Annotated in this window: 54 protein-coding genes and 1 pseudogene (1 of these 55 running past the window's edge); 38 read left to right on the top strand and 17 right to left on the bottom strand. The window is 65.5% G+C overall.

Going from position 1 to position 56,633, the window contains the following annotated elements; translation table 11 throughout:
* The 23 genes from A3CW_RS0130240 to A3CW_RS48015 form a co-directional block, all read left to right on the top strand.
* Positions 1–370 carry the final stretch of an aminotransferase gene (locus tag A3CW_RS0130240; protein ID WP_035514452.1) on the top strand. The gene continues 989 nt to the left of window position 1, outside the view, so the window shows 370 of its 1,359 coding nt (coding positions 990–1,359); the start codon falls outside the window, past its left edge; its stop codon occupies positions 368–370.
* A 149-nt stretch (positions 371–519) separates the two neighbouring features.
* On the top strand, positions 520–1,890 hold the full coding sequence (locus A3CW_RS48030; RefSeq protein WP_081771876.1) for an MFS transporter: 1,371 nt from the start codon (positions 520–522) through the stop codon (positions 1,888–1,890).
* Positions 1,891–1,903: 13 nt separating this feature from the next.
* Entirely contained in the window at positions 1,904–2,920 is a 1,017-nt protein-coding gene (locus A3CW_RS0130230) for a histone deacetylase family protein (RefSeq protein WP_028206899.1), read from the top strand.
* A 90-nt stretch (positions 2,921–3,010) separates the two neighbouring features.
* Positions 3,011–4,054: an ABC transporter substrate-binding protein gene (locus A3CW_RS0130225; RefSeq protein WP_028206898.1), complete on the top strand. Its 1,044-nt coding sequence runs from the start codon at positions 3,011–3,013 to the stop codon at positions 4,052–4,054.
* Between the two features lie 23 nt (positions 4,055–4,077).
* Positions 4,078–5,157 (top strand): ABC transporter ATP-binding protein, encoded by a 1,080-nt coding sequence (locus A3CW_RS0130220; RefSeq protein WP_028206897.1) that lies wholly within the window; start codon positions 4,078–4,080, stop codon positions 5,155–5,157.
* Complete coding sequence (locus tag A3CW_RS48025) at positions 5,154–6,065, top strand: ABC transporter permease (RefSeq protein WP_051481804.1); 912 nt, start codon at positions 5,154–5,156, stop codon at positions 6,063–6,065. Before A3CW_RS0130220 ends, A3CW_RS48025 begins: the two co-directional genes overlap by 4 nt.
* Position 6,066: 1 nt before the next feature.
* Positions 6,067–6,879: an ABC transporter permease gene (locus A3CW_RS0130210; RefSeq protein ID WP_028206896.1), complete on the top strand. Its 813-nt coding sequence runs from the start codon at positions 6,067–6,069 to the stop codon at positions 6,877–6,879.
* 88 nt (positions 6,880–6,967) lie between these two features.
* Complete coding sequence (locus A3CW_RS0130205) at positions 6,968–7,984, top strand: porin (RefSeq protein ID WP_035514411.1); 1,017 nt, start codon at positions 6,968–6,970, stop codon at positions 7,982–7,984.
* Between the two features lie 261 nt (positions 7,985–8,245).
* Positions 8,246–9,208 (top strand): LysR family transcriptional regulator, encoded by a 963-nt coding sequence (locus tag A3CW_RS0130200; RefSeq protein ID WP_051481814.1) that lies wholly within the window; start codon positions 8,246–8,248, stop codon positions 9,206–9,208.
* Positions 9,209–9,346: 138 nt separating this feature from the next.
* Positions 9,347–10,786: a 3-isopropylmalate dehydratase large subunit gene (gene leuC / locus A3CW_RS0130195; protein ID WP_154678075.1), complete on the top strand. Its 1,440-nt coding sequence runs from the start codon at positions 9,347–9,349 to the stop codon at positions 10,784–10,786.
* A complete protein-coding gene (gene leuD / locus A3CW_RS0130190; protein WP_028206892.1) occupies positions 10,764–11,363 on the top strand; it encodes a 3-isopropylmalate dehydratase small subunit in 600 nt (199 codons plus the stop codon). The genes leuC and leuD overlap by 23 nt, the downstream gene beginning before the upstream one ends.
* A gap of 61 nt (positions 11,364–11,424) precedes the next feature.
* Positions 11,425–12,489, top strand: coding sequence for a 3-isopropylmalate dehydrogenase (gene leuB, locus A3CW_RS0130185; protein WP_028206891.1), 1,065 nt, complete (start codon positions 11,425–11,427; stop codon positions 12,487–12,489).
* Between the two features lie 39 nt (positions 12,490–12,528).
* Positions 12,529–13,635, top strand: coding sequence for an ABC transporter ATP-binding protein (locus A3CW_RS0130180; RefSeq protein WP_028206890.1), 1,107 nt, complete (start codon positions 12,529–12,531; stop codon positions 13,633–13,635).
* Between the two features lie 29 nt (positions 13,636–13,664).
* The gene (locus A3CW_RS0130175; RefSeq protein WP_035514408.1) at positions 13,665–14,708 is read left to right on the top strand and encodes a polyamine ABC transporter substrate-binding protein; all 1,044 of its coding nucleotides are present in this window, start codon (positions 13,665–13,667) and stop codon (positions 14,706–14,708) included.
* A gap of 13 nt (positions 14,709–14,721) precedes the next feature.
* A complete protein-coding gene (locus A3CW_RS0130170; protein WP_245623777.1) occupies positions 14,722–16,047 on the top strand; it encodes an ABC transporter permease in 1,326 nt (441 codons plus the stop codon).
* Complete coding sequence (locus A3CW_RS0130165; protein ID WP_028206887.1) at positions 16,044–16,871, top strand: ABC transporter permease; 828 nt, start codon at positions 16,044–16,046, stop codon at positions 16,869–16,871. The genes A3CW_RS0130170 and A3CW_RS0130165 overlap by 4 nt, the downstream gene beginning before the upstream one ends.
* 68 nt (positions 16,872–16,939) lie before the next feature.
* On the top strand, positions 16,940–17,212 hold the full coding sequence (locus tag A3CW_RS0130160) for a hypothetical protein (protein WP_154678074.1): 273 nt from the start codon (positions 16,940–16,942) through the stop codon (positions 17,210–17,212).
* Between the two features lie 87 nt (positions 17,213–17,299).
* A complete protein-coding gene (locus tag A3CW_RS0130155; protein ID WP_028206885.1) occupies positions 17,300–17,872 on the top strand; it encodes a TetR/AcrR family transcriptional regulator in 573 nt (190 codons plus the stop codon).
* Between the two features lie 76 nt (positions 17,873–17,948).
* Complete coding sequence (locus A3CW_RS0130150) at positions 17,949–18,830, top strand: NAD(P)H-binding protein (RefSeq protein WP_028206884.1); 882 nt, start codon at positions 17,949–17,951, stop codon at positions 18,828–18,830.
* 44 nt (positions 18,831–18,874) lie between these two features.
* Positions 18,875–19,591: an SDR family oxidoreductase gene (locus tag A3CW_RS0130145; protein WP_028206883.1), complete on the top strand. Its 717-nt coding sequence runs from the start codon at positions 18,875–18,877 to the stop codon at positions 19,589–19,591.
* Between the two features lie 422 nt (positions 19,592–20,013).
* Positions 20,014–21,402: a hypothetical protein gene (locus A3CW_RS0130140; RefSeq protein WP_028206882.1), complete on the top strand. Its 1,389-nt coding sequence runs from the start codon at positions 20,014–20,016 to the stop codon at positions 21,400–21,402.
* Positions 21,403–21,514: 112 nt separating this feature from the next.
* On the top strand, positions 21,515–22,138 hold the full coding sequence (locus A3CW_RS48020; RefSeq protein WP_051481803.1) for a glycoside hydrolase domain-containing protein: 624 nt from the start codon (positions 21,515–21,517) through the stop codon (positions 22,136–22,138).
* 36 nt (positions 22,139–22,174) lie between these two features.
* Complete coding sequence (locus A3CW_RS48015) at positions 22,175–23,011, top strand: hypothetical protein (RefSeq protein ID WP_051481802.1); 837 nt, start codon at positions 22,175–22,177, stop codon at positions 23,009–23,011.
* Between the two features lie 12 nt (positions 23,012–23,023).
* Here the strand turns inward: A3CW_RS48015 and A3CW_RS0130125 are convergent, their stop codons facing one another.
* Complete coding sequence (locus A3CW_RS0130125) at positions 23,024–24,394, bottom strand: ATP-binding protein (protein WP_245623776.1); 1,371 nt, start codon at positions 24,392–24,394, stop codon at positions 23,024–23,026.
* Positions 24,395–24,489: 95 nt separating this feature from the next.
* Positions 24,490–25,203: a response regulator gene (locus tag A3CW_RS0130120; protein ID WP_028206880.1), complete on the bottom strand. Its 714-nt coding sequence runs from the start codon at positions 25,201–25,203 to the stop codon at positions 24,490–24,492.
* 140 nt (positions 25,204–25,343) lie between these two features.
* On the opposite strand from A3CW_RS0130120, the gene A3CW_RS0130115 reads away from it, so the two are divergent.
* The 4 genes from A3CW_RS0130115 (at position 25,344) to A3CW_RS0130100 (ending at position 29,800) form a co-directional block, all read left to right on the top strand.
* Complete coding sequence (locus A3CW_RS0130115) at positions 25,344–26,570, top strand: ABC transporter substrate-binding protein (RefSeq protein ID WP_035514406.1); 1,227 nt, start codon at positions 25,344–25,346, stop codon at positions 26,568–26,570.
* 5 nt (positions 26,571–26,575) lie between these two features.
* Positions 26,576–27,673: a FecCD family ABC transporter permease gene (locus A3CW_RS0130110; RefSeq protein ID WP_028206878.1), complete on the top strand. Its 1,098-nt coding sequence runs from the start codon at positions 26,576–26,578 to the stop codon at positions 27,671–27,673.
* Positions 27,670–28,497 (top strand): ABC transporter ATP-binding protein, encoded by an 828-nt coding sequence (locus A3CW_RS0130105; RefSeq protein WP_028206877.1) that lies wholly within the window; start codon positions 27,670–27,672, stop codon positions 28,495–28,497. The genes A3CW_RS0130110 and A3CW_RS0130105 overlap by 4 nt, the downstream gene beginning before the upstream one ends.
* Before the next feature lie 163 nt (positions 28,498–28,660).
* Complete coding sequence (locus A3CW_RS0130100; protein ID WP_028206876.1) at positions 28,661–29,800, top strand: porin; 1,140 nt, start codon at positions 28,661–28,663, stop codon at positions 29,798–29,800.
* A gap of 12 nt (positions 29,801–29,812) precedes the next feature.
* Here A3CW_RS0130100 and A3CW_RS48010 read toward each other — a convergent pair whose 3' ends face one another.
* On the bottom strand, positions 29,813–30,313 hold the full coding sequence (locus A3CW_RS48010) for an SET domain-containing protein (protein ID WP_051481813.1): 501 nt from the start codon (positions 30,311–30,313) through the stop codon (positions 29,813–29,815).
* Between the two features lie 247 nt (positions 30,314–30,560).
* Between A3CW_RS48010 and A3CW_RS0130090 the strand changes: the two genes are divergently transcribed.
* Both A3CW_RS0130090 and A3CW_RS48005 read left to right on the top strand, forming a co-directional pair.
* Complete coding sequence (locus A3CW_RS0130090) at positions 30,561–31,016, top strand: MarR family winged helix-turn-helix transcriptional regulator (protein WP_028206875.1); 456 nt, start codon at positions 30,561–30,563, stop codon at positions 31,014–31,016.
* Positions 31,017–31,280: 264 nt separating this feature from the next.
* Positions 31,281–31,472 (top strand): hypothetical protein, encoded by a 192-nt coding sequence (locus A3CW_RS48005; protein ID WP_035514402.1) that lies wholly within the window; start codon positions 31,281–31,283, stop codon positions 31,470–31,472.
* Positions 31,473–31,723: 251 nt separating this feature from the next.
* Here the strand turns inward: A3CW_RS48005 and A3CW_RS0130075 are convergent, their stop codons facing one another.
* From A3CW_RS0130075 to A3CW_RS0130045, 7 genes are all read right to left on the bottom strand, one after another.
* Positions 31,724–32,137 (bottom strand): VOC family protein, encoded by a 414-nt coding sequence (locus A3CW_RS0130075; protein ID WP_028206874.1) that lies wholly within the window; start codon positions 32,135–32,137, stop codon positions 31,724–31,726.
* Between the two features lie 27 nt (positions 32,138–32,164).
* Complete coding sequence (locus tag A3CW_RS0130070) at positions 32,165–32,698, bottom strand: helix-turn-helix domain-containing protein (protein WP_028206873.1); 534 nt, start codon at positions 32,696–32,698, stop codon at positions 32,165–32,167.
* A gap of 98 nt (positions 32,699–32,796) precedes the next feature.
* Positions 32,797–33,162 (bottom strand): hypothetical protein, encoded by a 366-nt coding sequence (locus tag A3CW_RS0130065; protein ID WP_028206872.1) that lies wholly within the window; start codon positions 33,160–33,162, stop codon positions 32,797–32,799.
* Positions 33,163–33,428: 266 nt separating this feature from the next.
* Entirely contained in the window at positions 33,429–34,196 is a 768-nt protein-coding gene (locus A3CW_RS0130060; RefSeq protein WP_028206871.1) for an ABC transporter ATP-binding protein, read from the bottom strand.
* A 30-nt stretch (positions 34,197–34,226) separates the two neighbouring features.
* On the bottom strand, positions 34,227–34,940 hold the full coding sequence (locus tag A3CW_RS0130055) for an ABC transporter permease (RefSeq protein ID WP_028206870.1): 714 nt from the start codon (positions 34,938–34,940) through the stop codon (positions 34,227–34,229).
* A complete protein-coding gene (locus tag A3CW_RS0130050; protein ID WP_028206869.1) occupies positions 34,937–35,626 on the bottom strand; it encodes an ABC transporter permease in 690 nt (229 codons plus the stop codon). Before A3CW_RS0130050 ends, A3CW_RS0130055 begins: the two co-directional genes overlap by 4 nt.
* A 65-nt stretch (positions 35,627–35,691) precedes the next feature.
* Positions 35,692–36,450 carry an ABC transporter substrate-binding protein gene (locus A3CW_RS0130045; RefSeq protein ID WP_028206868.1) on the bottom strand — a complete coding sequence of 253 codons (759 nt, stop codon included), beginning with the start codon at positions 36,448–36,450 and terminating at the stop codon, positions 35,692–35,694.
* Positions 36,451–36,716: 266 nt separating this feature from the next.
* Between A3CW_RS0130045 and hutH the strand changes: the two genes are divergently transcribed.
* The 3 genes from hutH (at position 36,717) to A3CW_RS0130030 (ending at position 39,898) form a co-directional block, all read left to right on the top strand.
* The gene (gene hutH / locus A3CW_RS0130040; protein ID WP_154678073.1) at positions 36,717–38,258 is read left to right on the top strand and encodes a histidine ammonia-lyase; all 1,542 of its coding nucleotides are present in this window, start codon (positions 36,717–36,719) and stop codon (positions 38,256–38,258) included.
* A 49-nt stretch (positions 38,259–38,307) separates the two neighbouring features.
* The gene (hutC, locus tag A3CW_RS0130035) at positions 38,308–39,003 is read left to right on the top strand and encodes a histidine utilization repressor (protein ID WP_028206866.1); all 696 of its coding nucleotides are present in this window, start codon (positions 38,308–38,310) and stop codon (positions 39,001–39,003) included.
* 244 nt (positions 39,004–39,247) lie between these two features.
* Entirely contained in the window at positions 39,248–39,898 is a 651-nt protein-coding gene (locus tag A3CW_RS0130030) for a hypothetical protein (protein ID WP_028206865.1), read from the top strand.
* Between the two features lie 27 nt (positions 39,899–39,925).
* Here A3CW_RS0130030 and A3CW_RS0130025 read toward each other — a convergent pair whose 3' ends face one another.
* Entirely contained in the window at positions 39,926–40,804 is an 879-nt protein-coding gene (locus tag A3CW_RS0130025) for a LysR substrate-binding domain-containing protein (RefSeq protein WP_028206864.1), read from the bottom strand.
* Positions 40,805–40,946: 142 nt separating this feature from the next.
* Here A3CW_RS0130025 and A3CW_RS0130020 point away from each other — a divergent pair, with 142 nt between their 5' ends.
* From A3CW_RS0130020 to A3CW_RS47995, 3 genes are all read left to right on the top strand, one after another.
* The gene (locus A3CW_RS0130020; protein ID WP_245623775.1) at positions 40,947–42,197 is read left to right on the top strand and encodes an aminotransferase class I/II-fold pyridoxal phosphate-dependent enzyme; all 1,251 of its coding nucleotides are present in this window, start codon (positions 40,947–40,949) and stop codon (positions 42,195–42,197) included.
* A gap of 89 nt (positions 42,198–42,286) precedes the next feature.
* On the top strand, positions 42,287–43,273 hold the full coding sequence (locus A3CW_RS48000) for a helix-turn-helix domain-containing protein (protein ID WP_051481801.1): 987 nt from the start codon (positions 42,287–42,289) through the stop codon (positions 43,271–43,273).
* A gap of 88 nt (positions 43,274–43,361) precedes the next feature.
* Complete coding sequence (locus A3CW_RS47995; RefSeq protein WP_245623774.1) at positions 43,362–45,269, top strand: DUF3857 domain-containing transglutaminase family protein; 1,908 nt, start codon at positions 43,362–43,364, stop codon at positions 45,267–45,269.
* 7 nt (positions 45,270–45,276) lie between these two features.
* Here the strand turns inward: A3CW_RS47995 and A3CW_RS47990 are convergent, their stop codons facing one another.
* From A3CW_RS47990 to glgC, 5 genes are all read right to left on the bottom strand, one after another.
* The gene (locus tag A3CW_RS47990) at positions 45,277–46,503 is read right to left on the bottom strand and encodes a branched-chain amino acid ABC transporter substrate-binding protein (RefSeq protein ID WP_081771873.1); all 1,227 of its coding nucleotides are present in this window, start codon (positions 46,501–46,503) and stop codon (positions 45,277–45,279) included.
* A 309-nt stretch (positions 46,504–46,812) separates the two neighbouring features.
* On the bottom strand, positions 46,813–47,274 hold the full coding sequence (locus A3CW_RS0130000; protein WP_028206862.1) for a hypothetical protein: 462 nt from the start codon (positions 47,272–47,274) through the stop codon (positions 46,813–46,815).
* 123 nt (positions 47,275–47,397) lie between these two features.
* Positions 47,398–48,270 carry a pyridoxal kinase PdxY gene (pdxY, locus tag A3CW_RS0129995; protein WP_028206861.1) on the bottom strand — a complete coding sequence of 291 codons (873 nt, stop codon included), beginning with the start codon at positions 48,268–48,270 and terminating at the stop codon, positions 47,398–47,400.
* A gap of 171 nt (positions 48,271–48,441) precedes the next feature.
* A complete protein-coding gene (gene glgA, locus A3CW_RS0129990; protein ID WP_028206860.1) occupies positions 48,442–49,932 on the bottom strand; it encodes a glycogen synthase GlgA in 1,491 nt (496 codons plus the stop codon).
* 93 nt (positions 49,933–50,025) lie between these two features.
* Positions 50,026–51,291 carry a glucose-1-phosphate adenylyltransferase gene (gene glgC, locus A3CW_RS0129985; RefSeq protein WP_028206859.1) on the bottom strand — a complete coding sequence of 422 codons (1,266 nt, stop codon included), beginning with the start codon at positions 51,289–51,291 and terminating at the stop codon, positions 50,026–50,028.
* A gap of 396 nt (positions 51,292–51,687) precedes the next feature.
* Between glgC and A3CW_RS47985 the strand changes: the two genes are divergently transcribed.
* Entirely contained in the window at positions 51,688–52,797 is a 1,110-nt protein-coding gene (locus tag A3CW_RS47985) for an alpha/beta fold hydrolase (RefSeq protein WP_051481800.1), read from the top strand.
* Positions 52,798–52,857: 60 nt separating this feature from the next.
* On the opposite strand, the gene A3CW_RS0129975 is transcribed toward A3CW_RS47985, so the two are convergent.
* On the bottom strand, positions 52,858–53,862 hold the full coding sequence (locus A3CW_RS0129975; RefSeq protein WP_028206858.1) for an LLM class flavin-dependent oxidoreductase: 1,005 nt from the start codon (positions 53,860–53,862) through the stop codon (positions 52,858–52,860).
* Between the two features lie 702 nt (positions 53,863–54,564).
* Between A3CW_RS0129975 and hpnI the strand changes: the two genes are divergently transcribed.
* Positions 54,565–55,854: a bacteriohopanetetrol glucosamine biosynthesis glycosyltransferase HpnI gene (hpnI, locus tag A3CW_RS47980; protein ID WP_051481799.1), complete on the top strand. Its 1,290-nt coding sequence runs from the start codon at positions 54,565–54,567 to the stop codon at positions 55,852–55,854.
* Between the two features lie 99 nt (positions 55,855–55,953).
* Positions 55,954–56,633, top strand: a pseudogene (locus A3CW_RS0129965) (hopanoid biosynthesis associated radical SAM protein HpnJ); the annotation flags it as partial.

The raw sequence follows: 56,633 nt of genomic DNA, 5'->3' as shown, positions 1-56,633 counted from the left end.
GGCTTTGGAAACGCTCGCCTTGTATGACGAATACCGCATTCTCGAACGCGTGGCGGCGACGGGCGCGCGCCTGCAACATGGGCTTCGCCAACTTGCGGAGCACCCGCTCGTGGGTGAGGCGCGTGGCATTGGCTTGATGGGCGCGCTCGAACTCGTCGCCAGCAAGGACACACGCGCGCCGTTCGATCCGCACATGCAGGTGCCCAAACGCGTGACGGATTTGCTGCAGGCACGCGGCTTCCTGCTGCGCGCGCTGGGCGCATCCATCCTGTTCGCTCCCCCGCTCATCAGCACCGAGGCGCAGATCGAGGCGCTGCTGGGGGCGGTGCGTGAGTGCCTCGACGAGGTAGCGCGCGGGCTGTGCGACTGAGTTCTGTCACGTTCCGGTTGACACGGGGATTTTGTCAACGGACGATGGATTGCATAAAGAAACGACGTAACGCATAACGAAACGAACGATCGGGCGGCGAGCGACGGTGGCAAGCGCGCGCCGGCCGTCCAACCTCGGATGGTAACCGCATGAGACTGTTGAGCCGCGCCAGCTTCGAGCGCGAACGGGACGATGCGCTGTACAACCGCATCGCCACGAAGCTGCTTCCCTACCTCGTCCTGCTGCTCGTCGTGTCGTTCGTCGACCGGGTCAACGTGGGCTTCGCCAAGCTGGAAATGGCGAGCGACATCGGCCTCAGCGATCTCGCCTACGGCACGGGCGCCGGGTTGTTCTTTCTCGGCTACTGCGCCTTTGAGATTCCCGCCAATCTGATTCTCCAGCGAGTGGGCGCGCGCCTGTGGCTCGGCGCAATCATGCTCGTGTGGGGCGTGATTTCGGCGGGCATGGCGTTCGTCAGCAATCCGCATCAGTTCTACGCAATGCGCGTGTTGCTCGGCATTGCCGAAGCGGGGTGCTATCCCGGCGTCATGCTCTACATGACGTACTGGTTTCCCGCGCGACTGCGTTCGCAGGTGTGCGCGATCTTCTTTCTCGGGCTGACCTTCGGCGGCATGCTGGGCGGCCCGCTCTCGGGCTGGATTCTTCAGTCCGCGCCGCAATGGGGCGGTCTGCGCGGCTGGCAGTGGCTCTTCATCATGGAGGCATTGCCGGCGATCGTGCTCGCACTGGTCACGTTCGCATGGCTGCCGAACGATCCGCTCGACGCGAAATGGCTGAGCCCGCAGGAACGCCGCGACGTTCACGCGGCGGCGCGCGGCGGCAATGGCGCGCATGCGGCGGACGCGATGCCGGGCCGCGTGTCGGCCGCGCTGCGCAGCCCCACGATATGGCTGATGGCGGTGGCGAATTTCGCGCTGCTCGGCGGCGCGTATGGCGTGAGCTTCTGGTTGCCGCAGATCCTGCGTAGCGCTGGGATCGCCAGTCTGCTGCACATCGGACTGCTTTCCGCGCTGCCTTATATGTTTTCCGGCGTCTGCATGGTGCTCGCGGCGCGCCACTCCGACCGCACACAGGAGCGCCGCTGGCATTCGATCCTGCCGATGCTACTCTCGGTGGCAGGCTTCTGGCTGGCGGGCGCGACGTCGGGCAACCTGGCGGACGGGCTGGTGGGCGGCCTCGCCGGACTCGTGCTCGCGGTCGTCGGCGCGCAAACGGCCTCGGGTGTGCTGTGGTCGGTGCCGGCGACGCTGTTCTCGGGCTCGGCGGCGGGCACGGCGCTCGCGATGGTGACGATCGGCGGCAATCTCGGCGGTTACGCGATCCCGTACATGATCGGCTATGCGCGCACGCTGGCGGGCGGCTTCGCGCCGGGCTTCTACGTGCTCTGCGCGGTGCAGGTGCTCGGCATGGCCGCGCTGCTGCTGATTCCGGCCAGCCGCTTCCGCATGGGCGAGGCGGCGCAAGAGGCGCGTGCGTTATCGCAGCGCAACGCGGCATAAGGGCGAACTCACGATGAAAGTCTTCTACTGCGAAAGCCAGCGGGGTCACGATCCGGCGTCGTTCATCGTGCATGGGCGCGAACTGGCATATACCGAGCAGCCCGCTCGCGCCGACGTGCTGCATGCCGCCGCGCTTGCTGCCGGCTGTGTCGCCTGCGTGCCCGACGATTTTGGGCTCAGCTCGGTCGAGCCGGTTCACTCGCCACGCTATATCGAGTTCCTGCGCGACGGCCTCGACGCCTGGCGGCGCGCGACCGGCGTGGCGGGCCCGATGGTGCCGAGTTTCCATCCGTTCGGCGAGGCGGCCGTCTATCCGGAGTCGATGGTTGGGCGCTGCGGATTTCATATGGCCGACACCACTGCGCCGATCGCGGATGGTAGCTGGCGCGCGATTCTGCGCAGCGCGCACACGGCCCATCACGCGGCGCACGCGGTCCTGGCCGGCGACGGCGTGGCCTACGCGCTGTGCCGCCCTCCTGGCCATCACGCCGAACGCGAGCGTGCGGGCGGATTCTGCTATGTGAACAACGTCGCGGTGGCCGTCGAGCAATTGCGCACGCGCTTGCGACGAGTGGCGGTTGTCGACGTCGACGTGCATCACGGCAACGGGCAGCAAAGCATCTATTACGCCGACCCCGACGTGCTGACTGTTTCGCTGCATGTCGATCCGGCGGTGGCGTATCCGTTTTTCAGCGGTGGCGAGGGCGAGCGCGGCCTGGGTAGCGCACTGGGCCGCAACCGCAATATCCCGCTGCCCAAGGGCACAAGCGACGACCCCTACCTTGTGGCGCTCGATACGGCCTGCTCGGAAATCGTCCGCTTTGCCCCCGATGCGCTCGTCGTGGCGCTGGGCCTCGACGCCTCGAAGCACGACCCGTTCGCCTATTTCCAGATCACGGAGCACGGCTTCGCGCGCATTGGCGCTCGCCTCGCGCAACTGAACCTGCCAACCGTGCTCGTGCAAGAGGGCGGCTATCTCGCGACGGATCTCGGCGAGAACCTGCGCGCCGTGCTGCGCGCGTGGTTCTAGCGCGCATTCGATTGCGCGCCGTTGACGGGGGATACCGATCGATGGCTCAACCATATATTTAGTAATACAAATTTAATTAAGGAGATGGAGATGAGAAATCGAACGAAGTGGATTGTCGCGTGTACGGCAGCGCTCACGGCGACGTCCGGCATCGCGATGGCGGGCGAGACGGTGACGTTCGCGGGCTATGGCGGCGCCTACCAGAAGGGCATGGTCGAAGGGCTCGCGCAACCCGCGGCGGCCCGGCTCGGCTATTCGCTCGTGCAGAACACCACGCCGGGCCTGACGGCGGTGCGCGTGCAGGTGCAATCGGGCAGTCCCGCATGGGATATCGTCAATCTCGGCTCCGACGAATGCGCGGCGGGCAGCACGCAAGGCCTGTTCGAGCCGCTCGACTACAAGCAGATCAAGACCGACGGCATTCCGCACAATGCCTATGCGAAGGACTGGATCGCGAGCAACTACTACAGCGTCGTGCTCGCGTATCGCAAGGACAAGTATGGCAACAACCCGCCACGCACGTGGCAGGACTTCTGGAATGTCAGCCGGTTTCCGGGTCGGCGCGCCATGTCGGACGCGCCGATCGAATCGCTCGAAATCGCCGCATTGGCCGACGGTGTCCAGCCCGACAAGCTCTACCCGCTCGACATAAACCGTGCGCTGCAGTCGATCGAAAAGCTCAAGCCGCATGTCAACGTGTGGTGGTCGAGCGGCGCGCAATCGGCGCAATTGATCGAGAGCGGCGAGGTGGACATGGAGATGATCTGGGGCAGCCGCCTCACGCCCGTGCTCAAGGACAACGCGCCCGTCGCGTATTCGAACGCGCAAACAATACTCGGCATGGGCTGCCTCGCGATCCCGAAGGGCGCGCGCCACGCGGCGGCCGCCCAGAAGATGATCGCGCTGATGACGTCGCCTGAATTGCAGGCGAACATTCCGCAGTATCTGGAAGGCTATGGGCCGACCAACGTGCATGCGTTCGACGTCAAGACGTTTTCGCCGCAGGCGCTCGCGGAGCTGAATTCCAGCCCGCAGAACCTCGAGCGCGCCGTGAAGATCGACGGCCGCTGGTGGGGGGCGGGCGAGAACCAGAAGGTGGCGACGGTGCGCTACAAAGCCGCCATCGCGCGCTGAGTCAGGACGAAACAGGGGTGAACATGAAGGCAACCGTTTCGATCCGAAGCGTGAGCAAGGCGTATGGCGCCACGAAAGTGCTCGACAACGTGTCGCTCGACATCGGCGCGGGCGAATTCCTGACGTTGCTCGGCCCTTCCGGCAGCGGCAAGACAACGCTGCTGATGGTGCTGGCGGGTTTCACGCGCGCGAGTTCGGGCTCGATCAAGGTGACCGGCGTCGAGCTGTTGACGATGCCGCCTCACCAGCGCGACATCGGCATGGTGTTCCAGAACTACGCGCTGTTTCCGCACATGAGCGTAGCCGAGAACGTCGGTTATCCGCTCAAGCTGCGCGGCGTGGAAGCGCGCGAGCGGCGCCGGCGCGTGGATGCCATGCTCGACGTCGTGCAGCTCGCAGGGTACGGCGAGCGCCGCATCGGCGCGCTTTCCGGGGGCCAGCGGCAGCGCGTGGCACTGGCGCGCGCGCTCGTGTTCGAGCCGCGCATCCTGCTTCTCGACGAGCCGCTTTCCGCGCTCGACAAGCAACTGCGTGACCGCATGCAGATCGAAATCCGCCGGCTGCACGAGCGCTTTGGCACCACGACCATCAATGTCACGCACGACCAGCAGGAAGCACTGACGATGTCCGACCGTATTGCCATCGTCAACGGCGGAACGCTGGCACAAGTTGGTACACCTGAGGAAGTCTACCGGCGTCCGCGCAACCGTTTCGTGGCGCAATTCATGGGTGAAACCTGCATGGTGCCGCTCAGGCGCGACGCACACGCGGCGTGGTTCGGCGATACGCGCGTCGCGCTCACGCCGGGCCGCGCGGGCGAGATGGGCGAACCCGGCGAACTGTGGATGGCGCTGCGCCCGGAATCGCTACGCATCGTAGAAACAGCCGACGACGATAGCCTGTGCTTCGACGCCGTGGTGAAGGACCACGCCTATCGCGGCGACGCGCAAATCGTGTATGCGGGTCTCGCGGATGGTCATGAAGTGAAGGTCCTGATGCCACCCGAGCCGGCGGCCAGCCGTGGGCGCCGATTCGCCCCGGGCGACCGTGTGAAGCTCGGGTTGCCGCGCGAAGATCTGGTGCTGGTCGGGGAGGCTGCATGAATCTCGCATCGAACGAAGCGCCGGTGGTCGGCGCGCCCGGCGCGGAGAACGAAGTCGCGCTGCGGCGCCTCGAGGTCACAGGACGGTTGCGCATGGTCCTGCTCGGCTTCCCGGGTCTTGCCGTTGTGGGCGTGCTGCTGGTGATCCCGTTCGCGTGGCTCATTGAAAAGTCCTTGCAGAACGACGCGGGGCAAATGTCGCTCGCGAACTATCGTGCGTTGCTGGACCCGATGTATCTGGACTCGGTGGCGACGACGCTAGAAGTCTCGTTCGCGGTCACGCTGGGCGCGGTGCTGATCGGCTATCCCGTGGCGTATCTGCTTTCGCAGCTGCCGCGCCGTATCGCCGGCATGCTGCTCGTGGCCGTGGTGCTGCCGTACTGGACCTCCACGCTGGTGCGCACATACTCGTGGCTCGTGCTGTTGCAGCGCAATGGCGTGGTGAACGAGTTTCTGGTCGGTCACGGCCTGGTGGGATCTCCGCTGCACCTGGTCAACAACTTCACAGGCGTGGTCATCGGCATGGTGCATGTGATGACGCCGGTGCTCATCATGCCGCTCTACGGGGTAATGCGTTCGATCGATCCGGGTCTCATGAAAGCCGCGGCGAGTTGCGGAGCCACGCCGCGCGCGGCGTTCTGGCAGGTGTTTTTCCCGCAGACGCTCAACGGCCTCGCCGCCGGCATCGTGATGGTGTTCGTGATCTCGCTGGGATACTACGTCACGCCGGCCTTGCTGGGTGGCGGCAACGTCAACGTGATGGCGATGCAGATTCAGACCACGCTCGCGACCGAAGGCGACTGGGGGCTCGTGAGCGCGCAGGGCGTGGTGCTCGTTCTGATCGCGCTGATCGCTTCGTGGCTCGTGCGGCGCATCGCTCACGTGGTGGCGCCGAGGGAGGCAAGCTGACATGCAAATGATCGCTACCGACACGCAGATCACCCACGCGCAACGCGCCTGGCTTTACCTCATGTGTGCGCTGGTTCTGGCGTTTCTCGTCGTGCCGTGCCTGCTCGTCATTCCGATGTCGTTCTCTGCGGACAGTTTTCTGCACTTTCCGCCACACCGGCTGAGCCTGCGCTGGTATCGCAGCTTCCTCGCCTCCGACGATTGGCTGCATGGCGCATGGGTTTCCACAGAGGTTGCGTGTGCAACTGTCGTGCTCGCGACCGCGCTCGGCACTGCGGGCGCTTACGCGATTCGCCAACTGGGCGGCAGGTTCGGCGGCGCCATGCGGGCCGTGTTCATGCTACCGATGATCGCGCCGGTCATCCTGATCGCCGTGGGGGTGTTCTTCGTATTCGCGCGCGTGGGGCTGAACAACTCGCTGGGTGGTCTCGTGCTCGCGCATACCTTGCTCGCGCTGCCTTATGTGGTGGTCACGGTGGGCACGGGGCTCGAAACGTGCGATCTCACACAGGAAATGGTGGCGCGCAGCCTCGGCGCGGGGCGCCTGCGGGCGTTCTTCGAGATCACGTTGCCACAGATTGCGCCTGCGATCTACTCGTCGCTGCTGTTCTCGTTCATGACCTCGTTCGACGAGACCGTGATCGTGCTGTTCATTTCCGGCGGCGACACGTCGACCTTGACGCGACTGATGTTCGAGAATATCCGCGACCAGCAGGACCCGACGATCGCCGCGATTTCCACGCTGCTGATTGTGATCTCGACGGCGGCGCTGATCGCCGCGCAGCGACTGTCCGGAAACAAGCGTAACGATTGATCCGGCGAATCGGCCGCCGCGCGGCGGCCGGGTTCAGTTTTTTGTGCGCCTCCCTTACTTTGATAACCGGTAATGCATTCAACCGACCATGAAAATTAGGACTACATTTTTATTGCTGGCAGGTGTCTACGCGTGTAACGCGCACGCGCAATCGAGCCTCACGCTATACGGGATCGTCGACGAATTCGTGCAATACGTCGATACGGGTTCGGGGTATACCGCGGCCATGGGTTCGAGCGGCCAGTGGGCGAGCCGCTTCGGCGTGCGCGGCAAGGAGGATCTTGGCGGAGGCTACGCCGTCAACTTCGTGCTCGAAAACGGCTTTGCGCCTACCACCGGTGCGCTTGCGAGCGCGGGCAGTCTGTTCAATCGCCAGGCGTGGGTCGGCCTCTCCAGCGACTGGGGGCAGGTGCGTGCGGGCCGCCAGAATTCACCGCTATTTATCGACGAAGGCCGCATGGACGCGTTCGGCGCCGTCACTCAAGCCTCAGGGCTCGACAACATCACGACCTATGAAATTCGCACGAGCAATACGATTTCGTATTTGACGCCGTCGTTTCACGGGCTGAAGGGCAGCGTCTATGTTGGGCTTGGCAACGCGGGCGGCCTGCGCGGAACCGGTGCGAGCTACCAGTTCGACGTGACCTACGATCAAGGACCGTTCTCGGCGTTCGTCGCCGGCCAGGCCATACGCAATACAGACAACGCGCCGACAGATCGGACGATCCTCTCCGGCGTCTCCTATGCGATCGGCAAGTTCACGATCTACGGCGCGTACACGTGGGCCAAATGGGACGAGTTGGCGCTCGACGCCAACACTTATGGCGTTTCGGTGGGGTATACGATCAACCCGTTCAACTATTTCGCCGTCGGCTGGGCGCAGTTGACGGACCGCACTTCAGCCGGCAACGGCGCTCGCCAGTTCAGCGTTATGTATAACCACGAAGTGTCGAAGCGGACGAACTTCTATGCAGCAGTTTCCTTTCTACAGAATCGCGGCCAGGCCAGTTACACGCTGGCCGGCGCGGCGAATGCCGGGTTGCCGCTGGCGTATCCCGGCGCGGACGCGCGTGGCGTTCAGTTAGGGTTGGTACATCGCTTTTAACCATTGGAGGATAGGTCGGTGCAACGTGTGCCAACACAGGCACACGTTGCGTCGCGATGGGCGCTCCGGTAACCAATTGCGCACTGACGTACGTTTCGCCATGAGAGCACGGGCCGTCAAGAGCTGGTTACTTCGGTCACACAGAATATTGGTTGCCTACAATCTGTGGTTCCTGATCTGTCATGGCGGGCACGAGAACTATCGTGAAGTTGAGTGCTCTGCCAGCTGCACGCGCATCATCACCCGGACGTCGCGAAGAATATGCTTAAGAACCAGCCTGTAAACGGCGGCCATGAGACCAGTCCGTCGACACCATTCCGTAGCCAGCTCCTCTCGCGGCTCGACCTCGTGACGCTACGGCTCTTCATCGCCGTCGTGGAGGAGGCGAGCATCGCGAAAGCCGCCGAGCGCGAGCACTTGGCGCCGTCGGCGGTCAGCAAGCGCCTTGCGGATCTCGAACTCGCGCTTGGGGTGCCGCTGCTTGAACGGCATCGCCGCGGCGTGACGCTGACGAGCGCCGGTGAAGCACTGCTCAGTCACTCTCGCCGTATCCTGCGCGATCTGACCCGGCTCGAAAGCGAGATGACGGAATTCACCGCCGGGACGAAAGGCGCACGCGGGCATATTTGTGCGTCGGCGAACGAGTCGGCGCTGTTCGGTTTTTTCCCCGACGCATTGGGGCGTTTCATGCGGGATTACCCGAACGTAACGGTCGAACTTCGGCCAGATACGAGCACCGGCGTCGTTCACGCGGTACGCGAGGGCGCAGCCGATCTCGGCATATTCTGGGGCGATCAGCCGGTCGACAATCTCGATGTGATGCCCTGCTATGTGGACCGGCTCGTGGTCGTCGCGCCGGCCAACCATCCGCTCGTCGGACGCCGGAACCTGCGCTTCGAAGAATTGCTCGATTACACGCTCATCATGCAGGAGCCCTATAGCTCGATCCAGGCGCTCGTCGAACGGCTCGCGCGCGAGGCGGGCCGGGTGTTGCGATCGCGTATCCGAGTGGCTGGTTTCGATGCTGTGTGCCGGATGGCGCAGGCAGAACTCGGCATCGGCATCGTGCCGGACTATTTCGTCACCGGCCGCGCGGCAGCCATGCACATCGCGGAGATTCCACTCGACGAGCCATGGGCAAGCCGCCTCCACAAGCTCTGCATCCGCCAGGCCGAGGAATTGCCGACCGCGACACGGCTGCTCGTCGACTTCCTTACCGCTTGACGATGCTGCAGCGCGGCAACGCCTGCCATCGCGGTTGACGCATCGTGGGTTCCAAAATACGTCTTCAGCCGTATTTTTGAGGCACGCAGACTGTGCTCCATTGGTACCGACCACTCGGCGGTACGGCAAGGAGCCTGTGTGATTTCTCCCTCGACATCTGCGCGCACGTTGTTCGACAAGCTGTGGGACCGGCATGTCGTTCACGAGCGCGACGACGGACACACGCTGATCTACATCGACCGGCATTACGTCGGCGACGACCTGCCGCGTGACACGTTCGACAGCCTCGCGCGCAAGGGGCTGCGCGTGCGGCGGCCGGAGGCGACGTTCGCGATGGCCGACCACTATGCGTCCTCGCGCGGCCGGACGATCGCCGATGTCGTCGATGACGACCGGCGCGAACTAGTCGAGCGGCTGATTCACTTCACACGCGACCAGGGCGTGCCGATGTTCGCACTCGACGATCCGCGCCACGGCATCGTGCATGTGAGCGGCCCGGAGCAGGGACTCACGCTGCCGGGCATGACCGTGGTGTGTGGCGACAGCCATACGTCTACGCACGGCGCGCTCGGAGCGTTCGGCTTCGGCATAGGGGCATCGGAAGTCGCGCACGTGCTGGCGACGCAAACGCTGTGGCAGCGCCGCCCGGCCACCATGCGCGCCGCGTTCACGGGCCGCCTCGCTGCCGGCGTGACCGCCAAGGATCTTGCGCTTGCGATGATTGCGCAGATCGGCGTGGCAGGCGGCGTCGGGCACGTGGTCGAGTACGCGGGCGAGACTGTAGACGCCTTGTCCGTTGAAGCGCGCATGACCCTTTGCAATCTGTCGATCGAGGCGGGCGCCCGCGCCGGCTTGATCGCCCCTGACGAAACCACGTTTGCGTGGCTGCGTGGCCGCGCCTTCGCGCCGAAGGACGCTGAGTGGGATAGCGCGGTCGCTGGCTGGAGAACCTTGCGGACCGACGTCGGTGCGGCGTTCGCGCGCGAGGTGTACCTCGACGCTTCCCGAGTCGCGCCCATGGTCACCTGGGGGACGAATCCTTCACAGTCGACGCCGATCGACGGAACGGTGATCGATCCGGCGGACATCGGTGACGCCGCGCAGCAGGAGCGCACGCTTGCCGCGCTCGACTACATGGATTTGCGGCCCGCACAGCCCATGGAGGGAATCGCGATCGATCGCGTTTTTATCGGCTCCTGCACTAACGGCCGCCTCGAAGATCTGCGCGCGGCGGCAGCCGTGCTGGGTGGCAGGCAGGTTCGCGTTCCCACGCTGATCGTGCCGGGTTCCCGTGCGGTGCAGAACGCCGCGGTAGCAGAAGGCCTCGACCGCATTTTCATGGCGGCCGGCGCGGAGTGGCGTGAGCCGGGCTGCTCAATGTGCCTCGCGATCAACGGCGACGAAGGCCTTTCCGGCGAACGTATCGCATCCACGACCAACCGCAATTTCGTCGGGCGCCAGGGGCGAGGCGTGCGCACGCACCTGATGAGCCCCGGTATGGCTGCAGGCGCCGCCGTTACGGGATATATCGTCGATTATCGGGAGTTGCTGCGCGATGCAACCGTTGACCACGTTTGAGGCCGTGGCGGTGCCGCTGCCCGCCGCCGACATCGACACCGACCAGATTATTCCGGCCCGCTTCATGCACGCCCACCGGCGCGATTACGGACGCTACTTCTTTCACGATCAACGGTTCGATCCGCAATCCGGCGAGGTTCGCCCGGATTTCGTGCTGAACCGACTCGACTACGCGAATGCCCAGATCCTCGTGACCGGTCCGAACTTCGGCTGCGGTTCGTCGCGCGAGCAGGCCGTGCACACGCTATTCGATTTCGGCATTCGTGCCATTGTCGGGACCACCTTCGGCGATATCTTCTTCAGCAACTGTCTGAAGAACGGCGTCTTGCCGATCCGGGCGGACGCCGCATTCGTCGCGCACGTATGCGCGTGGTTGACCGATCGACCCGGGGCGCGGGTCAAGGTCGATCTGCCGGGGCAACGCGTGGTCGCGCCCGACGGCAAAACGGTTGCGTTCGACATCGACGCTTTCTCGAAAGAAGCCCTCGTCGATGGTCTCGACGAGATCGACATCACATTGCGACTCGCCGCGAAGATCGACGACTTCGAGCGTCGCAATGGTCCCGGTCAAACGTAGACCCGATCCGGGTGGCAGTCCCTCTCGAGCATACAGACTGAAACTTGACATAGGACGACGAATGAAAATCGCAGTGCTCCCCGGAGACGGGATCGGCCCCGAAGTGACGGCGCAGGCGCTCAAGGTGCTGCACGTGCTCCTGAACGAAGGCATGCCGTTCGAATTCGAGCAGGCGCTTATTGGCGGCTGCGCCTACGACAGCACTGGCCACCCGCTGCCGCAAGCGACAAGGCAACTCGCCCACGAAGCCGACGCGATCCTGTTCGGCGCCGAAGGCGGCTTCGAATATGAGACGCTGCCGCGCGGTCTTCGTCCCGGCGACGCGCTGCTCACCTTGCGCCAGGAGTTGCAGCTCTTTGCGAATTTCCGGCCGGTGCTCGCGTATCCGGAGTTATTCGGTGCCTCGCCGCTGAAATCGGCGCATATCGACGGACTGGACCTGTTGATCTTGCGGGAACTGACGGGTGACCTGTATTTCGGCAGCCCGCGTGGTGTGACGGTAGAGAACGGGATGCGCGTGGGCGTGAACACGATGCGCTATGACGAACTGGAAATACGACGAATCGCGCACGTCGCATTCCGCACCGCACGCAAGCGTCAGTCGCGCGTGTGCTCGGTGGACAAGGCGAACGTGCTCGAAGCGATGGAACTCTGGCGCGAGGTGATGGACGAGGTCGCTCGCGACTATCCCGACGTCGCGCTCGAACACCTCTATATCGATGCCGCTGCGATGTCGCTGCTGCGTACCCCCCGACATTTCGACGTGATCGTGACCGGCAATCTGTTCGGCGACATTCTCTCGGACGAGGCGTCGATGCTCACGGGCTCGATCGGCATGCTGCCGTCGGCGTCGATCGGCGAGGGAACGAAGGGGCTCTATGAGCCCGTGCACGGATGCGCGCCGGACATTGCCGGGAAGGACATTGCGAATCCCCTGGCTTCGATCCTTTCCGCGGCCATGATGCTGCGCATGAGCTTCGACGACGATGCCGCCGCCACGCGTATCGAGCGCGCGGTGCGCCGGGTTCTCGCCTCCGGTTACCGCACGGCGGACATCGCCGAGCCGGGAACGAAGCGGGTGGGCACGGCGCAGATGGGCGACCTCGTCGTCGCGGCGATGTCCTGATCGCGTGTGCAAGGTGGATTCCGTAACAAGGAGGCCGTCATGATCAATGACCGCAAGCCGCTAGTGCGATTTCGTGGCGTAGGCAAGAGCTACGACGGCGTTAATCGGGTGGTGGAAGGACTCGATCTCGACATCTACGAAGGCGAGTTTCTCTCGCTGCTCGGACCGTCCGGGTCGGGGAAGACCACGTGTCTCATGATGCTGGCCGGTTTCGAATCGCCCACCGAGGGCGAAATCTGGCTCGGTGACACGCTGCTGAACGTCACGCCACCACACAAGCGGAACATCGGCATGGTGTTCCAGAACTACGCACTGTTTCCGCACATGACGGTCACGCAAAACGTCGCCTATCCGCTGACGGTGCGCAGGGTAGGCGCGGCCGAACGGCAGGCCGCCGTCAAGCGCGCCCTGGACATGGTGCAGATGAGCCAGTACGCCATGCGTTTGCCGGCAAGTCTATCGGGCGGCCAGCAGCAGCGTATTGCGCTCGCGCGTGCGCTGGTGTTCAACCCGCGCCTCGTCTTGATGGACGAGCCGCTCGGCGCGCTCGACAAGCGTCTGCGCGAGCACATGCAGATCGAGTTGAAGGATCTGCACGCCAAGCTTGGATTGACGTTCGTCTACGTGACGCACGACCAGAGCGAAGCGCTCACGATGTCCGACCGGGTGGCGGTGTTCGACACCGGGCGCGTCCAGCAGATCGATCGCGTCGATGCGCTCTATGAAACGCCGGGCAACGGCATCGTCGCGAATTTCGTCGGCGACACCAATGTCTTCGTTGGCCGCTTGCTGTCGCTCGATGGCGAGAGGGGCGAAGTCGGTCTGCCGGGTGGTGAAGTGCTGACCGGCAGGGTGATCGGCGCGCCGCGCGTTGGCGACACGGTGCGCGCCTGCGTGCGTCCGGAACGGATCGCGTTGGGCGAGCAGGCGAGCGCGGAGGGCGCAGACGCGGCGGTCAACACGATGCAGTCGCGATCGGAGGGGACGCTGTATTTCGGCGACCACGTTCGCTTCCGGTTCTCCGTGGCCGGGCAGGGTTCGGGGTTCGTCAAGGTGCCGCTCGACGACGCGGGCCTCGGCAGGATAGGGAACGGCGACGCCGTGGTACTGCGTTTTGCCGAACGGCACGTGCGGATCTTCGCTTAACGCATTTTCAATCAATCGGGGGAGACATCATGCGTAATACTCAATGGGTTGGCGTTGTGGCAATCACATGCGCGCTTCAATCGCTTTCCTGCGGCGTTCTCGCGCGGCCGCTCGCGGTCGTCAACTACGGGGGCACGCTGGCCGATGCGCAGCAAAGCGCATTCATCGCACCGTTTCAGGCCGCTACGGGCATCGACGTGACAGCGACCTCGTATTCGGGCGAACAGGCGAAGGTCAAGGCGATGGTCGACGGCCACCAGGTGAGCTGGGATGTCGTGGAGGTCGAATCGACCGACGTTGGCCGCGGCTGCGACAGCGGCATGTACGAACGCATCGACTGGTCGAAGATTGCGGATAGCGGTCAGCTCGATCATGCCGCAAAGACGCGCTGTGGCGTGGGCATCTTCGCGTGGGCGAATACGTTCGCGTACAACACGAAGCTGCTGAAGACGGCGCCTGCTAGCTGGGGGGACTTCTGGGACACGAAGAAATTCCCGGGCAAGCGCGGCATGCGCAAGACCGCGCGAGGCAACCTCGAATTTGCGTTGATGGCCGACGGCGTGAAACCGGCCGACGTGTACAAGGTGCTGGCTACGCCCGAAGGCGTCGACCGCGCATTCCGCAAGCTCGACGAACTGCGGCCGAACATCCAGTGGTGGGACGCGGGCGCGCAACCGGCGCAGTTCCTCGTGTCCGGCGACGTCGCCATGTCGACCGTCTTCAGCGGCCGGATCATTACGGCGCAGAAAGCCGGCCAGCCGCTCGACCTCGTCTGGAACGGGGCGATCTCGGACTATGACTACTGGGTCATCCCTAAGGGCTCGCCGATGAAGGACGATGCGCTGAAGTTCATCAACTTTGCAAGCGGCGTCGATCAGCAGGCCGCGTACCTTGCGAAGCAGCCCGGCGGCCCGGCGAACACCCAGGCGCTCGCGAAGATGACACCGGCGCAACTGAAGAACCTGCCGAATACGCCGGAGCACGCGAAGGTCGGCGTCGTGAACGACCGCGAGTTCTGGGACGAGCACGGCGATGATCTCGACCAGCGCTTCGCCGCCTGGGCCGCGCGCTGAGCGAGTGGCAGCCATGTCGAATCCGTCGGGCGCTCAGGAGATGGGAACGGTGATCGACGGGCCGGAGCGCCCGCCCGTGGCCGCTCGCCCGCGCGTGGCGCGCAAGACGCGCTCGCGTGGTGATGTGGGCGGCGCGCTGCTGCTGATCGCGCCGCTTGCGTTGTTCATGCTGGTCTTCTTCATCGTGCCGATCGCGAGTCTGTTGACGCGGGCCGCGTGGGACCCGGCGGTCGCGGTGGCGTTCCCGGCCACGGCACGGGCGCTGGCCACGTGGGACGGCGTGTCGGTGCCGCCTGCGGCGGCGTTCAGCGCGCTAGCGGGCGATATCGTCGCCGCAGACGACGCGGGTACGCTCGGCGACGCGACGGAGCGGCTCAACCGCGACGTGCCCGGCATGCGGCTGCTGCTGATGCGCACGCGCCGCCACCTGGACCAACTCGCCGAAAGTGCGGGGCCGGTAGCAGCGGCCCGCGATGCCGGCGCCGCGAAAGCGGATCTGGTTCAGCTCGACACGCGCTGGGGCGAGGCGCAAACGTGGCAGGCAATCGGGCGTGCGGTGCAGCCTTTGACGGGTGTCTATCTGCTGCGCGCCGTCGACAGCCATCTCGACGCCAACGGCAGTGTCGCCATGCTGCCTCCCGATCAACGCGTCTTTCTGCCGATACTCGGGCGCACCTTCGGGATCAGCGCAGTGGTGACCGCGCTCGTCGTCGTATTCGGCTTTCCGCTCACCTACTGGCTGAGCAGGCTTCCCGTGGCGAGGCAGCGGCTCGTGCTGATGGCGGTGTTGATCCCGTTCTGGACGTCGATTCTCGTGCGCATCGCGGCGTGGATGGTCGTGCTGCCGCGCGAGGGCGTGATCAACCGGCTGGCGCTCGCCATGCACATCGTCAATACGCCGCTCGACCTTATCTACAACCGCACGGGCGTCGTCATTTCGATGGTGCACATCCTGATCCCGTTCATGGTCTTGCCGCTGCACGCGGTCATGCGAGGCATTCCACCCAGCTATCAGCGCGCCGCAGTCTCGCTCGGTAGTCATCCATTCAGCGCGTTCTGGCGCGTCTACGCGCCGCTCACGGCTCCCGGGGTCGCGGCGGGTTCGCTTCTCGTGTTCGTGAGCGCACTGGGCTACTACATCGCGCCGGCGCTGCTCGGCGGAGCGGGCGACCAGATGCTGAGCTACTACATCGCTTATTTCACGAATACGTCGATCAACTGGGGTCTCGCCGCCGCGTTGAGCGCGCTGCTGCTGATTGCGACCGCATTGCTGTTCGTCGTCTACCGGATGCTCATGGCAGGGCGCCGGCACATGTTCCGGGAGGCGGCGACGCTATGAGATTCATGCCCGCTTTCGAGCCGTCGGCAGGTTTGCCCGAGAAAGTCTGGTACGTTGCGTTACGCGTGCTCTGCTATGGGTTGCTCGCGTATCTCGCACTGCCCATTGTTGCGCTGGTGCCGCTGTCGTTTTCGGCGGACTCGTTCCTCGTGTACCCGGTGTCGCACTGGTCGCTTCACTGGTATCGCGTGCTGTTCACATCCGATATCTGGTGGCGTGCAATCCGCAATAGCTTCATCGTCGCGCCGAGCGCCACAGTGCTGGCCACCGTGCTCGGCACGCTTTGCGCACTCGGGCTCGACCGCGCGAGTTTTCCGGGCAAGCGACTGCTGACCGCGATGATTCTTTCTCCGCTCGTCGCGCCGCTGGTCGTGGTCGCCGTCGGCATGTATCTGTTCTACATGAGGCTGCATCTCGCGGGAACGTTCGTCGGGCTCATCATCGCGCACGCGTTGCTGGGCGCGCCGTTCGTAGTGACGACGGTCAGCGCGGTGCTGAAGGGCTTCAACAAGACGCTCGTGAACGCGAGCCTGAGCCTCGGCGCCGGACGTGTGGAGACGTTTTTCCGCGTAACCCTGCCGCTGATCCTGCCGGGCGTACTCGCCGGTGCGTTGTTTGCATTCGCCACGTCGTTCGACGAAGTCGTCATCACGTTGTTTCTCGCCGGCCCGGATCAGGTCACGATACCGCGGCAGATGTTCAGCGGCATTCGCGACAGCATCACGCCGACGATCGTTGCATTGGCGACGATCCTGGTGCTGTTCTCGACCTCCCTTCTGGTCGTCGGAGAATGGTTGCGTCGCAAATCTGCCGCTGTTCGCTAGTCGGCTAGTTCGCGTTCACTTCTTCTCCTTTGCTGGCAACCATCTACCGACTCGAATCCGACGAACTCATGAGCATGCTGCCGTTTCCGCAACGCATCGACACACTCCGGACCGCCTTCGTCGAAGGCGGAGATATCGCACTGCGCCATGTTCACGTGCTGGGCGAAGGCGCGCGCGCAGGCACGTCGCTGCCGACGTCCGCTTGGGACGACAGCGGCGACTACGGCGTCAAGGTCGTCAATATCTATGCGGGCAGCCGGGCGCGTGGCCTGATTCTTGGGGGGCTGCCCCAACGTTTGGAAATGACTCAGACAGGCCCTGTAACTTTTACAATGCAGTGAAAGTACGCTCACAGCCAAAACGCGCCTTGACTTCCATTTAGATGATGACTACCATCTAAACAACATCGGATCACGGAGCGGGTCATCATGAGGAAGTCGAAGGTCGAAACGGCGCAGACGCGGGAGCGCATCGTTGAAGTCGCGGCTGGGGCATTCAGGGCGAATGGCATCCACGCAACGGGACTTGCCGACGTGATGGCCGCCGCAGGGCTTTCGCATGGCGGCTTTTATCGCCATTTCGAGTCGAAGGATCAGCTGGTTGCCGAGGCGTGCGAAGCGGGGCTGGCCGGCATCGTCGAAAACCTCGTCGCCGCTGCGGATGGGGCCACGGGCGAGGACGCTTTCCGGGCGATCGTGGACGCGTACATGTCCACCGGTCATCGCGACGCGCGCGCGAACGGTTGTCCGCTTGCCGGCATGGGCAGCGAGCTGGCACGCGCGGACGACGCAACGCGGGCGGCGGCTTCGCGCGGGTTCGACGCGCTCGTGGACATGCTGGCGGCGCGCATGGCAACACCGGAGGAAGAGGCGGACCGCTCGCAGGCCGTTTTCGCGCTCGCAGCCATGATCGGCGCGCTGACCCTGGCGCGCATCATCCCCGATCAGGACGCTTCCGCGTCGCTGCTGGAAGATGTCAGGCAACACATCGAAGTGATCTGAACGAAAGCGGTCGCCAGAGACTGGCGATTCATTTTGTGCTCACATGTGCATATGCACTTTTAACGGAGAACTCATCATGCAACAGCGAAAATTCCTGATCACCGGCGCCACTGGCAAAACCGGCGTGCACGTGGTCAATAACCTGGTCGAAGCCGGTCATGCGGTTCGCGCGATGGTCCGTACGGAAGACGCCCGCAGTGCCGCGCTGCGAGCCGCCGGCGCCGAAGTGGTGGTCGGCGATCTGCTTGATCACGACGACCTGATTCGCGCCACCTCGGGCGTGACGGGCGCTTACCTCTGCTATCCCGTTCGGCCCGGGTTTATTCAGGGCACCGCGTATTTCGCGGACGCCGCGCGCCGCGCCGGTCTCGAAGTCGTCGTGGAAATGTCGCAGATTTCCGCACGCGAGGATGCGAAGAGCCACGCCGCGCGCGACCACTGGATCGCCGAACGCGTGCTCGACTGGTCAGGGGTACCGACCATTCATGTGCGCCCGACCTTTTTTTCCGAATGGCTGATCTTCCCGTGGGTGCGCGACACCCTCGTCAAGCAAGGGCAGATCACGCTGCCTTACGGAGCGGGACGCCACGCGCCGATCGCCGCCGTTGACCAGGCCCGCTTCATCGCCAAGGTGCTCGCGCAACCGTTGGGCCATATCGGCAAGCGCTACGAGCTTTGCGGGCCGGTCGAATTCGACCACCAGGGCATTGCCGACGAGATCGGCAAGGTCATCGACCGGAAGATCGTTTATCGCCCCGGCACACTCGATGAATATCGCGAGCATTTGCAGAAATACGACCTCCCCGAGTTTGCAATCCAGCACTTCATCGAAGTCGCCGTCGATTACCAGAACGGCGTGTTCAAGGGGACCGACAGCATCATCGAGCAGGTTACCGGCAAGGCGCCGCAGACGGTCGAGGCGTTCGTTCGCGCTCATCGCGAGCTTTTCCGGGTTTGATTCAAACGAATACTTTGTATCACTAATTTAATTGGAGATTCAAAATGAAAATCAGGAATTCCGTCGTGTTTATCACCGGCGCAAGCCGTGGCCTCGGTCTGGCGTTTGCACGCGAGGCGCTGGCCCGCGGTGCCGCCAAAGTCTACGCAGGGGTGCGCGATCCGGAAGGCTTCAGCGAACCCGGCATCGTCCCCGTCAAGATCGACGTGACGGATCCGGCCTCCGTTACGGCTGCCGCGAAGATCGCCGCGGACGTGACGCTGCTCGTGAACAACGCAGGGATTGCGGAAATTCTCGCGTCGCCGCTTGCGGCAGAGGCGGAGGAACAGGCGCGGCGCATCTTCGAAACGAACTTTTATGGCGTCATTCGCACGACCCGCGCGTTCGAATCCGTGCTGCCGAGCGACGGCAACGGCGGCGTGATCAACGTGCTCTCCGATGTCTCGTGGCGAGCCGTGCCGTTCCTCGCGCCGTATTCCGCTTCGAAGGCGGCGGCCTGGAGCTATACCAACAACACCCGGCTGCACTTCATCGAGCGCAAGATCGGCGTGGTCGGTGTGCACGTCGGCTTCGTGGATACCGATCTCACGAAGGATTTCGACGTGCCGAAAGCCAGTCCCGTCGATGTCGTTCGCCAGGCCTACGACGCGCTCGAAGCGGGCGAAAGCGAAGTGCTCGCGGATGCGGGCAGCCGTGAGTTGAAGCAATCGCTTTCGGCTGGGGTGCCGGGTTATATCGACCCTTCGGTGCTGCTGGCATAGCGATGTTGCGGCGAGCAGCCGCTTCCCCGGCTGCTTCAATCTGCTTTCCTAACCTTTCAGAAAGATGATCCTGAAGGTTTAGAATCATTGTCTTGTGTTGCCCGCTTTCTTAAACATTTAGATATCCGAATATTGGTCAATTCAGTGCGGCTTCGCACACAACCCGTGTTTCCATTGTTGAGAGTTTCGTCGAAACGGCTGAATGTTGAACAGACGGCACCTTAGGTTCAAATAAATCGAATTGAAGCGTGCCACTTAGAGGCGGTTCGTAAGTTCGAAGGGAGACGGGGGATATCCAGTTAGCTTACGTGCCGGTGCCTGCCACACCGTGATGTCATTCCCGGGAGAGCATGATGCCGCTCTTTGCTCGCAGGAGGCTGAGTTCTTCGGAGCGCGCACTGAACCGTCGGATTGCGGCTCAAATGCGCGTTGAGTGGCTGGCCCGCGTGGCATGCAGGAACGGAACATTTCAGGCGGAACCCTACCGTCAGCTGTGGGAGGCCTCGCAACGAGCAGTCAGCGAAAACGCGAGCGCCGAGGAAATCGGCGACTTCTGGCACAAGTATTGGGAATTTACGCGAACCGCCGGGGCACGCACGTTCACGATGCGGCTTGCGACGCTTTACGACGGCATCAAAGTTTGCCTTGGATTCGGCGCCCAGGTCGATTCGCCCCTGGTTTCCAGAAGGGTGCTCAATGTGGCGGCGGCCCAGGTGCAGTACGCGCTGCACTACGCGGCCCAAACCGCCCGCAAGATCGATCCCAACGTGTGCGCGGCATTGCTGCGAAGTTGCACTGCGGTTCAGAGCCCGACGGTCACGGAACCCGAAATCGCAGCGTTCTGGGTGCAATACCAGCAGTTCAACGAACAACTCGATCCGGCTTCTATCTCGTCGTCGACCAGGACGCTGCAGGTACGAGAAAGCGTATTTGTTGGCCCTTTTATCGTGATGGGCCTGCTCGCGTTGATCGTGTTCGGCAGTACGGTATTCGTGCTGGCCCAGTACTCCAGCGTCGTCGCGGACCGCACGCATCTCGATGAAGCATTGAACAGCCTCCGTATCGCCAATTCCGATCTCGAGGGCTTCGTGCCCGAGCGGACGACTGGTCAGCCGCTAGCCGTGAATTTCGTGGACGGCTCGACGAAGGCGGGGGAGGCGCTGCCGGCAAGCACGATCGTGGTGGCGAACCTGGGCGCGCGTCATGCCGCGCGGGCAAGCTTGCCGGTGCAGGGTTTGGCGGACCTCGACTGGGCCGCCCGCGCGGAGCCCAATACCTATGAAGAAGCCTGCACGGAGCGCATCGTGGCAGTCGGCCGGGTAGGTCAGGCCGCGGACGTGCTCCAGTCCTGGCTGACTGCGAAGGGCATTAAAACGAAGGGCGCCGTGCCTGAGGCCGCGCAGAAAGCCGCGGCCCCAGCGGCGAGCCTATGCGGCGAGCCCGATGAAGCGATCTTGCCGCTCGCCTACGCGTTGCGATTCGCCGCCTCCGTGAAGGTGGATCGCTACGCGCAATTGCTGTTGCCGACGTTACTGGGTCTGCTCGGCGCCACGATCTTCATGCTGCGGCAGATTATCGGGCAGATAAAGGACGGTACGTATTCCCAACTGTTCTATTCGCAGGCCGTCGTTCGCTTGTGCCTCGGATCGTTTGCCGGCTTCAGCACGGCGCTCATTTTTTCGCCCGACTCGCTTTCCGCGCTCAAAGGCTTGACTGCGAGCGGCATTGCGTTCGCCGCCGGCTATTCGATCGATATTGTGTTCGCGTTCCTCGACAAAATCGTCGGGGCGTTTTCCACCCGTGATCACTGAGCGCCGCGATTCACGTTGTGACCGCTGAACGCAGCAAACGAAAGTGATGCGTTTCATTGATTTCGAGCGGCCTGTCTATCGACGGCCACCTAACCGCCAAACAGGAGGCGCTATGTCCACCGGCATTGACACGACCCAGAACTGCACTGCTCACGCCAGCGCCTTGCGCGCAGCGGGATATGACTTCATTGGCCGCTATCTCAGCAGGTCGACGTGGAAGCTTATCGGTGCGGCGGAAGCGTCGGCGCTGCGCGCAGCCGGCTTGAACCTCGTCCTTGTCTATGAGGACGGACCGACCGCGCCGAGCTATTTCAGCTTTGGCCGCGGTCAGATCGACGCACAACGCGCCGCAACGCAGGCGGCGTTGCTTGGCGCGCAGGATGCGACCTGCATCTATTTTGCGGTCGACTATGACGCGTCGCTTGCCGACGTGAATGGCTGCATCGGCGACTACTTCAAGGGCGTGTCGGCAGGGCTAGCCGGGGTTGCTGGCACGGGAGGGACGACGGCCGCCGTGCCGCATTACCTCGTGGGCGCTTACGGCTCGGGACGCACGTGTCGGGCGCTCCAGCAGACGGGTGCCGCGCAATACACCTGGCTTGCTCAGTCGTCAGGCTGGGCCGGCTATGACCCGGTCGGATCGTGGTCGATCGTTCAGGGCATGCCCGTGGCGGTAGCTGGCGTGTCGGGCGACCCGAACAAGGCTGATGCGGCTTACGGCGCGGTTGCTCCTTAGGCACAAGCGTGCGCTCAACGACAAACGGAGCAGGTCATGTTAAACAGTACAGTTCTCGAAGTCGGCATTGGCCTGGTGTTCTGCTATTTCGCGGTGAGCCTTGCCGTCAGCACCGTGACCGAGCTTTTTGCGTCGCTCTTGCAATTGCGCGCGAAATGTCTGCTATCCGGCGTCAAGCAGATCCTGAACGACCCGCAGTTCAATGGCATGGCGCGCGACCTCTACAACCACGCGCTCGTGAGCCCGCGCGACTCCGGTGACGCGACGAATGCGCGCGACCTGAAGTACAAGCCCTCCTATATTCCGTCGAAGGACTTTGCCCTGGCGATGATCGATATCCTTCGGCGCGCGCCCGGCGCGGACCAGGACATCGGTCAGTCGATTGCCACCATCCAGAACCAGCAGTTGAGGGAGGTATTGCAGGCGATGTATCGGCACGCCAATCAGGATGTCGGCCAGTTTTCTGACGCGCTCGGCAAGTGGTTCGACAATGGCATGGACAGGCTCTCCGGCACCTACAAGCGCTGGTCGCAGTTCATTTCATTTGCCGTGGCGCTCGTCATCGTGATTGCGCTGAACATCGATACGGTTTTTCTGTTCAGGATTCTGTGGGTGCATCCCTCGCTCGCGGGTGCGCTGCACTCGAGCGCGGCTTCCGATGCGGTCTCCCTGATGAATCAGTTGCCGATCGGCTGGCAAAGAGATGACGCCTACGCAGACGGCGTGGTCTGGATGATCGTCGGCTGGCTTCTCACGGCGAGCGCAACGTTGTTCGGCGCGCCGTTCTGGTTCGATCTGCTGCAAAACGTGACGAACCTGCGCGGCACCGGGCCGTCCACCGACGACGCTGCCCGCAAAACGGCGTCGAACTGACGGCCCGTCGGCTCAATCGCCTGTCGGCAAAACCAGCTCGGCATCGAACCCAACAACTCGCTCATCCACCACGCGATTGCGCAGCGCGAGCGTGCCGCCATGCGCGGCCGCCACGCTGCGCGCAATCGTGAGCCCCAATCCCGTGCCGCCGGGTGCATCGCTGCTACGCGAATCGATGCGGAAATAAGGCTCGAACACGCGTTCGAGCAGCGCGGCATCGGCAATGCCGGGCCCGTTGTCGCTGATCACCACGCGCACGCCATCTTCCACGTCGCAAACGGTGACGCTCGCCTCGCCGCCATAGCGAATCGCGTTGTCGAAGAGATTCTGCAGACAGCGTTTGAGGTTGCGCGCAAAGCCCGGAACGGGTGCGCGCACGCTGCCAGTCACGCGCGCAAGATGGCCCTGTTCGCGTGCATCCCCGGCAAGGCCTTCGAGCATCGAAACGAGGTCGATGCGCTGGCGCGGTTCGGTGATCTCCACGCCCTGCACGGCGTCGAGCGTGGCGCGCACCATGCCTTCCATGTCTTCGAGGTCGCCGCGCAAACGCTCGCGCGAAGCCGGGTCCGGCAGCATTTCGACGCGCAGCCGCAGCCGCGTGAGCGGCGAGCGCAAGTCGTGCGAGACGGCGCTCAGAAAGCGCGTGCGCGCAGCAAAGCTGTCGATCAACTGCCGCTGCATGGCGTTGAACGAGTGCGCCGCATTGCGCACTTCGCGCGGACCCGCCTCGGCGAGAGGCGCGCGATAGATATTGCGCCCGAGCGCTTCGGCCGCCGTCGCGAAGCGGCGCAATGGCGCAAGTGCGAAGCGCACCGCCACCATGGCGATCAGGCACACAGCGGCGAAGCGCAGCAGATAGATCCGCAGCAGGTAATCGATCACGAGCGCGCCGCGCTCGGTATGCATGCCCGCCTGGCCTTCGTTCGCGTGGATGTCGAGCCAGCCGTGTCCGGGCACTTCGAGTTGCACGTGAAAGTCGCCGGTGGGCGTGCGCGAGTCGAACAGGCTCAGCACGCCGCCTTCCCGGCGCGCGCCGTCGCGCACCTGAGCGTCGATGAGATGCACGTCGATGGGTTCGGACAGGCGCTTGCGGATCACGCCTTCGATCAGCCCGGCGGTGGCGCGCTGCGCGAGCGAAAGCGTGGCGGGCGTGGCCAGCGGCGCGCCTTGCACCCACTGCAGACGGTAGCGGTCGTCGCCGAGCGTGCCGACGATCGCCTCGCGCGTCGCCGCATTGGGCGCGCGCTCGATCAGGCGCACCGTATCGGCGAGACGGCTGCCGAAAAGGCGCGCCGGAATTTCGAGCGTGCGGTTGTCGTGGGTTTCGAACCAGATCGTGCTGGTCAGCAACTGTCCCGCGAACATGCCCGCCGCGAGGATCACGACGAGGCGCCCAAAGAGCGTGTCTGGCCAAAGCGGCCGAAGTGGCCAAAGCGGCGGCCAGCGGCGCAACTTCGCCGCGATTTGCGCGACCCGCCTCACGCTTCGTACCCAACGTCGGCCACGAGCATATAGCCCTCGTTACGCACGGTGCGAATCAGCGTGGCCTCGCGCGCCGAGTCCTTCAGGTGCTGGCGCAGCCGGCTCACGCAGACGTCGATGGCGCGGTCGAGCGGCGTCAGGCTCTTGCTGAACACCTGGTCGAGCAGAAACTCGCGCGAGAGCGGGCGGTTCGGATGGTCGAGCAGCGTGCGCAGCGTGCGGTAGTCCGAGCCGCCGAGCGAGACGACCACGCCGTCGGGCGAGCGCATCTGCTTCATGCGCGTGTCGAGGCGCCAGCCCGCGAAGGTGATGAACGCGTTCGCGTCGGCGGGGCGGGTGCCCGGCACGGCGCGCGTGCGGCGCAGGACCACCTTGATCTTGGCGAGCAGTTCGCGCGGATCGAAAGGCTTGGGCAGATAGTCGTCGGCGCCCATTTCGAGGCCGAGGATGCGGTCGAGCAGCCCGCCGCGCGCCGAAAGAATGATGACGGGCGTGTCGTGGGCCCGGCGCAGCTCGCGCGTGAGGTCGAGTCCGTCTTCGCCGTCGAGCATGAGGTCGAGCACGATCAGGTCGATCTGGGCGGTGCCGAGTATCTGCTTCATCTGCGCGCCGTTGGTGGCGGCGCTCGCCTGGTAGCCCATCTCGCGCAGGTAGTCGCGCAGCAGTTGCCGGATGTTGGCGTCGTCGTCGACGACCAGTATGTGATCCATCTTTTTCTCTTGCTGCCGCGGGCCGTAAGCCGCGCCAACACATTCCATTACAAAACGGCCGGTTTCAACACATCGCCATTACAAGCGGCCGTTAAAGTTGCACCCGCAAATAGCAATCGTTCGCATTTACAGAATATATCATGTTGACCTTTCGATTGATCCCCGGCTTGACCCGCCTGGCGCAGCGGGGCGCCGTCCTGGCCGCAACTTCGACCGCCATCGCCTTGAGCTGCAGCGCAGCCGCGGCCGAGGCCGCCACGCCCGCCGTGGCGCAGACGGCCCAGGCGCCGCTCGCCGTCACCGACCTCGCGGGCCGCACGATCAAGGTGCCGGCCGAGCCGCACCGGATTCTGCTCGGCGAGAGCCGTCTGCTTGCCGCGGTCGCGCTGCTCGAGGGGCAGAAGCCGCTCGCGCGCATCGTGGGCTGGCAGGGCGACCTGCCGACCATGGACCCACAGACCTTCGAGGCCTACGCGCAGCGCTTCCGCGAAATTCGCCAGATCCCGCTGATCGGCAAGGCGACCGAGGACAGCATCAGCGACGAGAAGGCGCTCGCGCTCAAGCCCGATGTGGCGATCTTCAGCGTGGCGGGCCACGGCCCGAGCCGTTACAACGCGCTCGTCAAGCAGCTCGAAGCGACCGGTACGACCGTGGTGTTCGTCGACTTCCGCGTGCATCCCATGCAGAACACGCTGCCGAGCATCAAGCTGCTTGGCGAGGTCCTGCATCGCGAGAAGGAAGCCGATGCCTATATCCAGTTCTATCAGCAGCATCTCGCGCGTGTGCAGCAGGTGGTGAACGCGATTCCCGAGTCGCAGCGCCCGAAGGTGTTCGTGGACATGCTGGCGGGCGTGTGGGACGCGGGCTGCTGCCACACGGCGGGCAAGGGCAATTTCGGCGAGTTCGTGGATGCCGCGGGCGGCCGCAACATCGCGGCAGGCCTGTTGCCCGGTGTGCTCGGCGACATCAGCATGGAGCAAGTGATCGCCGCGCGGCCCGATGTGTACATCGCCACGGGCAGCCGCACGAAGCCCGGCCTCGCTTCGCTGCGCGTGGGCGCGCTCACGAGCGAGCACGACGCCGACGCGAGCCTGGCGCAATTGGCCGCGCGCCCCGGCTTCGACGCCATCAAGGCGATTCACGATGGCCGCGTGCATGGCATCTCGCACAACTATTACGACTCGCCGTACAACATCGTCGCGATCGAGGCGTTCGCGAAGTGGTTCTATCCGCAGCAGTTCAGCACGCTCGACGTGCATGCGACCGAGCGCGAGCTGTATCGCCGCTTTCTCGCGATTCCCGATACGGGCACGGAGTGGGTCGATGCGCCGTTGCCTGCGGCGCAAGCGCGGCAGGCTGCGCGGTGAACGGCATGCGCTTGCCCGCAGAGGCCGCGCGGCCTCTCGACGCCATGCCCGCTGCGCACGACGCGAATGCGCAACTGCGCGCCTACGCGCGCCTCACGCGCCGCCGCGTGCTGTGCCTCGTAGCCGTCGCGTTGCTGATCGTCGCCTCGCTGCTGTTCGACCTCAGTTCCGGCCCTGCGGGCCTGCCCATCGCGACCTTGCTGCGCACGATCTTCGTGCCCGCATCGGCTGATCCGGCCAACAGCGTGATCGTGTGGCAGATCCGCCTGCCCTATGCCGTCATGGCGCTCGTGGTCGGCGCCTCGCTTGGCATTTCGGGCGCGGAGATGCAGACGATCCTCAACAATCCGCTCGCGAGCCCCTATACGTTGGGCGTTTCGGCGGCGGCGGCCTTCGGCGCGTCGCTCGCCATCGTGCTCGACGTGGCGATTCCGGGCGTCGCGCAAACGTGGATCGTCTCGGCCAACGCGTTCGTATTCGCGTTCGCTGCGGCGCTGCTGCTCGATTTCGTCGCGCGCTGGCGCGGCATGAGCACGGCGGGCGTCGTGTTGATGGGCATCGCGCTCGTGTTCTCGTTTCATGCGCTCGTCGAACTGATGCAGTTCGTCGCCTCCGCCGACGCGCTGCAGGGCCTCGTGTTCTGGACGCTCGGTTCGCTCGCGCGCGCCGACTGGCCGAAGATCGGCGTGCTCACGGCGGCGCTCGCGCTCGCGTTGCCGTTCTCGATGCGCAACGCGTGGACGCTCACCGCGCTGCGCCTGGGCGAAGAGCGCGCGGCGAGCTTCGGCATCGACGTGCGGCGGCTGCGCCTGGGCACGCTATTGCGCGTGTCGGCGCTCTCGGCGCTCGCCGTGTCGTTCGTCGGGACCATCGGTTTCGTGGGACTGATTGCGCCGCATATCGCGCGCACGATTTTCGGCGAGGATCATCGCTTCTATTTGCCGGGCAGCCTGCTGCTCGGCGCGCTGATGCTCTCGCTCGCTTCCATTGCCTCGAAACTGCTCGTGCCGGGCGTGCTGATTCCGGTGGGGATCGTCACGGCACTCGTGGGCATTCCGCTCTTTCTCGGCATCGTCGTGCGCTCGCAGGGAGCCATGCAATGAGCGGATTGTCGATCCACGCGCTTTCGGTGCGCTACGGCAAGCGCGAGGTGCTGAGCGACTTGAGCGCCGGGCCGCTCGCGCGCGGCGAAATCACGGCGCTGCTCGGGCCGAACGGCAGCGGCAAATCCACCTTGCTGCGCACGCTGGCGGGACTGAACGCGCCACGCAGCGGTTCGCTCACGCTCGATGGCGCGCCGCTCACGCTAAGCGCCGCGGGTGCGCGCTCGCACAGCGTGGTCTATCTGCCGCAAGCGTTGCCCGCCGGCGTGCGCCTCGCGGTGCTGGAGTCGGTCGTGGTGGCCGCGCGCGCGGGGCGCGATCCGGTATCGCAGTGGGGCGCGTCGCGCGCTGCGTCCTCCGCGCAGATCGCGCACGCGCATGCCGTGCTCGAGCGGCTTGGCATCGCTGCGCTCGCGGGCCGCTCGCTCGACGAACTCTCGGGTGGGCAGCGCCAGCTCGTGGGCATCGCCCAGGCGCTGGTGCGCGATCCGCAGGTGCTGCTGCTCGACGAGCCGTGCTCCGCACTCGACCTCAATCACCAGTTTCATGTGATGCAGGTGCTGCGCGAGGTGACGCGCGAGCGCGCGATCGTCACTGTGGTCGTGCTCCACGACATCAACGCTGCCGTGCGATCCTGCGACCGCGCGATGCTGCTGCATCGAGGGCGCATCGCGCGCCTCGGCGCACCGGCCGAGGTCGTCACGGCCGACAGTCTTGCCGAAGTGTTCAGCGTTCGCGCGCGCATCGAGCCATGCTCGCGCGGACAGCTTCAAGTTCTGATCGACGGTCTCGCCGGTCAGCAGGGCATCGCCAGCCGCCACTAGCGCGGCCCAGCCAGCCCGTTCCAACCGCCGTTTCAGCGCGTGCCTTCACGCTGCCGGACCGCATTCGCCCAGCGCGAATGCGGGGCCGGTTTGCGCGCTGAGCGGCCATCGCCATACGTAAAGCGCGCGCAAACGCGTGAATAACAACTCGAAGGAAAAAACAATGAAAAAGACGCTCGTCGCCGCAGCCCTTGCCGCGGCCTATGCATGCGGAGCCCACGCACAGAGCAGCGTGACGCTGTACGGCGTGATCGACGCCGGCCTCTCGTACAACAGCAACGCCGGCGGCCATAGCCTCTTCGCGGCCGGCAGCGGCAACGTCACGGGCAGCCACTGGGGCGTCACCGGCAGCGAGGACCTGGGCGGCGGCACGCGCGCCGTCTTCCGCCTCGAGAGCGGCTTCAGCGTGACGAACGGCACGCTGCGCCAGGGCGGCCGCATGTTCGGCTATCAGGCGTACGCGGGCCTCGAAAACAATCGCTACGGCGCGCTCACGCTGGGCCGGCAATATGACTCCGTGGTCGACTATCTCGCGCCGCTCAGCTTCACGGGGCGTCATCCGGGCGGCAACAATCTTTCGGCTCACCCGTACGACAACGACAACCTCAACAACTCGTTTCGCGTGAACAACGCGGTCAAGTACGCGAGCGCGAATTACGGCGGCGCGAAGTTCGGCGCGCTCTACGGTTTCTCGAACGAAGCGGGCGGCTTCGACGACAATCGCCTCTACAGCTTGGGCGCGTCGTACGATTTCGGCGGATTCGAGTTCGGCGCGGGCTACCTGCAGGCGAACAACGGCGGCAGCAGCAACACGAACGGTGCGCTCACGCTCACCGACCGCACGTTCATCGCGGCCCGGCAGCGCACCTATGGCGCGGGTGTCAATTACGTTACGCGCAATGCGCGCTTCGGCTTCGTGTGGACCCGCACGCAACTGGGCGGCCTCGATACGATCAACGGCGCGAACAGTCTCGGCCTCGTGCAGAACGGGCAGGGCGCGAGCTTCAGCAACTACGAGGTGAACGCGAGCTACCTGTTCACGCCGCAATTCAGCCTGAACGGCGCGTACACCTACACGCAGGGCGCGCTTTCGAGTTCAGGCGGCGAGCATCACCCGCGCTGGCACGAGGTGTCGGTGCAGGCCGACTACTTCCTCTCGAAGCGCACCGACGTCTATGCGCAGGCGAGCTACCAGCACATCAGCGCGGATGGGTCGGGTCTCGGTGCGGATATCAGCGGGCAGTCGCCGTCGTCGACGAGTCAGCAGACGGTTGTTGCGATCGGCATGCGGCACAGGTTCTAGGCAACGTGCAGCTTAAAGCAGGCTGACTACGCTGACGATGCTGCTCAAGCCGGCGTCAACGCCAACGCCAACTCCGGCGCCGGCGAGCATCGTCCCGCGGCACAGCGGCGCGCCGCAGCGGCAGATGTATTCGCGCATACTGTCTTCGCAGGCGTCGTCGGGCAGTTCGAGCGCGTAGTCGATGAACAGCTCTTCGCCGGGCAGGATGTCGCGGCACGCGTCGATGAACACGTGGCCGTTGATTTCGATCGTTTCGCAGTTCGCCTGGCACGCGTGGTTGAGCCAGCGCGCCCAGTTGCCGCCCTGGCCGCCGTCGATCACGCGGCCATCGGAAAGGCCGAAGAGAAACGTATGCGCACCGTCTTCACGCAGACGATAACGCCGGGCCGCGCTGCGCCAGCTCATGATCTTGCCTTTGTATTCGAAGATGCGCTCGCCGGCCCGCAGGGGGCGCAACGCATAGACGCCTTTTCCGTGCACCGGCGACTGCCGGACAGTCATTCGTTTGCTCATGGCCATCTTCGCGCGTTGAACGCGTGCAGTATAAGCGGCCACGATGAAAGCGAGTGATGAAAATGGATATGGGCATCGACCTTGCGTATCGCGCCGTCACACATTGCGTGCACCGTGTTGATGCGGACGGCGCCCGACTCTCGGCTTCTGCCACATGTGTGCCTCGCAGTTGACCTCGCGGGCAGGATCAAGGCAACATACCCGGGATTCTTTCGCGAGTTTCCGGATCCAATTTTCGAGTGGGCATATGGCAAGCACGAATGAGCCAGGCGCAGACGCCTCGCTGACCTATCGGCTGAAGGCATTGACCAAGATCGCCGACCGCATGAGCAGCGAGATGTCGCGCGACAAGCTGGGTGTGCCGTATCCGGAGGCAAGCATCATCGCCGCGATCGGCACGTTCGGTCCGCAAACCGTGATGGATATCTCGCGGCGCGCCAACCTCGACAAGAGTCAGGCGAGCCGCACGGTCGAGGCCATGCTCTCGAAGGAGATCCTCGCGCGCACGGGCAACGACAAGGACGGGCGCAGCGTCATCATTTCGCTCACCGCCGAAGGCCGCAAGATTTTCAAGAAGATCGGCCCGACCCTGGACAAGCGCGAAAGCGACCTTTACCACGGGCTGAACGAGGCCGAGCGCGTCGCGCTGCGCTTCCTGCTCGACAAGATCCTCGCGTCACACGGCTGGGACGCCACGCCCTGACCGCCTGCTGGTCCGTGCATGAATTTCCGGCACGCGATCAGTCATTGAATTGTCATCAAATTGCCACCGCGAAGCGCAATGCCGCTTCGTGGCGGACCAGGCGTTAACGCTCAGTGGCGCCCAAGCATAAAAGAATGGCATTTGAAGCGAAAAGCGCTTCGATGGATTGCCGTATCGTCCGCTCACATCGAAAAGCATGCGGGTTGCGCCGTGCAGACCGTCGGCCGCCGCATGCGGATCTAATTTCTTGGGAGCAGGACTGACATGAAAGACATCATCGCGGAAAGCCAGGGGACGAGCGCCGAGGATCGCGCGACGAACGCCGCGCTACGCAGCGGGGCGGATCGCGCAAGCCGCAGCGCCGCTGCGCGTTCGCCTTCGAACTGGGCGTGGGCGACGCCGTCCAGCCAGTACGACTGGATGGACGGCCACGCTCCGTTCGCTGCGCTCGATTAGCGCAAATGGCAATGATCTGAAGACCGATGCGCTCCATTCAACGCTCGCACGCGACAGGGTGTCGCCTGCGAGCGGGCTATTTCGGCATGATAGTTGACTTGTCATGTAACTGAAAGTCGGCGGCAGGCAGCGCTGCAATGGAGGCAACGATGTTCAGGAACATTAGCAAAACGTATCCGGACCTGGTGGGCGATCGCACGCGTGTGCAAACCTCGCGAGTCATCGCCTTCGAAGCCGCGCATGCCTGGCCGCTATGACTGCTTCGGCGCCTGGATCATCTTCCAGCCGTTGCCGGCAGGATCGCGAAAACCCGCGTCGACGCTGCCGTAGCGGTCGACCGGCTCCTGGGTGAATTCCACGCCCAGGCCTTTCAGGCGCTCGTAGCTGGCGCGGCAGTCCGCCACCGCGAGCACGAGGGGCGGCATGGCGCCCTTGGCGACCATGGCGCGCAGCGTTTGCGCGGTGGCCTCGTCGTGAACCGGCGGCCCGGGCAGGAACAGCCCGAGCTGGAACGATGGCTGCTCCGGGTGCTGGACCGTGAGCCAGCGGTACGCCCCATTGCGCACGTCGGTATGCACACGGAATCCGAGTTTGTCGACGTAGAACTTGAGCGCCTCGTCCTGGTCGTCGACATACAGGCCCACCACATTGATACCCTGATTCATAACACCTCCCTGGTTAGTGACCGCACTTCAGGTCCGCACTTTAGCCTTGCCCGTACGCCGCCGCTTCTCCAAAACTGCTGTGGTGAGGTCGGGGCGCTGCGCGGCTTTCAGCACGCAGGCCGGCACGCGGTCGATCTCGGGCAGGTTGGCCCGCGCCTGGACGCGCATGGCGCTGGGGCTCGAGCCGGTCACGTCGCGAAACGTGCGGCCAAAGGTGCCGAGGCTCTCCCAGCCGGTGGCGAAGGCGATGTCCGTGATGTCGAGATCGGTGTCGCGCAACAGGGTGGTGGCCTGCTCGATGCGCCGCGTGAGCAGGTAGCGATGCGGCGGGAGGCCGAAGGCGCGCTTGAAGGAGCGCGCGAAATGCGCTTGGGAAACGCCGCTGACCTCGGCCAGGCGCTTGACGGGCCAGGCCTCGTGAGAGGCGGCGTCCATGCGGTCTTTCGCGCGCAACAGACGGCGCAGCAGGGCTGGGTCCAGGAGCGGTTCGGCGTCGGGCGGTTCAGGATGCGCATGGGCGAGCGTGGGCGCATCGGCGTGGAGGGCTGCGCTAGCGGGCATGCATTCGTCTGGAGTGGGCGGCATGCCGGTAGTTTAGGCCCAACGGCGATCGATGGCCGACGATCGGCTTTCGATCGGTTGGGCCTGCCAGGCGTCGCTCACTGCGATTCGACGAACTCGATGATCTCGCCGTTGTCGCGCTTGAGGTACACGTCGGCGCCTTTCATGCGCACTTCGTTGCACGAATACGGCATCTTGCTGCCCTTGCTGCAGATCTTGCCGTCCTCGGCTTTCCAGTCGCCGTGGTCGGCAAAGCCTTTGCTCGACTTGAAGTCGTAGTCGCCGTTATTGCCGTACTGCACGTGCCACGTGCTGCCATCGGCGATCTTGATGTCGAACGCCTTGCCAGAGAGGCGTTGCTGGATGTCGGCCGCGCTGGGGCTCGCGGAACCGTCCGGGAATGCCGCGGAGTCTGCAAAAGCCGTAGCGGGAACGATGAGCAGGAGGGCAAGCAGCTTCTTCATGGGAGGTCTCCTGAAAGCCGGATTACTGCCTTGCTTCGACACGATGGAGCGGCGCGCTCGCCCGGCGGATAGCCCGATGCCAGGCGTGGAGGCGAGCGTTGCGCGTCGTTCGCGTGCACGTTTTCACTATAGCGCTGGGCGATTTCGCCAATGTGGTCTGGCGCACACAAGGCGTGTAACCGGGGGCCGCAAGTCGATGTCCGCACATCGTTGCGCATGCCCCCGATGTGTGCTGGCGGCCCGTGAAATGTCTGCCCGCCACGACCTTACTTCAACCGTCCCGCCAGGAACTGCTGCAGCCGCTCGCTGCGCGGCGTATTGAGCACTTCCTTGGGGTCGCCTTGCTCTTCGATCTTGCCCTTGTGCAGAAACACGACGTGATTCGACACGTTGCGCGCGAAGCCCATTTCGTGCGTGACGACGATCATGGTGCGGCCTTCCTCCGCGAGCTTTTGCATGACCTTGAGCACTTCGCCCACGAGTTCGGGGTCGAGCGCGGAAGTGGGCTCGTCGAACAGCATCACTTCGGGCTCCATGGCCAGCGCGCGGGCGATCGCCACGCGCTGCTGCTGGCCGCCGGAAAGATGCGACGGGTACTTGTGCTCGACACCGGCAGCCAGCCCCACCTTGTCGAGGTACTTGCGCGCGCGGGCCTCGGCCTCGCTGCGGCTCAAGCCCAGCACGCTGACCGGCGCCTCGATGATGTTCTCGAGCACGGTCATGTGCGCCCAGAGATTGAAGTGCTGAAAGACCATCGAAAGGCGCGTGCGCATTTTCTGGAGCTGCTTCGGATCGCTCACACGCAGCGCGCCGCCGCGGTCGGCGCTCGTACGGACCTCCTCGCCGTTGAGGGTGATGCGTCCCGAGCAGGGCGATTCGAGAAAGTTAATGCAACGCAGAAACGTACTCTTTCCCGAACCGCTCGATCCGATCAGGCTGATCACGTCGCCAGCCTTTGCCTTGAGCGATACGCCCTTCAAAACCTCGTTCTCGCCGAACTTCTTGTGCAGGTCGTCGACAATCAGCTTGTACATACTCGGTTCACTCCATCAGGACTGAAATTCTTAATGGCCTTGCGGCTTCAAATAGGCCAGCACACGTGTTTCGAGGCGGCGGAAACCCCAGATCAGGGCGAAGACGATGGACGCATAGAGCGCCGCCGCGATGCCGTACGCCTGGAACGTCATATAGGTGGCGGAATTCGCGTCGCGCGCCACTTTCAAAATGTCGGGCACGGTCGCGGTGAAAGCCAGCGTCGTGGCGTGCAGCATGAGGATCACTTCGTTGCTGTACGAGGGCAGGGCGCGCCGCAATGCGGAAGGCAGGATGATGCGCGTGTAGACCTTCGTCTTCGACATGCCATACGCCTGGGCCGCTTCGATCTCGCCATACGAGGTCTCGCGAATCGCGCCCGCGAAAATCTCGGTGGCGTAAGCGCACTCGTTCAATGCAAAGGCCAGCAGCGTGCAGTTCATGGCACTGCGAAAGAAGTCGCCAAGAACGGGATTGGCGTGCACGAAGTGCAGGCTGTACAGGCCGGTGTAACAGAGCAGCAACTGCACATAGAGCGGCGTGCCGCGGAACACATACGTATAGACCCAGACAGGCCGCGAAAGCCACGGGTTGCGCGACGCGCGCGCAATGGCGAGCGGCACGGCAAGCAGGAAGCCCGCCACGATCGACACGACCAGCAGCCAGAGCGTGATGACGAGGCCGCTCGTGTTGAAGCCGTCGCTGTACAGATAGTTGGGCCAGTATTGACGAAGCAGTTCGATCACAGCGCTGCCCTCCGCACACCGGTCGAATAGCGCTTTTCGAGGCGGTGCAATGCCAGGTTGGAAACCGTGGTGATGGCGAGATAAATCGCGCCGGTCACGAGCGTGAAAAAGAAGAACGCCTGGGTGGCCTTGCCCGCATCCTGCGCGGCCTTCACCACATCGGCGAGACCGATGATCGAAACGAGTGCCGTGGCCTTCACGAGGACCTGCCAGTTATTGCCGATGCCCGGCAGCGCGAAACGCATCATCTGCGGGAACAGGATGCGCGTGAACACGCGCGTGGAACTCATGCCGTATGCAAAACCGGCTTCGATCTGCCCGCGCGGCACGGCGAGAAACGCGCCGCGGAAGGTCTCCGTGAAATACGCGCCGTAAATGAAACCGAGCGTGATGACACCGGCCACGAACGGGTCGATGTCGATCTGGTCCATGCCCATCATGTCGGTCGCGTCGTTGAGCCAGATCTGGATGCTGTAGAACAGCAGCAGCATGAGCACGAGGTCGGGCACCGCGCGAATGAGCGTGGTGTACGCCGTGCCGATGCGCGAAAGCACGCGGTTGGGCGAGAGCTTCGCGGCAGCGCCCGCAAGCCCGAGCAGAAACGCGGCGCCGAGCGAGAGCACCGCGAGCTTGATGGTTTCCCACGTGCCCGCGAGGAGCAGCGGGCCGAAGCCTTGAAAGACCATGGAAGGATGTCCTCGTTCAGGGGAGCAGGGCTCCCCCTGGTTGTTGCCGATGAAGACGGCGGTGCTTAACCGCCGTAGACGTCGAAGTCGAAATACTTCGACTCGATCTTCTTGTACGTGCCGTCCTTGATCATGTCGGCGATCGTCTTGTCGATCTTCGCCTTGAGGTCGGCATCTTCCTTGCGCAGGCCGATGGCGGCGGCGCCCGTGGGGATTTCCGCTCCCGCGAATGCAAAGCCTGCGCCACGCGGCGTCTTCAGGAAGCCGAGATTGGCCTGCACTTCGTCTTGCAGCGCGGCGTCGAGGCGACCCGACTGCAGATCCAGATAGACCTGATCCTGGTTCTGGTAGGGAATCACGTTGATGCCCTTGGGCGCCCAGTTCTGCTTCGCGTAGGTCTCCTGAATCGAGCCTTGTTCGACGCCCACCGTCTTGCCTTGCAGCGAAGCGATGGTCGGCTGCAGCGGCGAGCCCTGCTTCGCGACGAGGCGCGTGGGCGTGTTGAACAGCTTGGCCGAGAAGGCGATCTGCTGCTCGCGCTGCGGGGTGATCGTGAGCGCGGAGAGCGCGCCGTCGAACTTCTTGGCCTTGAGGCCCGGGATCATGCCGTCGAAATCCTGCTCGACCCACACGCACTTGGCGTTCAGGCGCCGGCAGATTTCGTTGCCGAGGTCGATGTCGAAACCGGCCAGCTTGCCATCGGTCGCCTTCGACTCGAACGGCGCGTAGCTCGCGTCGGTGCCGAAGCGGATGGTGGACCAGTCTTTCGCATACGCGCCACCGGCGGCAAGGGCGAGGGCGACACACAAGGCGAGTTTCTTCATGAAGTCTCCGATAGGAAGGGTTGGCGTGTACCCGGTCATGGACTGGCGGTTCGGCCCGGCAAGTTGTCTATACAATTATCGATGCGTCGAAAAGACCGGCAATCGGTGTTATCACCTGGGGATTTCACTGTGCTGCAATCGAAAGACGGCGTAATTCTGGCGTCAGGAAGCGGAGATGCGGGTATACGTGGAGCAGATTGAACTTGTATAGACAAGCTCGCTTCGGTAATCTGATTCCACCTTGTCCAGACAACTTTGACACCGCCATGAACATCAAACTCACTCCCGGCCATCTGACCCTGTCCCAACTGCGCCAGATCGCGCGTGCCAATGAAAACGGCGGCGTGAAGCTCGAACTCGATCCGGCCAGCTTTGCCGCCATCGACGCAGGCGCACGCGCCGTTGCCGAGATCACGGCGAAGGGCGAGCCGGCGTACGGCATCAATACGGGCTTCGGGCGTCTGGCAAGCACACACATTCCGAACGACCAGCTCGAACTGCTGCAGCGCAATCTGGTGCTCTCGCACGCCGTGGGCGTGGGCGAGCCGATGTCGCGTCCGGTCGTGCGTCTCTTGATGGCGCTGAAACTGTCGAGCCTGGGCCGCGGCCATTCGGGTATCCGCCGCGAAGTGATGGACGCGCTCATCACGCTGTTCAACGCCGACGTGCTGCCTGTGATTCCCGTGAAGGGCTCGGTGGGCGCCTCGGGCGACCTCGCGCCGCTCGCGCATATGTCCTGCGTGTTGCTAGGTGTGGGCGACGTGTTCGCGAAGGGCGAGCGCATGAGCGCGCTGGAGGGCTTGCGTCTCGTCGGCCTCAAGCCGCTTGCGCTGCAGGCGAAGGAAGGTCTCGCGCTGCTCAACGGCACGCAGGCTTCCACGGCGCTCGCGATCTACAACATGTTCGCGATTGAAGACCTCTACCGCACGGCACTCGTTGCTGGCGCGCTCTGCGTGGATGCGGCGGCAGGTTCGGTGAAGCCGTTCGACGCGCGCATTCACGAACTGCGCGGCCATCGCGGCCAGATCGAGGCGGCAGCGGCCTATCGCACGCTGCTCGAAGGCTCGGCGATCAACCTCTCGCACCGTGACTGCGGCAAGGTCCAGGACCCGTACTCGCTGCGCTGCCAGCCGCAGGTGATGGGCGCGTGTCTCGACCAGATGCGCCACGCGGCGCAGGTGCTGCTCATCGAGGCGAACGCGGTCTCGGACAATCCGCTGATCTTCCCGGAAACGAACGAAGTGCTCTCGGGCGGTAACTTCCACGCGGAGCCGGTGGCCTTCGCCGCCGACAATCTCGCGCTGGCCGCCGCCGAAATCGGCGCACTGGCCGAGCGCCGCATCGCGCTGCTCATCGACGCGACGCTCTCGGGCCTGCCGCCTTTCCTCGTGAAGGACGGCGGCGTGAACTCGGGCTTCATGATCGCGCACGTCACGGCGGCTGCACTGGCNTCGGANAACAAGACGCTCGCGCATCCGGCCTCGGTCGATTCGCTGCCGACCTCGGCAAACCAGGAAGACCACGTTTCGATGGCGACNTTCGCGGCNCGCAAGCTNGCNGACATNGCCGACAACACGGCCAANATNCTCGCGATCGAACTGCTCGCNGCNGCCCAGGGCGTGGACCTGCGCGCGCCGCATCATACGAGCCCGGCGCTCGCGCATGTGATGCAGTCGGTGCGCGCCGAGGTGCCGCATTACGACCTCGACCGCTACTTCGCGCCGGATATCGAAGCGACTACGCGTCTCGTGCAGAACGGCGTCATCGCTACGCACAGCCCGTTCGCGTTCGAGTCCGAGGCGCAATAAAGCGCACTCACGCGCAAGCAGGCGCCACGCCAAAGCAAGGGCCAACGCGATGAACGCTCCCGCATACCAGGGCATCAAGGATTTCATCCTCGCGCGCATTCACGCCGGTGAATGGAGCGAGGGCGACCAGGTGCCTTCGGAGAACGAACTGGCGCGCGAGTTCAAGGTCGCGCGCATGACCGTGAACCGGGCGCTGCGCGAACTCACCGCGGAACAGGTGCTCACGCGCGTGCAGGGCGCGGGCACCTTCGTCGCGCGGCCCAAGTACGAATCGACGCTCGTCGCCATTCGCAGCATCTCCGACGAAATCCTCGCGCGCGGGCACCGCTACCGCGCCGAGGTGCTCGAGATCGGCGTGCATCGCGCCGACGAGGCGCTCGCCGTCGAAATGGGGCTCGCCGCGAACGACCAGGTGTTCAACTCGCGCGTGCTCCACTTCGAGAACGACGAGCCCGTGCAGCTCGAAGAGCGCTGGGTCAATCCCGCCATCGCGCCCGATTACGCGGCGCAGGACTTCACGCACATCACGCCGAACCAGTACCTCGTGCATGTCGCGCCGCTGCAGGGCGTGGAGTACCGCATCGAGGCGCTCGCCCCCGAGGCGCAAACGCGCGCGCACCTCGCCATGGGCGAAGCCGAGCCGTGCCTCGTGCTGCACCGGCGAACCCGCTCGCGCGGGCTCGTCGCATCGGTCGCCAATCTCTGGCATCCGGGCAGCCGCTACCGCTTCACGGGGCATTTCTAAGGGCCGCGTAGGTGAGCCCGCCCAGGTCGGGCCGCGCAGGTCCCTCGGCGCCGCTCGCCGCCATTTCCTCAGTCTTTTCTCTGTGCATGGCCTGTCGTCGGCATGCGTCTTGCTCCTTTTACAGATGGCTGACCATATTGCCAATTGCGGCGCGCGCATGGGGCCAGACGGCCCGGGAAAGCGCGCATGGTGCGCCGCAGCCCGTATCATTGGCAGATGACGCGAACGAAGGAGGAGCTCCGCAATGGACGATGCCAACGCCACGCTCATGCCGATGTGGCGGGCCAATCTGGCGCTGCTCACGCGCGAGGTCGGGTCGGCCACCCGGCTCGCGCGCATGATGACGTTTTCCGCGAGCTACATGAAGCTGATCGTGTCGGGCGAGCGCGACTTCAGCGCGGAGTTCGTGCGCGGCGTGGAAGCCGTCACGGGCCTGCCCGAAGGCTGGATGGACGTGAAGCACGACAGCGCCGACGTGCCCGACGAGACGCGCGAGGCGATCGCGAGCGAGACGCCGCGCGCGCGCTTTCGCGGCACTGCGCATCCGGTGCGCAAGGCGCCCGTGCTGCGCGTGGAGCCGATCTTCGGCCAGGGCGCGAAGCGCGAGGAAGTGACGGCGACGCCCGAGGCGCACCGGCGTCTAGCGGGCACGCGCAAGATCCGCGATCTCGCCGCGCAGGACGTGCGCAAGCTCGAGCGCTATCTGAGCGTGCCGCCGGTCGAGCCGGCGGTGCTGCGCTCGCGTATCGAAGACGTGATCAACTACGCCGACCCCGACGATCGCGTGCGCGCCGATCTCGAAGGCCGCCTCGAGCAGATCGAGAAGCATCGCGAAATGCTGCTGCGCCATGTCTCGCGCCTCTACGCGCTGCTTTCGCGGCTGGGCGACGACTGATTCGTTGCCCGAATCATCGTCCGAAGATCATCGCTCCTGGACGCGCAGTTCCGTGAGGATCTGGTCGGCGAGAAAGTCGCACGGCGGACGGTTCGAGCGCGCGCTGCGCGCGAGCACCACTTCCAGCTCGGGGAGTGCCGGAAGGCCATGCTGGCGGCCGAGCGTGACGAACGTCTCGGGCACCGCGCAGCGCGCGAGCGGCGCGATCGCGAGACCCGCGGCCACCATGCTGCACAGGCCCATCAGGCTCGGGCTTTCATAGGATGTGCGATACGCGATCTTCGCGCGCTCCAGCGCCTGGATCGCGTTCGTGTGCGCGACGCTGCCGCCGCCGAAGAGGGCGACCGGCAGCGGCCGCTCGCGCCAGATCTCGCGCCCGCTCGCCGCGCTCACGGCCGCGGGGGGCGCGGCCCACACCATCGGCTCGAAGCGGATGAACTCGCCCGCGAGGCCGCGCGTGCGCGTGATGCAGGCGAGGTCGATCTTGTTGTCCTTCAGGAGCGGCAGGAGCGCACTGCTCGGCAGCCCGATCACCTGGATCTCCACCTTCGGCCAGTTCGCCGAGAACTTGCGCAGCACCGGCGGCATGAGCGAGGACGCGTAGTCGTCGGGCACGCCGATCGATACGCGCCCCGTCACCTCCGGGTGCGCGAGCGAGGCCCACGCTTCGTCGCGCAACGCGAGCATGCGCCGCGCGTAGGCGATGAGCGTCTGGCCGTCGGGCGTGGGCGTGACGCTGCGCGGCGCGCGGATGAACAGCGGCTTGCCGATGGATTCCTCGAGCGCGCGGATCTGCATGCTGAGCGCGGCCTGCGAGCGGTGCACGAGCGCGGCGCCGCGCACGAAGCTGCCGGCGTCGGCGACGGCCACCACCATGGCGAGCACGTCGAGGTCGAGGGTCTTCATTGGTATAAGAAAAATTGATCGAAGGCTTCAATATAACGCGTTTGTCTGAACGCGGGGATGGGCCGATACTGGGGCCGTACCGACCCTTCGCGTTGTTCTTCGCGCAGTTATTCGCATCGCCGTTCGCTTTTCGGAGAAGCCCATGTTGATGTCGCCGCCCGTCGATTTGACCTACGAACGATTCCAGCAACTGCAGATGCGGCTCGACATGTCGCGCGGCAAGCCTTCGCCCGAACAGCTCGATCTATCGCAGGCGCTCATCGACGAAGCCGGGCAGGCGGGCTATCTCGCGCGCGATGGCTTCGATTGCCGCAACTACGGCCTGCCGGGCGGCTTGCCCGAGGCGCGCGAGCTGGGCGCCGGGCTGCTCGGCGTGCCGGGCGCGCAGGTGATCGCGGCCGGCAATTCGAGCCTCGAACTGATGCACGACGCGCTGACCTTCGCGCTGCTGCACGGCGTGCCGGTGGGCGAGGGCGCGGAGCCTGGCGCGCCGTGGCGAGCGCAGGGCGAGATCGCGTTCCTGTGCCCGGTGCCGGGCTACGACCGCCACTTCGCGATCTGCGAGGCGCTGGGCGTGCGCATGATCGCCGTGCCGATGCGCGAGGACGGCCCCGACATGGACCGCGTGGAGGCGCTCGTGCGCGACGATGCGTCGATCAAGGGGATGTGGTGCGTGCCGCTCTACAGCAACCCGACCGGTGCGATCTGGTCCGACGAGGTGATCCGGCGTCTCGCCGCCATGCCCGCCGCGCCCGACTTCCGGCTCTTCTGGGACGACGCCTACCGCTTCCACCACCTGAGCGACGAAGCGCACACGACGCTCGACGTATTCGAGGCCTGCGCGGCGGCGGGCCACGCCGGGCGCGCGCTGATGTTCGCTTCGCTCTCGAAGGTGACGTTCGGCGGCGGGGCGTTCGCGTGGCTCGCCGCCGCGCCGCGCAACGTGGCCTGGTGGCAGAAGCACTCGGCCGTGCGCACGATCGGGCCGGACAAGCTCAACCAGTTGCGCCACGTGCGCTTCCTGCGCGACCGCGCGACGCTCACCGGGTTGATGGCGCGCCATCGTGCGCTGCTCAAGCCGAAGTTCGATGCGGTCGACGAGGTGTTCCGCGCGCGCCTGACCGACGTGCCCGGCGTAAGCTGGAACGTGCCGCGCGGCGGCTATTTCATCAGCCTTTATGCGCCCGAGGGTTGCGCGCGCCGCACCGTCGAACTCGCGGCGGCGGCGGGACTCGTCCTCACGCCCGCGGGCGCGGCGTTCCCGTATGGCGTCGATCCGCACGACAGTCATCTGCGGATTGCGCCGTCGTTTCCGGCGCTCGACGAGGTGCGCCTTGCCGCCGAGGGCATCGCGCTGTCGCTGCTGCGCGCGATCGAGGAACGGCGGGCATAGCGGCCAGGGCGGCTCCGGCGGCGCTCGCGTCGATGTGCTACAACGGCAGACGTAGCCTACGAACGTAGCCAACTTCCCGCGAGGTTGCCGTGCAAGGTCTCGCCGTTTCATTGCAACGCGCGCTCGCCCAGCGCGAGCGCGAAGGCCGCGCCGATAGCGGCCGTGCGCCCACGGCGCGCCCGCTCGCGGCGGGCGCCGGCTGGTCGGTCGACGATGTCGTCTGCACGCTCGGGCCCGGCGACCGGCCCTACGAGGAGCGCCACACGAGCGCGTGCCTCGCCGTCGTGGCGGCAGGCGTGTTCGGCTACCGCAGCGGCAACGCGCGCGCGCTGATGACGCCCGGCGCGCTCATGCTCGGGGAAACCGGCGCCTGCTTCGAATGTGGCCACCGTCACGCGGCGGGCGACCGCTGCCTCTCGTTTCATTACGACCCCGCCTGGCTCGACGAGCAGGCCGCAGCCGCGGGCCTCGCGCCCGGCGCGCGCCGCTGGCGGGCCGCGCGGGTGCCGCCGGTGCGCGCGCTCGCGCCGCTCGTGGCGCACGCTTGCGCCGACGCGCTCGCGCAAGAGCGGCGTCGCGCGCCCGGCTTGGGCGCCGCCGCCTGGGATGAAATGGCACTGGAACTCGCGCTCACGACCTTGCGTGTGGTCGCGAGCGGCAAGGACGCGGCGACCCCTGCCGGGCCGGGCGCCGCCGCGGCGGCACGCGTGGTCGCGACGCTGCGCCTGATCGACGAAACGCCCGACGATGCGCATACGCTCGCCAGCCTCGCGAGCGCGGCGGGCGTGAGTGAGTTCTATTTTCTGCGCACCTTCTCGGCGGTGGCCGGCGTGACGCCGCATCAATATCTGCTGCGCGCACGATTGCGCGCCGCTGCGCTGCGTCTTGCCGCCGACGACGAAGCGAAGATCGTCGACGTTGCGCTTGCGAGCGGCTTTAACGATCTGTCGAACTTCAACGCGGCGTTTCGCACGGAGTTCGGCGCGAGTCCCCGCGCGTGGCGTGCCGCGCAGCGCGAGCGTCATCTCGCGCAGACCTCATGGCCGAACGCCGCGCAAGCGGCGCCGCGCGCCTGAACCGCTCATGACGCGAGGCGAGGGGTTCAGGCGCGCCGCCCGGAGCGTCGCGCCGCGCCTTGCGTTGAGCCTGGCGTTGACCCTTGCGTTGACCCTGACAATCGCGAGCGGCCACGCCCGCGCCCAGGCGAGCGACCGAAGCCCCGACAGCGCGGCGCGCGTCGAGACCGCTGATAGCGCCGCGCAAACCGACGTCCCGCCATACACGCTCGAGCGCGACGTGCATCTGTTCGTCGTGCAGCAGGACGGCTCGGTCGTCGAGGACGACGACACCGTGCTGCGCGCCAACACCACCGCCGGCGTGGAAGAGATCGCCCAGCGCTATGTCTGGTTCAATAAGGATATCGAAACGATTACGCAACTCTCGGCCGAAACCATCGACCCGGACGGCACCGCGCACGCGGTCGGCGCGAGCGGCATTCGCGACGTGCAGGAGCCGCGCTCGGCGGGCGCGCCCACGTTCGAGGACGGCGTGCTGCGCACGGTGATCTTTCCGGGCGTCCAGGTCGGATCGCGCGTGCATCTGCATTTCGCCAAACGCCGCGCGAAGGCGCTCGACGCCGGCACCTTCTCGTACTTCGTCGAGCCGACCGGCGAACCCGTCGAGTTTCAGCGCCTCATCTTCGATTTGCCCGCCAATGTGCCGCTCCACGCCGACGCGCGCGGCTACACGGCGCTTGCCCCCGAGACGGCGAACGGCCGTACGCGCTACGCGTTCGACTACCGGCACGGCCCCTATCCGCCGCTCGAAGCGGGGGCGGTGGCCTACGTGAACTGGGGCGACCGGCTGATGGTGTCGACGGTGCCCGACTTCGCCGCATTCGCCGCGCGCTACCGTGAATCCGCCGCCGATCCCACCTCGACCGATCCGGCCATCGCGTCGCTTGCACAGGCGCTCACGGCGGGCGTGAGCGACCCGCGCGAAAAGGCGCGCCGCATTTACGACTGGATGCGCTTCAATATCCGCTACGTCGCGCTCTTTCTTGGCGAGACCGCGGCCGTGCCGCATCGCGCGACTGACATCCTGCGCAACCGCTACGGCGACTGCAAGGACCACGTGGCGCTCTTCAGTGCGCTGCTCGCGGCAGTCGGCATACGCGCCGAGCCCGTGCTGCTCAATCTCGGCCCCGTCTATACGTTGCCCGACGTGCCGGGCTACGGCGCGCATGCGATCAACCATGCGATCGCGTGGCTGCCCGACCTTGGCGTGTACGCGGACACCTCGTCGGGCGGCTACGCGTTCGGCTACCTGCCGCCGGGCGTGATGGACCGGCCCGTGCTGCTCGTCGACGACGGCGTGCTCTCGCGCACGCCCGCGACCGAACGGCGCGAGCGCACAGCGCGCCTGTCGCTCGAGGTGAGCGCGACCGGCGACGCCGCCTACAGCTACTACGTGGAAGACGAAGGCGCGGGCGCAGAGCCCGAGCGCAACTCGTTTCGCCGCGCGACGCACGCGCAGGCGCAGCAACTCGCGGCGCAGCGCCTGCGACTCACCGGACTCGCCGGCACCGCGCACGTGAGCACGAGCGCGACGGGCCCGACCGACGGACCGTTTTCGGTACTGATGGAAGGCACGCTTGATCACGTCGTCTGGCGCGACGGCACGACCGCAATCCCCACCACGAGCAGCTTCACGGGCGGCATTGCCACGCAGATCGACAGCTGGCTCGCGCAGCCGCGCCGCACGCAGCCGTGGGCGTGCATCGGCGGGGAATTTACAGAGAGCGCGCAGATCGCGCTGCCCGCGTTCGCGCGCGTGACCGACGTGCCGCAAGACACGCAGGTGAGCGACGCGTTTCTCGACTACACGTCGCACTACGTGTTCGACGCGCGCTCGCGCACGCTGCAGATCGAGCGGCGGCTAGCGGCGCGTTTTGGCCACCAGATGTGCACGGCCGACGAATTCGCGCAGATGCGCGACGCGCTCGTGCGCATCGAGCGCGACACGCACGCGCAGATCGTCGTGCGGGCCGCGGGCGCGCCGCAGCAACCTTGAAGGGCGCTCAGCCGCCGCGCGTCGTCACCGGCACCCACACGCCTTTCTTCACCTGCCAGAGCGTGGAGGCGCCGTTCTTGAGCGAGCCGTCCGGCTCGAAGGCGATGCGGCCCGTCACGCCGTCGAAGGCGAGCGCCTTGAGCGCGCTGCGGTAGACGTCGGGTTGCGCCGATTTCGCATTGACCATCGCGTGGATCGCGGCCCACGCCGCGTCGTAGCCGAACGGCGCGTAAGCGAGCACGTTGGTGCCGAAGCGGGCTTTATAGGCCTGCTCGAAACGCGGGCCGTCCGGCAACTGCGCGAGCGGGCGGCCGTACTCCCAGGCCATCGCGCCTTCGGCGGCTGCGCCCGCGCCCTGGGTGAAGTCGGCGTTTGCCACGCCGCCGCCGCCCACGAACTGCGCGTTCATGCTGCGCGCCTTCATCTGCTTGGCGAGCGCCGCGCCCTGGTGCGCGAGGCCGCCGAAGTAGAGCAGATCGGCATCGGCGGCCTTGATTTTCGCGAGCTGCGGGCCGAAGTCGCTCGCGATGCTTTCCGCGAACTCGCGCGCGACCACGTTGCCGCCATGCTCGCGCACTGCGCGCTCGAATACATCGGCTTCGCCCTGACCGAACGCGGTGCGGTCGTCGATGATGGCCACGCGTTTGGCCTTCATCACGTTCACGGCCCACGCGCCGGCGATGCCTGCGTTCTGCGCGTCGTTTGCGATCACCATGAAGGTGTTGGCGAAGCCTTGCGACGTGATGACGGGATTGGTGGCCGCGGGGCTGATCATCGGAATGCCGGCGCTCTCGTAGATGCGCGAGGCCGGAATGGCCGAGCCAGAATTGAAGTGGCCGACTACGGCGTTCACCCCCTGGTTCGCCAGCGTCGCGGCGGCCTGCACGCCGAGGCGCGGGTCGCTGCGGTCGTCAACGGGCACCAGTTCGAAGTGCGCCGTCTGCTCGCCGATCTTGAGGTTCTGCGCGTTCGCTTCGTCGAGGGCGAGCTGCACGCCGTTTTGCAGATCGCGGCCGTAATTGGCGTAGTCGCCCGAGAGCGGCGAGACGAAACCGATGCGCACGTCGAGCGGGCCGGCGGCGAGAGCGCTGCGGCTGGCGCAGAGCGTCCAGACGGTGGCCAGCGCGCCGATCAGGAGCCCAGCCGCAAGCTTGCCGAACGGGCGACGCTGACGGCGCGCACGGCACGGCGTGGCGAATGCGCAGGCGCTTCTGAGCGTGGCGGCGAGACTCATCGTGACTCCTTGCGCGAAAGCGGCGCGGTGTTCTTGTGTGCGTTTTGTCCGGGTGCGCCGCGCCGCGCGCCGGCGTGGCGCGGAGGCGGGGCGTCTCGTCTTCGGGTCTTGCTTCTTGCTGTATGCGACTGCGACTTGCCGGGACGTGCTGTGCGACGGCTGCGCGCGTGGGTGGGGTGTCTCAGCTGGCTCGGCCGGCTGGGCGCGCGCCTTCGTGAGGCGGCGGATGGCGAGCAATATAGCAGGCCGCCGGGGCAGTCGCTCAGTCAGTCGCTCGGCCAGTCACTCAAGCGGTGTCGCGCGGGTGGGCTACTCGCCCCTTTGCAGTTCGAAGAGCGCGTCGCGCAGTTGCACGAGCGGCGCCATGGTATCGGCACTCGCCCATCCTTCGAGGTCGTCGAGCGCGCGGTTGCAGCCGTCGAGCACCACGTCGAGATCGACGGGAACGCCGTTGGCGAGCGCGAAGCGAATCGTCGCTTCGAAGCGTTCGCATTCGTCGTCGCCGTACGAGATGTCGAGCGTGTCGGCAATGGTCTGGGCGATGTCGCTGCGTACGCGGTCGCTCTCGTCGACGAAGTCGATGATGCCGCGCGCGACATCGGGCGCATGGTAAAGCGCGATGTCGAGCCACACGGTGGCGTCGAAATCGCTTGCGTGGCTCTGTTCCTCGAAGTATTCGATCGCTTCCTGTTCGTGGGTCTCGCCGGCATCGACGGCGAGGCAAAGCTGTTCGAAATACTCTTCCTGTTCGCTACGGATTGAATCGGACATCGGTCATTCTCTAAAGACGGTGGGCGCCGCGGCCGTGTTTCGCCGCCGCGAGTCATGCGGACGGCATTATAGGCCGCGCGCGCACCTGTTCAGTTTAGGACCTGTTGCCCATGCGAACAGGTCCTAAGCCGCTTCCACCGCCCAGGCGTCGAACCATTCGCGCGGACGCGCGATCTGGTCTTGCGCCGCGACGATTTCCAGCTCGTAACGGCCTGCGTCGTAAGTCGCCTTCACCACGGCGTTCACGGCCGCGAGCGTGTGTTCGAACGCGCGGCGCAGCGAGTCGCCGAGCATCAGGCGCGCGACGAACACCGCGCTCGTCACGTCGCCCACGCCCACTGGCTGGCGCGCGAACGGGTAGAGCGGGCGCTGGCCGAGCCAAGCTTCATGCTCGGTCACGACGAGCATGTTGAAGCGGTCGGCGGGGCTGTTGCGGTCGAGCAGATGCTTCACGAGGATCAGCTTCGGGCCGCGGCGCAACAGTTCGCGGCACGCAAGCACGCCTTCTTCAGCAGTCTCGATCTCGCGGCCTACGAGCCGTTGCAGCTCGGTGTGATTGGGCATCATCGCGTCGGCGACCTCGGGCATGTTGCGCACGAGGAACTCCTGAACGCCGGGCTCGACGCGGCAGCCGTTCTCGGCGTTGAGCGTGCCCATCACCGGGTCGCAAAAGTAGCGCGCCTGCGGGTTGGCGGCCTTCACGGCGCGCACCACGTCGATCACGCCCTGGGCCTGCTCGGGTGTGCCGAGGTAGCCCGATAGCACCGCATCGCAGCGCGGCAGCACGCCGATCGCGCCAATGCCTTCGACGAGATCCATGACTTCGTCCGAGCCGATGGCGGCGCCGGTCCAGTGGCCGTATTGCGTGTGATTCGAGAACTGCACCGTGTTGAGCGGCCAGACGTTCACGCCGAGGCGGCGCATGGGAAATACCGCGGCGCTGTTGCCCGCGTGACCGAACACGACGTGCGACTGGATGCTCAAAACGTTTTTCATGGCCGGTCCAGATTTCGTTATGGCTTGCGGCGCTTCGAGCAGCGCGCCTTTGCGCAGGTGCAGCAACGATAACCGAATTCGCTGCGCCCAGTCGATGGATGCGTGGGCGCGGTGTTGCGTGCGCGCCCGCGCAAGCGACCGTGATTTGCGTGGATTGTGTGGGGCGAGCCCCTAGGCCGCTGCGTTTTGGCCGGCCAGCTCGCGATAAAGCGTCATGTAGCGTTGCGCCGACGCCGCCCAGCCGAAGTCCTGCTGCATTGCACGCGAGCGCGTCTCGCGCCAGTCGCGGCTGCGTCCATAGAGCGCGAAGGCGCGGCGGATTGCGGCCGTGAGCGCGTCGGGCTCGAAGCGCTCGAACACGAAGCCGGTGGCGAGACCATCGGCGAGATTTTCCAGCGAGGCGTCGACCACCGTATCGGCGAGTCCGCCCACCCGGTGCACGAGCGGCAGTGCGCCATAAGCGAGCGCATAGAGCTGCGTGAGGCCGCACGGCTCGAAGCGCGAGGGGACCATCATCACGTCGGCGCCCGCGACGATCTCGTGCGCGAGCGTCTCGTCGAAGCCCAGCTCCACGGCCACCGCTTCGGGATGCTGGTGCGCGGCGCGCGTGTAGCCCTGTTCGAGGCTGGCGTCGCCGGTGCCGAGCACGACGAGCTGCCCGCCGCGCGCGACGATCTCGGGCAGCGCCGCAAGCAGCAGGTCGAGGCCCTTTTGCTCGGTGAGCCGGCTCACCACGCCGAACACCGGCGCGTCGTGCTTCTGCGCGAGCTTCAGGCGCGCCTGCAGCGCCGCCTTGCAGCGCATCTTGCCGCTCTGGCGCGTGGCCGAATAGCGCGTCGCGATGGCCGCGTCGCTCGACGGATTCCAGACGGCGTAGTCCACGCCATTGAGAATGCCGACGAGGTCGTGCGTGCGTCCGCGCAGCAGCGCCTCGAGGCCCCCGCCCTGGGCGACCGTCTGAATCTCGCGCGCGTAGGTCGGGCTCACCGTCGTGATCTTGTCGGCGAAATAGAGGCCGGCTTTCAGAAACGAAAGCTGGCCGTAGAACTCCACGCCATGCATGTCGAAGAAGTCGCGCGGCAGGCCGAGCGAGTCGAACTGCTGCGCGGGGAAGATGCCCTGGTAAGCGAGGTTGTGAATCGTGAAGATCGAGCGCGCGCCGCCGGGCGCCATGCTCGTGCCGCGCTCGCGCGCCGCCGCGCGCAGATAGGCCGGCGCGAGCCCCGCGTGCCAGTCGTGCGCCTGCACGATGGCGGGCGCCCAGTCGGGATCGAGGTGCAGCGCGAGCTGCGCGGCCGACCAGCCGAGCAGCGCGAAACGTTGCGCGTTGTCGCCATAGGGCACGTGTTCGGCGTCGAGGTAGGGGTTGCCGGGGCGCGCGTAGAACGCGTCGGCGCGGATCATGTAGACGGCAAGCTCGCTGCCGGGCAGACGCCCGAGTTCCAGCGTCGCCTCGGGCGCGCCGAAGGTGCGCGCGAGGCGTGCGACGGGGCGCAGGTCCTCGAGGCCCGCCGCGACGGGCGCGAAGCCTGGCAGCAGCAAGCGGGCGTCGGCGCCCTGTTCGATCAGCGCGGCGGGCAGGGCCGCGGTGACGTCGGCGAGGCCGCCGGTCTTCAGGAGCGGATACAGCTCGCTGGCTACATGCAGGACGCGAATGGTCATCGGGAGTCAGTCCTCTCGGTGCTCGGGTTGCTTGCGGGTTGGCGCGTCCTGGAGCGAAGCGGATCCGGCGGATCCACTTCGCTGGGCGCACAGCTAGCCAGGCAGCTTCGCCAGCGCCTCGCCCGTGACCAGCACGACGCCGCTCTCGGTGCGATAAAAGCGCTCGGCGTCGCGCGTGGCGTCTTCGCCGATCACGGTGCCGTTGGGAATCGTGCAGCCGCGGTCCACGACGACCTTGCGCAGCCGGCAACTCGTGCCTACCGTCACCTCTGGCAACAAGACTGCCTCGGCAATGTTGCAGAACGACTGCACGACGACATTCGACGAGAGCACCGAGCGCGAGATCTGCGAGCCCGAGATCACGCTGCCGCCGCACACGATCAGGTTGGTGCCCGAGCCCTGCAGACCGTTGAGGTCGCGCACGAACTTGGCGGGCGGCAACTGTTCCTGGTAGGTCCAGATCGGCCAGTTGCGGTCGTAGAGGTCGAGCGCGGGGATGGTCGAGGCGAGGTCGAGGTTGGCGGACCAGTAGGCGTCGACCGTGCCCACGTCGCGCCAGTAGGGTTCGGCGGCCGGGTCCGACGACACGCAGGACATGCTGAACGGATGCGCGATCGCATGGCCGTCGCTCACCACGCGCGGAATGATGTCCTTGCCGAAGTCGTGGTCGGTGGCCGAGCGCGCGATGTTCTCTTCGAGCAGATGGACGAGGTAGTGGGTGTCGAACACGTAGATGCCCATGCTCGCAAGCGCGATGTCGGGGCGGCCGGGCATGGCGGGCGGATCGTCGGGCTTTTCGACGAAGCCGGTCACGCGCCGCGCCTCGTCCACGGCCATCACGCCGAACGCGCACGCTTCCATGCGCGGCACCTCGATGCAGCCCACCGTGCAGTCGGCGCCGCTCGCGGCATGGTCGGCGATCATGCGCGTGTAGTCCATCTTGTAGATGTGGTCGCCGGCCAGCACCACCACGTACTTCGGGCTGATCGAACGGATGATGTCGATGTTCTGGTACACGGCGTCGGCGGTGCCCCGATACCAGTGCGCGCCTTCTACGCGCTGCTGCGCAGGCCACAGGTCGAGGAACTCGTTGAATTCGCCGCGCAGGAAACCCCAGCCACGCTGCAGATGGCGCAAGAGCGAGTGCGCCTTGTACTGCGTGACGACCGCAATGCGGCGGATGCCCGAATTCAGGCAGTTCGAGAGGGCGAAATCGATGATGCGGTACTTGCCGCCGAAGTACACGGCCGGCTTCACGCGCTTGTTGGTGAGCGGCCCGAGGCGCGTGCCGCGGCCGCCAGCGAGCACGATAGCGAGGGTGGTGCGTTGCAGATCGTTGAGGCTTGCCGGAGTTTCCATGGTCGTCTCCTTGTTGTGCCCCCGGTACGGCCGCCGCGGCCCGCCTCGTCGTGCCCGGGCCGGTGCGGTCCTTCTCTTTCGTGCCTGGCGCGTCCCTGATGCGGCGCGTTTCGCGCTGCAGCACACGCGTGCGTCGCTCGCGTCGCGGACGTCTCGTGCGTCCTGTATTGACTGTTCTAGCACCGAATGCAGCGTAGCGCGAATTGCCTGTGCGCAGGGCCAAACATGCGCGCCGCATTCGCGCGAGGCGTTGGTGAGCAGCAAACGGCATGCCGCACAGGTTCGCCGGGCGAGAAAGCCGGCACGAGCGGAGCGGGGCCCGCTAGAATCGCTGGCTGTACCGGCGCCATTTCGCCGTCCTGTTTTCTGTCCGACCTTTCGCCCGATCTCCCGTCGATGAGAGCCATCCTGAACCACACGCTTGCCCGCTTTGCTCCCTTCGTCGTCGCGCTGAGTGCGGCCGCGCTCTGTCACGCCGCCCTCGCCGCCGACCCCGAGGCGAGCGGGGCCGCGCCGTCGTCGGCGGCGTCAGCGCAAGCCGCGACCGAGACGCCCGACGGCCCCGCGTATGGTCCCGAGCTGCAGGGCTTCGAGTATCCGCATCCCGTGCATGACTTTGCGTTCGTTTCGCAGGGCCAAACGCTGCATATGGCGTACATGGACGTGCGGCCCGCAAAACCGAACGGACGCACCGTGGTCCTGCTGCACGGCAAGAACTTTTGCTCGGCGACGTGGGACGCCAGCATCCGCGAGCTGCACGCCGCGGGCTACCGCGTGATCGCGCCGGACCAGATCGGCTTTTGCAAATCGAGCAAGCCCGCTGCGTACCAGTTCAGCTTCCAGCAGCTCGCGCGCAACACGCATGCGCTGCTCGCGGCGCTCGGCGTGCATGACGCGACGATCGTCGGCCATTCGACGGGCGGCATGCTGGCGGTGCGCTACGCGCTCATGTATCCGCGCGAAACGGAGCAGCTCGTGCTCGTGAACCCGATCGGGCTGGAAGACTGGAAGGCGAAGGGCGTGCCGTCGATTGCGGTGGACGACTGGTACGCGCGCGAACTCAAGACGAACGCCGACGGCATTCGCCGCTACGAGCAGGCCACCTATTACGCGGGCCAGTGGCGGCCCGCCTATGAGCCGTGGGTGCAGATGCTGGCGGGCATGTATCGCGGGCCGGGCAAGACGCAGGTGGCGTGGGACTCCGCGCTGCTCTACGACATGATCTACACGCAGCCGGTGATCTACGAGTTCGGTCAGTTGCAGATGCCGACGCTCCTGCTCATCGGCGACAAGGACACGACCGCCATCGGCAAGGATCTCGCGCCGCCCGAGGTGCGTGCGCAGCTCGGCCACTATCCGGTGCTGGCCAAAGCCGCGCAGCATGCCATTCCGCACGCGACGCTCGTGGAGTTCGCCGATCTCGGGCACGCGCCGCAGATGCAGGATCCGCGGGCGTTTCATGCCGCGCTGCTCAAGGGCCTCGACACGTTGAACACCTCGCACTGAGGGCGCGGTCGAGAGCGGGCTCGGTTGCGACGCCGCGCGCGAGGCAAACCTCTCGCCGTGTTACCGTCCCGCGGCGGCTTCCTTCAATTCCTCGCGCGCTTGCGCCGCCATCTCGAACGAGCGCAGGCGCGCCGCGTGGTCGTAGATCTGCGCGGTGACGATGAGCTCGTCCGCGCCGGTCTGCTCGATCACCGAGGCGAGGCCTGCACGCACGGTTTCCTGGTCGCCCACCACGGAGCAGGCGAGCGAGTGCGACACACCGGCGAGTTCGAACTCGTTCGCTGCGATCTGCTCGACCGGCGGCGGCAACTGGCCCGGCGTGCCGCGCCGCAGATTCACGAACTGCTGCTGCAGCGAGGTGAAGAGAAAGCGCGCTTCTTCGTTGGTGGGCGCGCCGAACACGTTCACGCCGACCATCGCATGGGGCCTCGCGAGCACCGCCGACGGACGGAACTGCGAGCGATACAAACGCAGCGCAGTAAGCAGATGGTCGGGCGCGAAGTGCGAGGCGAACGCGAACGGCAGACCCATGGCCGCCGCGAGCTGCGCGCCATAAAGGCTCGAGCCGAGGATATAGAGCGGTACGTTCAAGCCCGCGCCGGGCACCGCGCGCACGCGCTGGCCTTCCACGGGCGCAGCGAAATAGCGCTGCAGCTCGGCCACGTCGTCGGGGAAGCTATCGGCGCTGCCCTGCAGGTCGCGGCGCAGCGCGCGCGCCGTGGTCTGGTCGGTGCCGGGCGCGCGCCCGAGGCCGAGGTCGATGCGGCCGGGGTAGAGCGCTTCGAGCGTGCCGAACTGCTCGGCAATCACGAGCGGCGCGTGGTTCGGCAGCATGATCCCGCCCGAGCCCACGCGGATGGTTTGCGTGCCGCCCGCCACGTAGCCGATCACCACCGAAGTCGCCGCGCTGGCGATACCCGTCATGTTGTGATGCTCGGCCAGCCAGAAGCGGTGATAGCCGAGGCGCTCCGCGTGCCGGGCGAGATCGAGCGTGTTGCGCAGCGCGGCGCCGGCATGGGAGCCCGCCGGGATGGGCGAGAGGTCGAGTACGGAGAAGAGGGTCATGGGCTAGCGTGGGGCCTGGTATGGAGAGCGCGACACGCGTGCCGTGCGCCGGTTGCCCGACGCGAGGCCGCAAGGCAGTCGCAAGGTGCGGCCATTGTGCCAAACCACTTTCGTTCGTGCTGGCGGCCTCCGGGAACCCATGCCGCCCGCGTGGTTTCAGAGACGGCTGATAGCTTTTACGCCCAGTCGATTTGAATATTAACGAGAACTACTCCTGTTTATATGCGAAAGGCGCGCTTTTAATTCAAAATTATTAAAGAATCTTTTCTGTATGCTTACCGAATTTTTTCGGGGCGGAAAAGCTCTGGAAGGCAGCTGTTGAATCGCTGAAATAGTTACGTTTTTACAGTTTTAGCAACGCATTTTCCCGCGTCCGTCGGAAGCAACTGACGGAGCTTGCTGATACAATTTTCCGCGTCGAATCGGGGATCGACCATGTCCAGCGGCTTCATACGATGGCTTATCTCCATTCGTTGTTGGTTCAATTGCCTTGCATCATGCAAATCGGCATCCATTGTCGGGTTTCTAGCCTCAAATATGTAATGCGGCTACGATGCGCGGCTTATTTCTGGATTTTCAGGGCAGGGAAATGGTACGTGGTGAAACGCGAATTCCGGTCGGGGCACCGCAGGAGCTTCTCCCCTTGCGCGCAGCCCGCGGCGAGCGCGGCGTGGCCCACGTGACCCGGCAAGGCGGCGCGTCATGACGGTGGCGCAGGTTGTCGCCGTGCCGGCGCCCTGGCCCGTGCTCGTCTGGGTCGTGGTCGTGCTGTGTGGCGTGGCCGCTTTCTACGGCCTCGTCGCCGCGCTGACGATGCCGCGCCTCGGTTCGGCCGCGCTCGTGCGCGAAGCCGCGCGCCGCGCGCGCCGTGCGCAACCGCAGCCCGTGAGCGTGCTCAAGCCCTTGTGCGGCGCCGAGCCGCGCCTCTACGAAAATCTCGCGACCTTCTGCGAGCAGCGGCATCCGCGCTTTCAGTTGCTGTTCGGCGTGTCCTCGTCGGCGGATCCGGCCATTGCCGTGGTGCGCCGGTTGCAGGCGGCGTATCCCGGCCATGACATCGAGCTCGTGATCGACCCGCGCGTGCACGGCAGCAATCTCAAGGTGAGCAACCTCATCAATCTGGCTGCTCGCGCGCGCTACGACGCGATCGTCGTGGCCGACAGCGATATCGCCGTCGAGCCCGACTATCTGGAGATCGTCACCGCGCCGCTCGCCGACCCGGACGTGGGCGTCGTGACCTGCCTCTACAGCGCCCGCAGCATCGGCGGTTTCTGGCCCCGGGTGGGCGCGCTCTTCATCAACGAGTGGTTCGCGCCTTCGGTGCGCGTGGCGCATTCCACGGGCTCGCGCGCATTCGGTTTCGGCGCGACGCTCGCGCTTTCCCGTGCGACGCTCGAGCGCATCGGCGGTTTCGCCGCGCTCAAGGACTGCCTCGCCGACGACTATCTGCTCGCCCGCTATGCGCGCGATCACGGCCTCGCCACGGTGCTGGCGCCCGTGGTGGTCGCCACCGACGTGATCGAGCCGACCTTCGGCTCGCTCTGGCTGCGCGAGACGCGCTGGCTGCGCACCATCCGCTCGGTGAATCCGGCGGGCTTCGCTTCGCTGTTCATTACGTTTCCCACGCCGTGGCTCGTGCTGGGCGCGCTGTTTTACGGCCTGCTCGCGGCGGGCGCGGGCATCGGCGCGTGCGCGGCGACGCGAACCGCGCTGGCCGGGCTCGCCACGGCCACGATGGCGGGTATCATTGCGCGTTTGATACTGCACGCGCGAGCGAGCGCAAGCTGGGGCGCGTTCTGGCGCGATTTGCCGCTCGTGCCGCTGCGCGACGTGCTGCTGGCCCTGCAGTGGCTTTCCGCCGCGTTCGGCTCGCACGTGATCTGGCGCGGCGTGCGCGTGAGCGTCGCCAATCCCGAGGCCGATGCGCCTTCCGCCATGGCCAGGCCCGCGAGCGCGCGGCGGCCTGCCGTCGAAGGATCGGACGCTCGCTGAGCGCGTCGCTTTTTTATCGCGCTTTTTTGCCGCGCTTTTAACCGAATTGTCACCTCAATCATCACCCGGCACAGTACGGGTACCCGGAGCACTCATCGCATGAAAACGCTGTTTCTGCAGGCCCCGTCGTATGACGGCTTCGACGGTGGCGCGGGCTCGCGCTACCAGGCAAAGCGCGAGATCCGCTCGTTCTGGTATCCCACCTGGCTCGCGCAGCCCGCGGCCCTCGTGCCCGACAGCCGCGTGCTCGACGCGCCGGCCGACGGCCTCTCCGTCGAAGAGACGCTGAAGATTGCAGCCGCATACGACCTCGTCATCATCCACACGAGCACGCCGTCGTTCCCGACCGACGCGCTGTTCTGCGAAGACCTCAAGAAGCGCAAGCCGTCGATCGTCATCGGTCTGGTGGGCGCGAAGGTGCAGGTCGATCCGCATAATTCGCTCACGGCCACCGAGGCGGTCGATTTCGTCTGCCGCGAGGAATTCGACTTCACCTGCAAGGAAATCGCCGAAGGCATGCCGCTGGCCGAGGTCAAGGGCATTTCGTGGCGCGCGAAGGACGGCTCGATCGAGCACAACCCAGGCCGTCCGGTGCTCGAGGACATGGACTCGCTGCCGTTCGTCGCGCCGATCTACAAGCGCGACCTGAAGATCGAGAATTACTTCATCGGCTACCTGAACTACCCGTACGTGTCGATCTACACGGGCCGGGGCTGCAAGTCGCGCTGCACGTTCTGCCTGTGGCCGCAGACCGTGAGCGGCCACGTCTACCGCACGCG

Origin of the sequence: Paraburkholderia nodosa DSM 21604 (assembly GCF_000519185.1) — a bacterium.
GTDB classification, from domain to species: domain Bacteria; phylum Pseudomonadota; class Gammaproteobacteria; order Burkholderiales; family Burkholderiaceae; genus Paraburkholderia; species Paraburkholderia nodosa.
This window is presented reverse-complemented; position numbering and strand designations above follow the sequence as displayed.

Coding starts and splice junctions, on each gene's coding strand:
- A3CW_RS48025 (WP_051481804.1), top strand. CDS start 5,154: ATGAATCTCGCATCGAACGAAGCGCCGGTGGTCGGCGCGCCCGGCGCG.
- A3CW_RS0130065 (WP_028206872.1), bottom strand. CDS start 33,162: ATGAAGAAGCTGCTTGCCCTCCTGCTCATCGTTCCCGCTACGGCTTTT.
- A3CW_RS0130140 (WP_028206882.1), top strand. CDS start 20,014: ATGCGCGTTGAGTGGCTGGCCCGCGTGGCATGCAGGAACGGAACATTT.
- A3CW_RS0130220 (WP_028206897.1), top strand. CDS start 4,078: ATGAAGGCAACCGTTTCGATCCGAAGCGTGAGCAAGGCGTATGGCGCC.
- A3CW_RS48010 (WP_051481813.1), bottom strand. CDS start 30,313: ATGAGCAAACGAATGACTGTCCGGCAGTCGCCGGTGCACGGAAAAGGC.
- A3CW_RS48015 (WP_051481802.1), top strand. CDS start 22,175: ATGTTAAACAGTACAGTTCTCGAAGTCGGCATTGGCCTGGTGTTCTGC.
- A3CW_RS0130145 (WP_028206883.1), top strand. CDS start 18,875: ATGAAAATCAGGAATTCCGTCGTGTTTATCACCGGCGCAAGCCGTGGC.
- A3CW_RS0130030 (WP_028206865.1), top strand. CDS start 39,248: ATGGACGATGCCAACGCCACGCTCATGCCGATGTGGCGGGCCAATCTG.
- A3CW_RS48005 (WP_035514402.1), top strand. CDS start 31,281: ATGAAAGACATCATCGCGGAAAGCCAGGGGACGAGCGCCGAGGATCGC.
- A3CW_RS48030 (WP_081771876.1), top strand. CDS start 520: ATGAGACTGTTGAGCCGCGCCAGCTTCGAGCGCGAACGGGACGATGCG.
- A3CW_RS0130120 (WP_028206880.1), bottom strand. CDS start 25,203: ATGGATCACATACTGGTCGTCGACGACGACGCCAACATCCGGCAACTG.
- A3CW_RS0130180 (WP_028206890.1), top strand. CDS start 12,529: ATGATCAATGACCGCAAGCCGCTAGTGCGATTTCGTGGCGTAGGCAAG.
- A3CW_RS0130000 (WP_028206862.1), bottom strand. CDS start 47,274: ATGTCCGATTCAATCCGTAGCGAACAGGAAGAGTATTTCGAACAGCTT.
- pdxY (WP_028206861.1), bottom strand. CDS start 48,270: ATGAAAAACGTTTTGAGCATCCAGTCGCACGTCGTGTTCGGTCACGCG.
- A3CW_RS0130075 (WP_028206874.1), bottom strand. CDS start 32,137: ATGAATCAGGGTATCAATGTGGTGGGCCTGTATGTCGACGACCAGGAC.
- A3CW_RS0130165 (WP_028206887.1), top strand. CDS start 16,044: ATGAGATTCATGCCCGCTTTCGAGCCGTCGGCAGGTTTGCCCGAGAAA.
- A3CW_RS0130230 (WP_028206899.1), top strand. CDS start 1,904: ATGAAAGTCTTCTACTGCGAAAGCCAGCGGGGTCACGATCCGGCGTCG.
- A3CW_RS0130210 (WP_028206896.1), top strand. CDS start 6,067: ATGCAAATGATCGCTACCGACACGCAGATCACCCACGCGCAACGCGCC.
- A3CW_RS0130155 (WP_028206885.1), top strand. CDS start 17,300: ATGAGGAAGTCGAAGGTCGAAACGGCGCAGACGCGGGAGCGCATCGTT.
- A3CW_RS0130025 (WP_028206864.1), bottom strand. CDS start 40,804: ATGAAGACCCTCGACCTCGACGTGCTCGCCATGGTGGTGGCCGTCGCC.
- A3CW_RS0130225 (WP_028206898.1), top strand. CDS start 3,011: ATGAGAAATCGAACGAAGTGGATTGTCGCGTGTACGGCAGCGCTCACG.
- leuB (WP_028206891.1), top strand. CDS start 11,425: ATGAAAATCGCAGTGCTCCCCGGAGACGGGATCGGCCCCGAAGTGACG.
- A3CW_RS0130070 (WP_028206873.1), bottom strand. CDS start 32,698: ATGCCCGCTAGCGCAGCCCTCCACGCCGATGCGCCCACGCTCGCCCAT.
- A3CW_RS0130100 (WP_028206876.1), top strand. CDS start 28,661: ATGAAAAAGACGCTCGTCGCCGCAGCCCTTGCCGCGGCCTATGCATGC.
- A3CW_RS47985 (WP_051481800.1), top strand. CDS start 51,688: ATGAGAGCCATCCTGAACCACACGCTTGCCCGCTTTGCTCCCTTCGTC.
- hutC (WP_028206866.1), top strand. CDS start 38,308: ATGAACGCTCCCGCATACCAGGGCATCAAGGATTTCATCCTCGCGCGC.
- A3CW_RS0130045 (WP_028206868.1), bottom strand. CDS start 36,450: ATGAAGAAACTCGCCTTGTGTGTCGCCCTCGCCCTTGCCGCCGGTGGC.
- A3CW_RS0130105 (WP_028206877.1), top strand. CDS start 27,670: ATGAGCGGATTGTCGATCCACGCGCTTTCGGTGCGCTACGGCAAGCGC.
- A3CW_RS0130205 (WP_035514411.1), top strand. CDS start 6,968: ATGAAAATTAGGACTACATTTTTATTGCTGGCAGGTGTCTACGCGTGT.
- glgC (WP_028206859.1), bottom strand. CDS start 51,291: ATGGAAACTCCGGCAAGCCTCAACGATCTGCAACGCACCACCCTCGCT.
- A3CW_RS0130175 (WP_035514408.1), top strand. CDS start 13,665: ATGCGTAATACTCAATGGGTTGGCGTTGTGGCAATCACATGCGCGCTT.
- A3CW_RS0130170 (WP_245623777.1), top strand. CDS start 14,722: ATGTCGAATCCGTCGGGCGCTCAGGAGATGGGAACGGTGATCGACGGG.
- A3CW_RS0130020 (WP_245623775.1), top strand. CDS start 40,947: ATGTTGATGTCGCCGCCCGTCGATTTGACCTACGAACGATTCCAGCAA.
- glgA (WP_028206860.1), bottom strand. CDS start 49,932: ATGACCATTCGCGTCCTGCATGTAGCCAGCGAGCTGTATCCGCTCCTG.
- A3CW_RS48020 (WP_051481803.1), top strand. CDS start 21,515: ATGTCCACCGGCATTGACACGACCCAGAACTGCACTGCTCACGCCAGC.
- A3CW_RS0130160 (WP_154678074.1), top strand. CDS start 16,940: ATGAGCATGCTGCCGTTTCCGCAACGCATCGACACACTCCGGACCGCC.
- A3CW_RS0130200 (WP_051481814.1), top strand. CDS start 8,246: ATGCTTAAGAACCAGCCTGTAAACGGCGGCCATGAGACCAGTCCGTCG.
- A3CW_RS0130115 (WP_035514406.1), top strand. CDS start 25,344: ATGTTGACCTTTCGATTGATCCCCGGCTTGACCCGCCTGGCGCAGCGG.
- A3CW_RS0129975 (WP_028206858.1), bottom strand. CDS start 53,862: ATGACCCTCTTCTCCGTACTCGACCTCTCGCCCATCCCGGCGGGCTCC.
- A3CW_RS0130050 (WP_028206869.1), bottom strand. CDS start 35,626: ATGGTCTTTCAAGGCTTCGGCCCGCTGCTCCTCGCGGGCACGTGGGAA.
- A3CW_RS0130150 (WP_028206884.1), top strand. CDS start 17,949: ATGCAACAGCGAAAATTCCTGATCACCGGCGCCACTGGCAAAACCGGC.
- A3CW_RS0130060 (WP_028206871.1), bottom strand. CDS start 34,196: ATGTACAAGCTGATTGTCGACGACCTGCACAAGAAGTTCGGCGAGAAC.
- A3CW_RS0130110 (WP_028206878.1), top strand. CDS start 26,576: ATGCGCTTGCCCGCAGAGGCCGCGCGGCCTCTCGACGCCATGCCCGCT.
- leuD (WP_028206892.1), top strand. CDS start 10,764: ATGCAACCGTTGACCACGTTTGAGGCCGTGGCGGTGCCGCTGCCCGCC.
- A3CW_RS47990 (WP_081771873.1), bottom strand. CDS start 46,503: ATGAGTCTCGCCGCCACGCTCAGAAGCGCCTGCGCATTCGCCACGCCG.
- A3CW_RS0130090 (WP_028206875.1), top strand. CDS start 30,561: ATGGCAAGCACGAATGAGCCAGGCGCAGACGCCTCGCTGACCTATCGG.
- hpnI (WP_051481799.1), top strand. CDS start 54,565: ATGACGGTGGCGCAGGTTGTCGCCGTGCCGGCGCCCTGGCCCGTGCTC.